36 protein-coding genes and 1 tRNA gene (2 of these 37 cut by a window edge) are annotated in these 57,671 nt (G+C 47.4%); 17 read left to right on the top strand and 20 right to left on the bottom strand.

The window, feature by feature from the left end; all coding sequences use genetic code 11:
* Window positions 1-843, top strand: partial view of a PQQ-binding-like beta-propeller repeat protein gene (locus tag LZG72_RS23065; RefSeq protein WP_233877490.1) — the 3' portion only. It extends 738 nt beyond the left edge of the window; 843 of the gene's 1,581 nt are visible here — the last part of the coding sequence; the start codon falls outside the window, past its left edge; the stop codon is at window positions 841-843.
* Window positions 844-876: 33 nt separating this feature from the next.
* On the opposite strand, the gene LZG72_RS23060 is transcribed toward LZG72_RS23065, so the two are convergent.
* Window positions 877-1,221: a helix-turn-helix domain-containing protein gene (locus LZG72_RS23060; RefSeq protein ID WP_233877489.1), complete on the bottom strand. Its 345-nt coding sequence runs from the start codon at window positions 1,219-1,221 to the stop codon at window positions 877-879.
* A 132-nt stretch (window positions 1,222-1,353) separates the two neighbouring features.
* On the opposite strand from LZG72_RS23060, the gene LZG72_RS23055 reads away from it, so the two are divergent.
* The gene (locus LZG72_RS23055; protein WP_233877488.1) at window positions 1,354-1,725 is read left to right on the top strand and encodes a DoxX family protein; all 372 of its coding nucleotides are present in this window, start codon (window positions 1,354-1,356) and stop codon (window positions 1,723-1,725) included.
* 39 nt (window positions 1,726-1,764) lie between these two features.
* On the opposite strand, the gene LZG72_RS23050 is transcribed toward LZG72_RS23055, so the two are convergent.
* Window positions 1,765-2,643, bottom strand: a complete 879-nt coding sequence (locus tag LZG72_RS23050) for an SDR family oxidoreductase (protein WP_233877487.1) — start codon at window positions 2,641-2,643, stop codon at window positions 1,765-1,767.
* 95 nt (window positions 2,644-2,738) lie between these two features.
* On the opposite strand from LZG72_RS23050, the gene LZG72_RS23045 reads away from it, so the two are divergent.
* The 3 genes from LZG72_RS23045 to LZG72_RS23035 all read left to right on the top strand — a co-directional run bounded on the left by LZG72_RS23045 (window position 2,739) and on the right by LZG72_RS23035 (window position 5,467).
* Window positions 2,739-3,602 carry a helix-turn-helix domain-containing protein gene (locus LZG72_RS23045; RefSeq protein ID WP_233877486.1) on the top strand — a complete coding sequence of 288 codons (864 nt, stop codon included), beginning with the start codon at window positions 2,739-2,741 and terminating at the stop codon, window positions 3,600-3,602.
* Between the two features lie 306 nt (window positions 3,603-3,908).
* Window positions 3,909-3,981 (top strand) — tRNA-Lys (locus tag LZG72_RS23040).
* Window positions 3,982-4,234: 253 nt separating this feature from the next.
* A complete protein-coding gene (locus tag LZG72_RS23035; RefSeq protein WP_233877485.1) occupies window positions 4,235-5,467 on the top strand; it encodes a site-specific integrase in 1,233 nt (410 codons plus the stop codon).
* Between the two features lie 102 nt (window positions 5,468-5,569).
* On the opposite strand, the gene LZG72_RS23030 is transcribed toward LZG72_RS23035, so the two are convergent.
* Window positions 5,570-6,619: a hypothetical protein gene (locus tag LZG72_RS23030; protein ID WP_233877484.1), complete on the bottom strand. Its 1,050-nt coding sequence runs from the start codon at window positions 6,617-6,619 to the stop codon at window positions 5,570-5,572.
* Between the two features lie 346 nt (window positions 6,620-6,965).
* On the opposite strand from LZG72_RS23030, the gene LZG72_RS23025 reads away from it, so the two are divergent.
* Window positions 6,966-7,232 (top strand): hypothetical protein, encoded by a 267-nt coding sequence (locus tag LZG72_RS23025; protein ID WP_233877483.1) that lies wholly within the window; start codon window positions 6,966-6,968, stop codon window positions 7,230-7,232.
* A 21-nt stretch (window positions 7,233-7,253) separates the two neighbouring features.
* The gene (locus LZG72_RS23020) at window positions 7,254-7,910 is read left to right on the top strand and encodes a hypothetical protein (RefSeq protein WP_233877482.1); all 657 of its coding nucleotides are present in this window, start codon (window positions 7,254-7,256) and stop codon (window positions 7,908-7,910) included.
* Between the two features lie 387 nt (window positions 7,911-8,297).
* Here the strand turns inward: LZG72_RS23020 and LZG72_RS23015 are convergent, their stop codons facing one another.
* Window positions 8,298-8,702, bottom strand: coding sequence for an EthD family reductase (locus LZG72_RS23015; RefSeq protein WP_233877481.1), 405 nt, complete (start codon window positions 8,700-8,702; stop codon window positions 8,298-8,300).
* Window positions 8,703-8,883: 181 nt separating this feature from the next.
* On the opposite strand from LZG72_RS23015, the gene LZG72_RS23010 reads away from it, so the two are divergent.
* The 6 genes from LZG72_RS23010 (at window position 8,884) to LZG72_RS29360 (ending at window position 14,730) form a co-directional block, all read left to right on the top strand.
* Window positions 8,884-9,792, top strand: coding sequence for a hypothetical protein (locus LZG72_RS23010; protein WP_233877480.1), 909 nt, complete (start codon window positions 8,884-8,886; stop codon window positions 9,790-9,792).
* A 45-nt stretch (window positions 9,793-9,837) separates the two neighbouring features.
* Window positions 9,838-10,431, top strand: a complete 594-nt coding sequence (locus tag LZG72_RS23005) for an RNA polymerase sigma factor (protein ID WP_233877479.1) — start codon at window positions 9,838-9,840, stop codon at window positions 10,429-10,431.
* Window positions 10,403-11,596 carry a hypothetical protein gene (locus tag LZG72_RS23000; RefSeq protein ID WP_233877478.1) on the top strand — a complete coding sequence of 398 codons (1,194 nt, stop codon included), beginning with the start codon at window positions 10,403-10,405 and terminating at the stop codon, window positions 11,594-11,596. Before LZG72_RS23005 ends, LZG72_RS23000 begins: the two co-directional genes overlap by 29 nt.
* Before the next feature lie 28 nt (window positions 11,597-11,624).
* Window positions 11,625-12,197 carry a Crp/Fnr family transcriptional regulator gene (locus LZG72_RS22995; RefSeq protein WP_233877477.1) on the top strand — a complete coding sequence of 191 codons (573 nt, stop codon included), beginning with the start codon at window positions 11,625-11,627 and terminating at the stop codon, window positions 12,195-12,197.
* 60 nt (window positions 12,198-12,257) lie between these two features.
* The gene (locus LZG72_RS22990) at window positions 12,258-12,707 is read left to right on the top strand and encodes a carboxymuconolactone decarboxylase family protein (protein ID WP_233877476.1); all 450 of its coding nucleotides are present in this window, start codon (window positions 12,258-12,260) and stop codon (window positions 12,705-12,707) included.
* Between the two features lie 244 nt (window positions 12,708-12,951).
* Entirely contained in the window at window positions 12,952-14,730 is a 1,779-nt protein-coding gene (locus LZG72_RS29360) for a response regulator (protein WP_233877475.1), read from the top strand.
* A 34-nt stretch (window positions 14,731-14,764) separates the two neighbouring features.
* On the opposite strand, the gene LZG72_RS22980 is transcribed toward LZG72_RS29360, so the two are convergent.
* The 7 genes from LZG72_RS22980 to LZG72_RS22950 form a co-directional block, all read right to left on the bottom strand.
* A complete protein-coding gene (locus tag LZG72_RS22980; protein WP_233877474.1) occupies window positions 14,765-16,255 on the bottom strand; it encodes a neutral/alkaline non-lysosomal ceramidase N-terminal domain-containing protein in 1,491 nt (496 codons plus the stop codon).
* 85 nt (window positions 16,256-16,340) lie between these two features.
* On the bottom strand, window positions 16,341-19,298 hold the full coding sequence (locus tag LZG72_RS22975; protein WP_233877473.1) for a PVC-type heme-binding CxxCH protein: 2,958 nt from the start codon (window positions 19,296-19,298) through the stop codon (window positions 16,341-16,343).
* A 66-nt stretch (window positions 19,299-19,364) separates the two neighbouring features.
* Window positions 19,365-20,951, bottom strand: a complete 1,587-nt coding sequence (locus LZG72_RS22970) for a twin-arginine translocation signal domain-containing protein (RefSeq protein ID WP_233877472.1) — start codon at window positions 20,949-20,951, stop codon at window positions 19,365-19,367.
* A gap of 50 nt (window positions 20,952-21,001) precedes the next feature.
* Window positions 21,002-22,630, bottom strand: a complete 1,629-nt coding sequence (locus LZG72_RS22965) for a RagB/SusD family nutrient uptake outer membrane protein (protein ID WP_233877471.1) — start codon at window positions 22,628-22,630, stop codon at window positions 21,002-21,004.
* Window positions 22,631-22,650: 20 nt separating this feature from the next.
* Window positions 22,651-26,130: a TonB-dependent receptor gene (locus tag LZG72_RS22960; protein WP_233877470.1), complete on the bottom strand. Its 3,480-nt coding sequence runs from the start codon at window positions 26,128-26,130 to the stop codon at window positions 22,651-22,653.
* A 228-nt stretch (window positions 26,131-26,358) separates the two neighbouring features.
* Entirely contained in the window at window positions 26,359-27,420 is a 1,062-nt protein-coding gene (locus LZG72_RS22955; protein ID WP_233877469.1) for a FecR family protein, read from the bottom strand.
* A 127-nt stretch (window positions 27,421-27,547) separates the two neighbouring features.
* Complete coding sequence (locus tag LZG72_RS22950) at window positions 27,548-28,147, bottom strand: RNA polymerase sigma factor (protein ID WP_233877468.1); 600 nt, start codon at window positions 28,145-28,147, stop codon at window positions 27,548-27,550.
* Between the two features lie 214 nt (window positions 28,148-28,361).
* Here LZG72_RS22950 and LZG72_RS22945 point away from each other — a divergent pair, with 214 nt between their 5' ends.
* A complete protein-coding gene (locus LZG72_RS22945; protein WP_233877467.1) occupies window positions 28,362-29,132 on the top strand; it encodes a GntR family transcriptional regulator in 771 nt (256 codons plus the stop codon).
* Here the strand turns inward: LZG72_RS22945 and LZG72_RS22940 are convergent.
* The 9 genes from LZG72_RS22940 to LZG72_RS22900 form a co-directional block, all read right to left on the bottom strand.
* On the bottom strand, window positions 29,123-29,848 hold the full coding sequence (locus LZG72_RS22940) for an SGNH/GDSL hydrolase family protein (RefSeq protein ID WP_233877466.1): 726 nt from the start codon (window positions 29,846-29,848) through the stop codon (window positions 29,123-29,125). The two genes, LZG72_RS22945 and LZG72_RS22940, sit on opposite strands and share 10 nt — an antisense overlap.
* Window positions 29,845-32,670: a glycosyl hydrolase gene (locus LZG72_RS22935; protein WP_233877465.1), complete on the bottom strand. Its 2,826-nt coding sequence runs from the start codon at window positions 32,668-32,670 to the stop codon at window positions 29,845-29,847. Before LZG72_RS22935 ends, LZG72_RS22940 begins: the two co-directional genes overlap by 4 nt.
* Before the next feature lie 8 nt (window positions 32,671-32,678).
* Window positions 32,679-35,525, bottom strand: coding sequence for a glycosyl hydrolase (locus tag LZG72_RS22930; protein WP_233877464.1), 2,847 nt, complete (start codon window positions 35,523-35,525; stop codon window positions 32,679-32,681).
* Between the two features lie 24 nt (window positions 35,526-35,549).
* On the bottom strand, window positions 35,550-38,030 hold the full coding sequence (locus tag LZG72_RS22925) for a hypothetical protein (RefSeq protein WP_233877463.1): 2,481 nt from the start codon (window positions 38,028-38,030) through the stop codon (window positions 35,550-35,552).
* A gap of 28 nt (window positions 38,031-38,058) precedes the next feature.
* Window positions 38,059-39,495, bottom strand: coding sequence for a RagB/SusD family nutrient uptake outer membrane protein (locus LZG72_RS22920; protein WP_233877462.1), 1,437 nt, complete (start codon window positions 39,493-39,495; stop codon window positions 38,059-38,061).
* Between the two features lie 19 nt (window positions 39,496-39,514).
* Window positions 39,515-42,721 carry a TonB-dependent receptor gene (locus LZG72_RS22915; RefSeq protein ID WP_233877461.1) on the bottom strand — a complete coding sequence of 1,069 codons (3,207 nt, stop codon included), beginning with the start codon at window positions 42,719-42,721 and terminating at the stop codon, window positions 39,515-39,517.
* Between the two features lie 78 nt (window positions 42,722-42,799).
* A complete protein-coding gene (locus LZG72_RS22910; protein ID WP_233877460.1) occupies window positions 42,800-44,296 on the bottom strand; it encodes an L-fucose/L-arabinose isomerase family protein in 1,497 nt (498 codons plus the stop codon).
* A 74-nt stretch (window positions 44,297-44,370) separates the two neighbouring features.
* On the bottom strand, window positions 44,371-45,621 hold the full coding sequence (locus tag LZG72_RS22905; RefSeq protein ID WP_233877459.1) for an MFS transporter: 1,251 nt from the start codon (window positions 45,619-45,621) through the stop codon (window positions 44,371-44,373).
* Window positions 45,622-45,704: 83 nt separating this feature from the next.
* The gene (locus LZG72_RS22900; protein WP_233877458.1) at window positions 45,705-47,792 is read right to left on the bottom strand and encodes a hypothetical protein; all 2,088 of its coding nucleotides are present in this window, start codon (window positions 47,790-47,792) and stop codon (window positions 45,705-45,707) included.
* A 257-nt stretch (window positions 47,793-48,049) separates the two neighbouring features.
* On the opposite strand from LZG72_RS22900, the gene katG reads away from it, so the two are divergent.
* The 3 genes from katG to LZG72_RS22885 form a co-directional block, all read left to right on the top strand.
* Window positions 48,050-50,323, top strand: a complete 2,274-nt coding sequence (katG, locus tag LZG72_RS22895) for a catalase/peroxidase HPI (protein WP_255701096.1) — start codon at window positions 48,050-48,052, stop codon at window positions 50,321-50,323.
* 140 nt (window positions 50,324-50,463) lie between these two features.
* Window positions 50,464-54,615 carry a hybrid sensor histidine kinase/response regulator transcription factor gene (locus LZG72_RS22890; protein ID WP_233877457.1) on the top strand — a complete coding sequence of 1,384 codons (4,152 nt, stop codon included), beginning with the start codon at window positions 50,464-50,466 and terminating at the stop codon, window positions 54,613-54,615.
* Between the two features lie 322 nt (window positions 54,616-54,937).
* Window positions 54,938-57,671, top strand: the 5' portion of a protein-coding gene (locus LZG72_RS22885; RefSeq protein ID WP_233877456.1) for a SusC/RagA family TonB-linked outer membrane protein. It continues 374 nt past the right edge of the window; the window shows 2,734 of its 3,108 coding nt (coding positions 1-2,734); the start codon lies at window positions 54,938-54,940; its stop codon lies beyond the right edge, outside the window.

The raw sequence follows: 57,671 nt of genomic DNA, 5'->3' as shown, positions 1-57,671 counted from the left end.
ATGATGATCCCCTACGGCACATTTTCTGATTATTATCTAAACATTTCCTCCAATATACTATACGACGGGGATGAGTTTTACTTTGCTGCGAAGGACAAAATAAGTCGTCACACATTGGATGGAAAGGCACTGTGGAAAACGGACCTGGATCAAAAAAAGACAAGTAAATCACATCTTTTCAAGGAAGGAAACACGATTTACATGCTTAATAGCGGTTACGCGCTGAAATATGGCCGCCCCGCTGCTTTGGGAAATCCATATGTTGTTGCTTTTGACGCTGAGTCGGGGACACAACTGTTTCTGAAAGAATGGGAAGAACGCAAGAACTTCGTATCGGATTACCTGATTGAAGGCAACGAACTGTATCTGCTCTACCAGGACAGAGTTGATATTCAACGGTTTTCGCCGGAGGGACTTCAACAAAAATACATCGCAAGGATCGATCAGGATGCTAAAATGAGCTCATTTGTGACCGACGAAATCTTCATGAAACAGGATAGCTCCTATTCACAGACAAGTCTTGACCGCGACCATTTCTATATTTTTTCAGAAAAAGGCGAGCTTTTCAGATTCAGTAATGATTTTGAGAGTTCAGAAAAGGTGGATATGAATTCGCTTTATAAAAACTACCTTCAGACTGATGAATATCTGTTTTTGGGCAACAAAAGCGAAACCCGGATCCTCGAAAAGACCACTCGTCGCGAAGTAGCGCGATGCGACGCGCCGATCAGTTCAATGCGATACGATAAAAAGCTCTACTACGCAAAAGACAACAAGCTTTGTGAACTGGACATCAGTAACTTCATCTCAAAACAATCCCCCGCAACCCCATTCTCAAACTAGCCTCAAAACAAAACACATCTCACATCTCACATCTCACTTCTCACCCCCCATCACTTCACCCCGATGCCTCAACCCCCAATCATACAATTCATCCAGAAGCTTTTGAAGTGACTTTCCATGCGGCGTGATGCTGTATTCAACGGTGGGCGGGAATGTATCATAAACGTCCCTTTTTACCAGTTTGTTGGTTTCGAGGATCTTCAATTCCTTTGAAAGCATTTTGTCGGTAATGCCACCAATTTCTTTTGATATCTGTTTGAAACGTTTGTTTCCTGCGGACAAAGAGAGAATGATCAGCAGTTTCCAACGGCCTTCCAGAGCTTCCAAAGCGTCTTTAATTGCCAGTACATTTGTCGGACATCCTTCCCGGGTGATCATTGTCTTTCGTTACGTTAACATCCATTTATACGATACTATCTTATTGGATATCGCTATCCGTGTAGATAGTACTATCTCACAGATAGCAAACAAAGATACTTTTGTTTTCAACCAATCACTGTAAAAAATCACATGACAACAAAAACAAAACGTATCGTCGCTACCGTATTAATCGCCATTCCCACACTTGTATTGATCATAGGCGGCCTCCTGAAAATACTGAACAAAGAACCCGAATCAGTCATGCAATTTTTAACTGAGGCCGGTTTCGGAAACTACATCTTGCTTCTTGGACTGGGCGAATTGATCATCGCTGCCTTGCTTATTTATCCTAAAACAATCAAAATAGGCTTTCTGCTGGCCAGCAGCTACTTCGGCGGCGCATTGTGTTTAGAGATTTCCGGCGGGCAACCTCCGGTTTCTGCAGTTTTTCTAACGATACTTTGGGTCGGTATGTTTTTAAAAGAACAAGGTATGTTTCTGTTGGCTCCCGCAGAGAATTGAACAAATACCTGGCCCAAATCCTCTTTAATGCGTTTGCTTTTATCGAAACAACGTCGCATAATCCGTTGCAAACGCATCAAAGCTGCGAGGTTCGGCTCCTGTGGATTCGAAAACACCTTTCGCAATTTCAGCGGCCTCGCCCCTTTTGTAATGCGCGTAATCTTCCACTAAACCGTCGGCCTGCCATTCGGGAAAACCAGCATGAATGAGCGTTTCACGAAGTGCGTCAGACGGAACATCCACAAACAGGATGTTTTTACCGGTGGCGAGCGATAACTTATCCGCCATTTCGTAATGCGACAATGCTTCCGGACCGGTCAGGTTGTACGTTTTATTTTCATGTTTCCGGTCAATCAGCGATTCTCCGGCAGCGGCTGCAATGTCCCGGGTGTCAATCAGGGATATTTTAGCATCGCCAATGGCCCCAAAAAATTGCCCCTGATATTTGATCAAATCTTTAAAACCCAGCAAACCCTGCATAAAAAGATTAGGTCTCAAAAATGTGAATTTCATCCCGGATTCCCGGATTTTTTGTTCCACAACCGCGTGGTATCTCAAAAATCGAACAGGCGAATGCGCTTCCGAGGCCCATTGCGACAATTTTACTATGTGCGTTACACCTGATTTCAGAGCTGCATCTACAAATCTTAACTGTTGCTCCTCTGCCTGCTCCGATGAATTTGTCAAGAGAAATACCCGCTCGATTCCATTTAATGCATTTTCAAGGGAGTTTGTATCGTTAAAATCTCCCAGAACTACTTCGGCTCCTGAAATCGCTGTAAGTTCAGACGCTTTTTCAAGGGAACGCACCATCGCTTTAAATGGTATTTCCTTGGCAGAAAGGTATTTAACTAATTCCATACCGATAGTACCGGTCGCTCCGGTGATCAGGATTTTAGGTGATTTTGAATCTGACATTTGAATGAATCATTAAGTGTTTGACTTATTTTTATCAAAAAAAGATTCATTAGAACAGGTAAAATTGTAAGAAAACGAAAGCGTAAGGAGGTTTTATGGATCAGATTGGCAGACACGTTGAAGTAACCGGCCCGCTGGAAGAAGTGATCAAGCATTTCTATTGCATTCACACCCCAGCCGACTTTCCTACCCTCGGTCAGCATTTGTCACCCAGCCTGGAAGTGATGTTGATTTTTAATTTTGGCCCGGCGTTAAAGGTGTCATTTGGAGATCAGGAATATGGAAAAATTGCCATAGATCGCATCGGGCTGACCGGTCCGCTCAGAAAAAGGCTTAATTATGAGGTTTTGGCGAATACCGACTTGATTGCCATTGTATTTAATCCGAATGGGTTTTACAGATTGTTTCAAATACCTGCTGATGAAATGCAGGATGACCTCGTTTACGACCCCGACAAACTACTGAATATTACCGGATTTGGTGAGTTATGGGAAATTTTGAATGGAATGCAGGCCCTCGATGACCGGATTGCGCTGCTGCTCGAATACGGCAATATATACTTCCAGGATGTGGATGACCAGACCGTTCCCTTATTAGCGGGGATAAACCAGCATCAAGGTACATTCGCGCAACCTTCCAAAGCCATTGCCATTGATACCGATCTTTCCGAACGCACCATTCAAATGCGTTTTAAGAAGTACCTGGGCTTTTCAACCAAAGAACTGTCGCGGTTTCTTCGTTTTAAACAGGTCATTGATTTTATTCAAAAGCAGGAAAAAGAGGTCGACTGGTTGCTGATCGTAGATCAATTTGGTTATTACGACCAAAGTCACCTGATAAAGGACTTTAAATACTACCTGGCTACTACACCAAGAAAATTCGTTCAGGACTTTTTGGGAAAAGAGTTTTGTGTGAGCCGACCAGGAAAAGATCATACTTATTTGCCCCATTCTCAGTAAACTTTTCATTTCAACCTTAAAAACTCATGCGCTGCGCCGGTTGTGAACGTTTCATTTGGGAAAGCAGCCTCCATCCGACCAACACCAAACTTCTTCAACCTACCGATGGTGCACAAAAACCCTGCAACGAAAATTCCCTTCAGTAATTGCCTGGTTACAACATATACCCCCATTTGTTAAAAAATTTTCAAGCACAATCCCCTAATAAATAGCCTTTTACTCGCGCGGGAGCACTTTATCCACAAAAAACATGATACATAAATTTGCATAATATTCTTTAAAACGTACTTTTGCACCGCGTTAAAGGATTCCGTAGCTCAGCTGGTAGAGCAATACACTTTTAATGTATGGGTCCTGGGTTCGAATCCCAGCGGGATCACTTGAAGAAATAACAAAAAACATCAAAAGCCTGCAAATCAATAGATTAGCAGGCTTTTTTCTTTCCGGATTATGCCAAAAGATTCAATTTCCTACAAATTTTTGGTGAGTAATTCGGTGAGTTGATTAATCTGCAAATTTTACTCACCAGAATCGCTGTAACATATTGTGTGTGAACATGCTCACGCCGTAAACATCTTGTGCTGATTAGGCTTGCAAGACTACATTTGTTCAACTTTTAACCTGAAATGGGTATGAAAACAAAGATCAGTCTGCTTTTCTATTTAAAGAAGCCGAAGAATTATCAAAAAGGGCCTGTGCCGATTTACCTAAGAATTACTGTTGAAAGTAAGAGGGCCGAATTTACAACCGGGCGAGAATGTGAGCCCAGCCGGTGGAATGCGGTTGCTGGCAGAGTGACTGGTGCGAAAGAGGCCGTGAAGTCTGTTAATTCCTATCTCGGCAACTTGGAGCAACAATTGCTGGACGCGCACGCTGCGTTGGTTCGTGACAATGCTTTGATTACAGCCGAAACAATCAAAAACAAATTTCTAGGAGTAGGTCCTAAGCAGCGGTTACTGATGACAGTGATCGCTGACCATAACGAGCGGATGAAGGCATTGGTCGGCCAAGAATATGCGATCGGTACCTTCAATCGCTATAAAGTTTTAGAGCGCCATACACTCGCATTCCTGAAAGTGACATTCAACACAACCGATTTTGACATTAGCCGCATCGATTTCGCTTTCATCGCTGACTACGAGTTCCATTTGCGTTCTGTTCGTAAGATGGGCAATAATGCGGTAGTGAAGCACATGAAGATGTTCAGGAAGATCATAAACATTTGCCTTGGCAATGGCTGGATGAATCTTGATCCATATTTGAATTTCAAGGGAAAGTTTAAGAAGGTCGATAAGGCGATCCTAACCCGCGCTGAACTTGACTTGATGGCGAGCAAAGAGTTTGCCAGCGACCGGCTTTCACAGGTGCGGGATACTTTTCTTTTTTGTTGTTTCACCGGCCTAGCTTACTCCGACATTCAAAAGCTCCAAAAAAGCCAGATAGCAAGAGGAATCGACGGTGAACAATGGATTTTTAGCCAGAGGACGAAAACGGATATCAAATCGCATATTCCGCTGCTGTCGGAAGCGCTTCGCATCATCGACAGATACAAGGAACATCCGCTTTGCGAATCTCGCGGCCTCGTGTTGCCAGTACCGAGTAATCAGAAGATGAATGACTACCTGAAAGAGATTGCCGTGCTTTGCGGAATTAATAAGGTTCTAACTTCACACGTAGCAAGGCATACGTTTGCGACAACAATTACCTTGCAAAATGGCGTGCCGATTGAGAGTGTTTCTAAAATGCTGGGGCATACTAACATTCGCACTACGCAGATCTATGCGAAGATATTAGACACCAAAGTCAGCGAGGATATGCAGGCTTTGAAAGGGCGGCTTTCAAAAAGGTTAGTAACGGAAGGTTAGCGCTGCACCTTCTCTCTCACGACCCCTCCTATTTGTGAGAGGGGATCGCGAGCGAGAAGGTGAAAATAACTGTTAATGAAATGGTGAAAATTCATTTGAACCTCAGTGATAGACGAACTTTTGATACTCATACTCATCTTTTCCGAATGACTGGGCTAGCTTTTTAAAATCATTATTCTTCCTATCGCTACCAAAATAACAAGAGACCCTTTTAAGGCTCTTATTTTCGAGAATAGGGATGAGGTTTTCAGGGCTTTGGTTTTGTGCCATTAAGTAACTGAATTCAATTAAGGCAGGCGCAGATTTCAATTCACTCAAGTCCATCAAACCTTTTAGATTTTCAAGGTCAATACGCCTTAGTTTCCCCAAGCTAGATATTGCAGGAAACACGGCGAGCTGCGGTAGTGATTGAAGAAATAAGTTTTGTAACGATTTTAAGTCCGATAAAACCGACAGGTCTGAAAGTCCTCTAACTTGCCAAATTTCCAGGTATTTCAAATTGGGTAGGGATTTTAATGCACTTAAATCCTTTATACCTCCTAACTTAATATCAACGGACCATAAGCGTTCCAGATTCCTTAGGTATTCGATATCCTCGGTTGATATAGATCGCAATACGATTTTTTCGAGTTTTTTCAACTCATTAATTGCCTCAATCCCCTTGCTCTGCTTTTCTAAAAATAGTTCGTTAAGTTGAGTAAACCGACCAATCGTCTCAATCCTTGGTTTTTTTGATCGAGTCTGATATAGCGAAAGCCGCTTCAAGTGAGGGTCGACATTATTCAGGAACTCAAAGTTATCAAGTCCAAAAACGCCTACATGCAGTCCATCTAAGTGCCGGATTCTCGTAACTACATCAATATTAGTGACCTCCATCAGACAATCTACAGAGAGCTCTCTAATCGATGGTATCTTTTCAATAAAGCTTAGATCACATCTCTCAGAATAGTGCCCATACACCCTCAGGGCGATGTCTCGACGTTTGGAAAAAACAACTTGTTCCAGTAAGGCAATGGTTTTAGTATCAATCGGCTTGGAAAGCTGGATTACAGAAGTTTTCAGATCTTCTGCCAATTTAGCCAATTCATTCGCGGTCACGCCCTTTGAAATTTCATAGCGACCAGTGGCTAGGTCTACCGTAGTTAAGCTCACAGACTTTTGTTACGTGAAGTAGTATCTGCTAAATATAAGGCTTTTCTTGAATTCGTTCATGACGGAATGAATATCACTTTTCCTTCTCCATTCAACAGCCAAGTTCGATCCGAGAACTTCGCGATTGCCTCTTAACCGCAATGGCCAGATGTACAATTGTAATACAATTGAATCTGGCCCGCCCAAACGCTCCGAAGTCGCTGGCGGGAGAGTTTTATAAATATTCCTATATTGTCTTTTTAATGGATGATCACACATATCTGTCACAATATAAAAACAGATCTCGGCATCCATTGCAAAAATCGGCTTGAAAGTTTATCAATTTAAAATTCTTATTTCGATAATAATGCCCGTGGAAACGATAAGGACAATTGACCAGCATCTACTAGCAAATACCTTTTTCCCGCCAGAGGCTGAAATATGGAAGCCTGGAAATTCAGTCTACGAGGGCGTATTTATCCAGAAGATAAATGCAAGACAATTTATAGTCCATGCGCAACGCCACATGGCATTAGACCCATTTCAGTTAGCAGAGAAGGCGAACTGGGTATTTGATTCGTTAGAAGGCGCCTATAAAAAATGGAGCGATCTAGAAAACGGTATTTATGATTGAACATAATTCAAACATCAACGAATGAATCGAAAAACGCAATTGATCAGCATGCTAATGAAATTCCAACCTTTAACCTTTGAAAACGATGTATTTTACATCAAGCCTGAGTTATCAAAGAAATTGCACTCATTGTTTTTCATTCAAGAAGATTTAAGAATTGTATCAAAAGCAGTTGAGAAATTTCAGCTTCTGATCTCAAATGCAGAATCAAGTGGAGAGTTAGACGTTGACTTATTAGAACTCATTGGTCACGGTATGATCACTACCTACGGACGCTGTTTCACGGAAAGCAGCGGTTATAGATGGCTTAAAAAATCAATCTTTGATGGACATAATGATCTTAGTGAAATACACAGCGAGGTTATGGATTTGCGAAATAAATCCGTTGCGCATCGAGAAGACACCTATCGATTAGAGGCGGTGGTCGGATGGGTTATTCCTCGTAATAATCCTGGCGCAAACAGTTTTCGGCTAGAATTTCGGCGTACAGGAGTAAAGCCCGGCGACCTTGGGAAGTATCGTAAACTCTTCGACTTCGTTTCGGCATATGTCCTCCACGCAATCGCCTTGGAAAGAGAAAAGATGATCGTTAGAATTCAAAAATTATCAGCCAAAGAACGGCAACAATATCGTTTGGATATCTACCTAGACAAGCTTCATAAGACAGACGGTGAATGAGAACTTTAAAGCGCCTGAGCCCAGCAAGTGCAAGAATTTGATTCATTTACTTATATTTGAGCTAATTGCAAGCTGATCACTACATCTTGGTGAGTGACGCGGTGAGTACAAGATTTGCTAGGATATAAATGATTGATAAACAATTTGTTCTCTCAAAAAGTATGATCCCGGCGGGATCACTTGAAGAAATAACAAAAAGCATCAAAAGCCTGCAAATCAACAGTTTGCAGGCTTTTTTCTTTTCTGGGTTATGCCAAAAGATCCAATTTCTCACAAATTTTTGGTGAGTAAATCAGTGAGTTCAAGGAACTGAAAAAGGTATAAAAACCAAACTCAGGCTGCTTTCTATTTAAAAAGCCGAAGAATACCGAAAGGGTCTGTACCGATTTACTTTACCACCTCACTTACTAAAATGACAGGGCTGATATTGGTGTAGTTTGGGAAATCTGCACGGATGGCGTCTCTGTTTGGCGCGATAGCTGCTTGATAGTCGCTTAAACTCTTGACATAAAATGCACCGATAGCCATAAAAGGCAGTGGTTGGTTGGGAATACCACTGGCAACTCCTTTTTCAATGGTGTATTTAACCAGATTTGATCCTAAAAACCCTGCTACCATAGGCATATGCTTCGTTTCATAATACTCGATATTAAAGGTTTTACCTTCGGAATATGGATACATCACGGATACCTTAATTAAAGCCTTTTCAGCAGCCGTGTCAGGCTTTAATTGACTAAATGCAGCAAAACAAGTGGTTAAAAGAAAAAACGATAGGATCAGTTTTAATTTCATAGCTAATTATTTAAGTGATAAATGTTCAATTGAAAAAATGTTGGACCAATTTAAAGAATGTGCCACTTTTATCAACGCATACAGCATTTAAAATCAGGTTATTATAAAAAAAATAAACTTCATGCATCCGCGCACTGCATCTTTCGGGTCTAATGGGTTGTATAAACTCCCGATAAGGACCATGAGAAAAAGGATATCCTATCTATTGCTCTGCGCGGTAATGACGCTGGTGGGCTGCAACCGTGCCAAAGAATTGAACCCGCAATCCGAAAATGTGCCCGTAAAGGCATTTCAAGCCGTGAAAAAACGTTTTCCGGAATCGACCAGCCTGGTCTTCGCACCACTGACGCCTGAAAAAATCTGGTCTGTTGATTTCATGAGTAATTCCCGGCAATACAAAGCGGTCGTTGATACGCAGGCGGTACTGGCGAATGCAAGATTTCTGAACAACCAGCTTCCCGAGCCGCTGGTGCAGTTCCTTGACAAGCTAGCTATCCGCGGCGGGACCGTCGCCAGTGAGACCTGGGAAATCCAGCCTGAAACCGCCGCAGGCGAGGATTGGCCGCGAGTTGCATTTGACTATCAATGGATGGGCATGGAGCGCACCATCAAGGTGATCACCAATGGGGCAAACAACGTAAAGTTTGCTCTAACTATGGGTTCGCAATCAACCCTGGCCTACTATGTCGAAAAGCCAATGGATGTATCCCCGAAAATTGGGAACTACCTGAAACGGATCGGCATGGCAGAACATCCCGGAATGTGGGTTTCCTATGACCAGGATGGCCGCAGGACGTTTGTTAACAGGAACGGGATGTTTATTTTCGACCAGGATGAAAACCCGTTATTTGTTCTGCATGGATCGGTTGTCAAGCAGGAAGATCTGCCGGCCTTTGTTTACAATTACATCAATGCTTCGCCGGAAATGGACGGTTTTATTTTCGAGTCCGCAATCCGTTTTTCGGTGGATGGATGCTCAGGGTATCACATCAGCGTACGAAAAGACACGGAGATCGGACAAATATTCAACCTTTACTTTAATGACAATGGGGACCTGATCTATCACGAATTTACAGCTTATCAATTTTAACAATGCTCAATAGGAATAACCGCTCCTTTAACCGATTTCCATTTGATGCTCTTTTCTAAACGACGGTACAATTCTCTGACAGAACTCGTTGAAGGTTGCCAGCGGGGCGAGCAAAAGGCGCAGAATGCATTTTATGACCGCTATCAGGGCAAAATGCTCGGCATTTGCCGCAGGTATGCACGTACGCTTTCAGAAGCGGAAGACATTTTCCAGGAGGCGTTTATTAAGGTTTTCAAGAAAATAGATGACCTCAATGCGCCGGAGTCGGCCGATAGCTGGGTCAAATCGATCATCATCCGTACCGCGCTGAGTTATTATGAAAGGACGACGAAAAAAGAACTCATGAGCGCTCCCATTGACCTTAACGTGCAGAACTGGGATTCAGGCGGATTCAGCCCATGGGGTCATGTCGATATTGAATTGGTACTAAAAGTGCTGAGCGACTTGCCAAACGGTTACCGGACGATCATCAATTTGTACCTGATCGATGGCTATAACCACATTGAGATCTCGGAAATGATGGGCATAGAGGCCTCTACCTCAAAGTCGCAGCTCATGCGGGGTAAAAAGCTTTTAATGAAAAAATTACAGGAAACAGGCATAATTGAAGATGAACGGATCGAACGAGGAAAACTTTAAGGAACCATTGGGCGACTGGCTGAAAGAGTCCTTCGAACAGTTTGAGTTGACCCCGGGGCCATCACTCCGAAAAAGGGTCTTTGCCGGGCTACCGCATCACCGCAACCGTCTCATCTACGCCGCATTGGGGTTGCTGACGGTGCTTTTGCTGACGCTGTATTTTACGAAAACTGATAAGAAAGAAAGTGCGGTTGCAACCAATTATGGTAAAAAAATCCCCCCGCGACATGTAGGCCCTGTCAAAACAATCGGCACATCGTCACCGAAAAATGCCACGGCTCAAAGGGTAAAGCCGGTCAGAAAGCCCGATCGGGCAGCGGACCTTCGGGTTTCCGTTCTTGTCCCTACCAGGCAAGTCCGCACCAATTTCTCACATGTCGACCTAGTCGCGGAGCAGCAACCGGAACCGGAAGCTTTATCGGCAAGCTTGCCGACACCATCTTCCCGGCCATTGCTGACGAGCCTCCCTATTCGCCCCGTCAAACCATTGAAGACCAGTTTGCCGGTCTGGCCTGAGATCGCCCCGGATTCGGATACAGCGCCCCCCATCCTGAAAAAAAAGAATGTTACCGGATGGTTTTTATCCATGACCCCCTCTCAAAATTTTCAGATGCTGTACGTGCGCTCGAACCCTCAGATGATCATCGAAAACATCCGGTTTGCAGGGCTGTCATCCATGCAGTCCAAAGGTATCAGGCTGGCCGCGGGATTAGAGCATTGGGGTTTCAAATGGTCGGCCGCATATACCTTCCTGCAATACCAGACACGGTTTGACATTGGCGGTCAAAAAATCGAAATGGAGCAAACCGGCCCCGGTCAGTATAAGATCACACGCCAGTACACATCCATGAATGAAATCAGACAGTACCTGCATTTCATCGGTTTGGGGGTAGCCCGCCAGTTTGATTTCCAGGCCCCGGCCCTTCGCCCCTACTATGCAACCGCGGGCATGGAATACACCAGGTCCATTTCAGGCAACCAGGGACTGGCCATGGTAAACGCTAGCTTTGCCCGCAAGCTCCGCGTGCGGGTGCCATTCCAAATTTCAGTCGGACCATATGTAGCGGCAGGTCTCCATGATCTTAAGATCAGGTCGCTGGAATGGCGTTACAGGCCTTACCAGGTGGGCGTGTCTGTGACATTGTCCGGAGTTGCGAAGGAGTAGAAGTACTTTTTAACCTAAACCGTTTGCAATGCAACAACTGCTGGATCATATCCGGAAATACTGTGCCATTCAAATCGGCGACGCCGATTTGATCAAGTCATTTTTTGAGCATAGAACATATAAAAAGAAAGAGCTCCTGCTGACAGAAGGCCAGCGGTGCTTCGAAAAGTTCTTCATCGTAAAAGGCTGCGTGCATGTAAGTTACCTCAGGCAAAACGGCACCGAACAGACCATCGATTTCGCTTTGGAAAATTGGTGGACCTCGGATTTTACAGCTTTCCAGAAGGGCACCACGTCCCAGTTCTCCGTCCGCTGCACAGAGCCTGTCGAAGTGTTATGTATCAGTGCCGATAATCAACGGGCACTTCTCGAACAGGTACCGCAACTGAATGCATATTTCCATCAGGTATTCCAGCGTTCCTATGCCGCGTCTCAGATGCGGTTGAGGTATCTTTATGAATTTTCCAAAGAGGAGTTGTATCAGCATTTCCTGGAACATTTCCCGGATTTCACCCAACGGGTACCGCAATATCTGCTGGCTTCTTTTTTAGGCTTTACACCTGAATATCTCAGCGAATTAAGAAAAAAGTTTAGTTCTTAAACCAGTTTAAGAATCTGATGCCGCAGGTTCCTGACCTTTGTATTATAAACATTAATTGTTATGAACAAAGTAATCAAACACCGGCTCGACGTTTGGGAAGAGGAGCCACAATACTGGGAGCTGATATCTGCAATAGACAAACGTCTGTATCAATCCACTCTCCCCAAAAGCCTGATAGAAATTATAAAGATCAGGGTTTCACAGATCAACAAATGCGCCTATTGCATTGATTTCCACACGCAGGATGCATTGCGGCACGGGGAGACGCCCCGGCGCATATTCGCTTTGTCAGCCTGGCAGGAAAGCCCCCTATTTTCCGACAGTGAGCGATCGGTGCTCGAAGTGGCAGAGGAAATGACTTTTATTTTTCAGCATGGCGTTTCTGATCAGGCCTACGAAAAACTGCACTCATTCTTCCAAAAAAAGGAAATTGCGGATATCATGATCTGTATTTCGCACATGAACTTTTTAAACCGGATCGGGATCTCCACTAAAACGCAGGCGTTATGAGTGCATTTGCGGGAAATCTATTCCTTTAAACTTAAACCGTCTTCCTCCGTTGTTTGACGCCATTTTAACGACATTAAACCCGCCGGCCGATCAATCTCAACGTGCACCTGAATGCACCCGAGATTTTTGTACAATTACTTGTTGTTTCGTATAGTCATATTTATTTACCGTCAAGTACTAAATAGTAGCGGAAAATGTGCTCCAAATCGCTACTTTGCGATGTTTTATATCGAGTTTACTGGCAGTGGCAACAAATAAATTATTCCATAAGATAAAGGATGATCCACACGGTTTGCAGAATCTTTGGGAAAAAGAATTCGAAGCTAAATCCTTGTGGGGTAACAGGATATTTTGTTTGACGTTTATGGTTGGTTATCCATTGACCTCCATTTTGTATTACCTGAACGGCAACCCCAATTATCGATCCATTTTTCAGATACAAATTGCCTGCAGCATTCTGGTAGCACTGATCATTTTCCTGCATTTCAGGGAGAAAATAAATAGTCAGAATGCTTCTTTTTTCAGCCGGCTTCTGCTGATCATTTTCCATTCGTTTATACTGGCCCGTTTTCAGACTCTTTATTATTATGATCTGAGCATTAACCTGACCTTACAGCTGATATTTTCGATCTGGGTGCTCGGCTGGAATTTTCGTTATGCCCTGGTTAGTTCGATAGCCACGATCCTGTTTTTTTCGCTTGGACTTTACATCCATGGAGAGGATGTGCTGATTCGTTTTTTGAAAGAAGGCGGCTTCTTCTACTTTCTGGGACAAACCGTTTTTCCATTGATTTTGCAGATGCGGTATAACAAGCATTACCGGGAATTTATCTATTCCCAAAGTCTGCAAAGGCAAAATAAAGAGCTGGAAAAACAAAACCAGCTGGCGAGGGAGGCCATGCAGGCAAAATCCGATTTCCTTTCTATGATGAGCCATGAGATCAGGACCCCACTGAACGGGATCGTAGGAATTACGCATCTGATGCTGCAAGAAGATTTGCGAACGGATTTTCAGAAAGAACTGGTCGGGACTTTAAAGTTTTCGTCAGATCACCTGATGGCGGTCGTAAATGATGTTCTTGATTTCAATAAGATCAATTCCGACCACGTCAAGCTTGCAAGAAAACCATTTGATCTTTCCTTGTTTCTCAATAACCTTGAAAAAACGTTCATCCCGCGTGCCCGGGAAAAAGGGTTGGACTTAATCTTCGAAACGGACCCGGCCCTGCCTGCGCACCTGACAGGCGATCAGGTACGTCTCAATCAGATCATTACCAACCTCATCCACAATGCCATTAAGTTCACCGAGAAAGGTTTTGTAAAACTGGGGGTCAGGGAACAAAAAAGGGATGAAAGTCAGATATCGATATACTTCGAAATCAGCGATTCGGGGATCGGAATTCCGTTGGAAGATCAGTCCTCCATTTTCGAGATTTTTGTGCAAAGCAGTATAGAAGCCAATCGTGGCAACCGCGGAACCGGACTAGGACTGGCTATTACCAAAGAACTTTTACGACTTTTTGGAAGTGACATAAAACTGGAAAGTAAGCAGGGGCTTGGATCGCAATTTTCTTTTTGCATTGATTTCGCCTATTCCGATCTGCAACCGGTGGAGGAAAAACCGGTAGGCGTAAAAGTTACTCTGCCGGAAGCGCGGGTTTTGGTCGTGGATGACAATGCGGTTAACCTGCTATTTGCCACGAACCTGCTCAAAAAGGTCGGTTTGCAATACGATAAGGCCGAAAATGGCTGCGAAGCCGTTGAAAGATTTAACAACAATCACTACGATCTGATATTGATGGATCTTAAGATGCCCGTCATGAATGGTTTCGAAGCTACCCAGATCATCCGTGCACAAGGCTCCCTGATACCCGTAATCGCGCTGACAGCTTCCGCGTTTACCGATGAGCGTGACAAGGCATTGTCCAGCGGGTTTTCAGAATACCTTGTGAAGCCTTTTCTTCCAAAGGAATTTTACGACCTTGTTTTTACTTTTTTAAAAACCGAGGAGCAGAGTAGCTGACGTTCCGACCAGGGTCCATTAGATCATTATACTCTTATTTTTTCATCTGATTAAATTGCTCCAGCAAACGCTTTGTGATCTTAGCAGAACCTTGTTTTTCAACGCGGTTGGTTCCCAGCCAGGTTTCATATCCACCTAACTCATGCTGTTCCGGAGTCGGCAGATAGCCGTAACTTCCATTGGCCAGCTCAATCACAAAAGTTGATTTAAATGGACTTTTGGCTTTTATTTCCAGCCCTGTTTCGGCAAATGTCTCGAACGGAATCGCTGCAATTCCCAGATCACCGATTTGCAAGGTCTGCATGACGACATCGATTTTATCGGGCCAGTTTTCCTGAATCTGTATGATCCGTTTCGCATAAGTGGGTTCCTGCTGATGGTAATGCTTCATCTTGTCCGGGTTAGCGAGCACTTCCTTCGCTCTTGCCAACATGGCAGGGGTCGGTTTCCGCACCTCAAGATTCAATTCGCTATATACTGCTCCCAACTTCACATCGGTTTTGTAAGTCAGTCCCTTGCTGCCTTTATAGGCGGCTTCCGCGACATCTTTCGCTACGATCTGCATTTTCTGATAGCTGCTCATTTTTTCGGCAGGCCCTCTGAAATTGATGTTATTTATATTTCCCGAAGTCCCGTTTGACATCATCGCCACAAACCCGGCGACGTTTTTATCTGCCTCTACCAATTTGGTAAAATATCCCGCAAAAGCGCCGAAATAATCCGAACTAATGTGGTCTGCCGGAACCCCGCCGACATAGTGCAGCGAATAATTGGCCAGCAGCCCGATCGGTCTTCCATCCAGAGCCTGAACGGATACGAAATACAATTCGGGATCGGTCGGTCCCGCAGGTCGCACGAGATCCGGATTGCCGACGCCCGGGTTCATCCTTGCTTTATCTTGTCCTCCAAATGGGTTGGGAACGTCGGCCCCTTCCTTCATAATCCACCTTCTATTGAAAACATGTTGCGGAACCTGCACCGAGCCCCAGCCGATTTTGGCCGGTTCCTTCTGATAAATAGCCCGCCTTACACCATCGGCAATGCGTTTGGCAACAAAGGTCTGGTACTCATCCAGCGGTCGGGCATAATTAAAATTCATACGTTGATCGTCGACACCGCTTGCGCTCACGCTCGAATGCGTGTGGGTAGCAGCTAACAGGATATTTTCCTTTTTCATACCCGTTTTTTCCTGGATCAGCTGGCGTGCATAGTCAAATACCTCTCTGCTGATCTGCAGGTTGTCCACGATGACAATGGCGATTTGCTGCTGGCCGTCATCCAGCACCAGTGATTTTGCAAAAAGCTCGTCGTGAATGTACTTGGCTTGTGGCGGGACACCGAAATTACCAACGATCCCGCCTTCCAGAAACGGAGTGATATTACTCAGAGATGCCCCCGCCTGAAGTACATACTGTTTGGATTGAGCCCGCGCAGCTGTGAATTGTAAAACCATTAAAATCAGCAGAATTATGTATCGGGATTTCGGATTCATACCAGGACCGGCATTGCAAAAAAGTGTTTTCATCGTGTTCAGGAATAGTTGATTGGTAAATGATAAACAATCCATTTAGGATTAGTGTAAATGTTATACTAATTGGAGTTTTTTAATGCTAGCCCGACGATTTCAAAAATGCGATCAGGTTCAGCAGCTCCTGGCCGCTCATCGTTTGCTCCAGACCATTGGGCATCAGCGACACGCCGGGATTAGTCAGCGTTTTTATATTTTTTCTGAGAATCGTTTCCTCTGTCGAAAAAGCGGTGCGTATCGTCAGTGAATTTTCCGTTTCGGAAAGCAGCCATCCGGTAACCGTATTTCCTTCAACCGTTTCGACATTCAGTGCCTGATAGGCCGGATACACTTCATAATTGGGTACCAGGATATGGAGCAATATGGCATCCGGAGGCTGGTTACGGATTCCGGAAAGGTCAGGCCCAACATTTCCACCCTGCAAGCCGGAATGGGTATGACAAGCAGAACAACTTTTCAGAAACACCTCTTTTCCCTGCGCGGCGACGGCCGGCTCCCTGAGCTTAGCCCGAAAATCCTGGTAAACCTTCATCCTCCCTCCCGACTCAAGTTCGGCAAAATACCCGGCCGCCTTCTTACTGATCACTTCATTTTTGTGGCTCATCAGTCGCTGGCGGTCATTCGAAGTGATCTCGGCCGCGCCGATAGCCTTACTTTCAAGTCCGGTAAACACCACCTGGATAAACTCCGTATTCGATACCAATGCAGCAATCACGGCGCTTTTCACCCGCGGCGTATAACCCGACCAGGTCTTCTTATCCGTCAGTAAAGCTGCTCCCTGGGGGTTTGCCAGCCTGGTCAATGCCGCTACCGTTTCGATTTGCAGCTCAGGCGGATTTTTAGCATTTAACGTCTTTTGAAGCGTCGGCCTGGCTTTTTGAAAATCGTAGAACCCTAGCAAAGCCACCGCATCCTTCCGTTGCGGAACGGGCAGATCCTCCCTGAGCGCGACGGCGTTCATAGTCTTCATGAAAGCTTCCAGCTGCTTCACCGCAGACTGCCCGGAAGTACCTTCCAGCAAAGCCTGCAACACCGGCTTGCCAGTACTGCTAAACTCTTTTCTCCTGGCCACACCCTCGGCTAATCCGAGGATCGTCGACGCCCGCCAATCCTCAGCTGCATTTTTATCCAGTGTTTCTATCAACAATTCCCTGCATGCCTGAACCGACGCCGCATTTCCGAACAACCGGCCCATTTCCTGCATGACCAATGCATATGCGCGATCATTTTTCCCTTTTTGTTTTTTTAATGCGGTCAGGAATCCCGGTAACCTTTCCGAAATTCCGCTAAGAACGGCGTTTCGAGTCCACTTATCCTCTCCATCCATGGCTGCAATTTTCGCGAGCGCGTCCAACGAAGCCTGCGTTTTGTAGTTCCCCAATGCCAGAGCAGCTGTAAAGCGTACCCGTTTGTCGGCGTCACTTGCCAGGGGTGCCAATAAGTCGCTGACCACGGCGGCATCCATAGCGTTGCGATCGGTGAGTTTCACTGCTTGTTCGCGGACGCCGGATGAAGGGTCACGGAGCGCCTTTTCCAGCACGTTTTTGTCTAGCGTTTGCAAATGACTGAGTAACCACAGTGCAGCAGCCCTGCTCTCGGCTTTCGAAGAATTGATCGCAAGAGTTTTCAGGCCAGGAGAATACTGAGCGCTTTTATTCTGGAGTATAACCCTGAAAGCAGTTTGGCGATGCCATTCGTTATCGGAGTCCAAAGCTGCGAGCACATCCGCCTGGTTCTTGAAATCCGGACGTTGCCGGTTGGCTGGCTGGCCTTTTTTGTAAATCCTGTATAACCTGCCGTCTGACTTTCCGCTTTCAAAATCCAGCAGGTGACGGGCTTCCTCGGGAACATAAGACGGGTGGTCAATCACTTTCCGGTGCATATCCGCCAGGTACAAAGATCCGTCCGGGCCATGGTTAAGAAACACGGGCCTGAACCATTCGTCGGTAGAAGCCAGAAATTCTTTGTTCTGATCGGCCAGTTCGGAGCGGAAACCGGCACCATCGGGACTCATCAACTGTCGTTGCACGAGGTTTTGCGCCGGCTCACAGATAAACACATTTCCCTTATGCGCGTTGCTCATCCGGTTGCCATTGTACACCAGCAAGCCACAGGCCGAGGTAAATGTACCTGTGTGCGAAAGCCCCATGAGCTTGGGAATGAACTCGGCCGTCGTCACCGCCCCGCTAATGGGCATTACTTTCGCATTGGCCTCCACATTCGATACGTTCTGATAGGTTTCTGTAAATAACAAGGAAGGATTTCTCTTCAGATCCCAGGGCGCGATCATCATCTGCATGACCGGGTGCCGGTTGGAGGTACCAAACCTGCGTCCAAAAGGATCAAAAGTCAACCCGAACTGGCTGCGGCCACCCGCATTTTCGAAAACAAAAGTCTCCGGGTCAAACCGACCGTCCGCCGAAGTAAAATTAACCGCTTCGCGTTCAGGATGCTTTGGTGAAGTTACCGTTCCACTGTTAAGTCCGCTGGTGATGTACACCCAGCCATCGAGCCCAAGTACCGGGTGACTGATCCTGATCTGGGCCGTTTTATCCGAATTAAAACCTGTTAAAACAATGTCTTTGATATCGGCAACCCCATCTCCATCCGTGTCTTTGAAATAATAAACATGCGGGGCGCATGTAACAAAAACGCCTCCTTTCCAGGGTAAGATACCATTGGGATACGTCAGATCGCCTACGAATTCACGACGTGTCTCGTACTTCCCGTCGCTATCGGTGTCCCGCAAAAGCGCTATCCTGCCTATGGCCGGCGCTTTCGAACCATCGATCGGATCCGGATATCCCCTATCCTCGACGACATACAAATCGTTTTGCTCGTCAAAGGCAAATGCAACCGGATCTATCACGAGCGGCTCCGAGGCGACCAGTTCTATGCCTAATCCTTCTTCCAGTCTGAAACTCTCCATTGCTTTTTTCAAGCGAAGGGAATCTGCCCCCGGGCCGGAAGTGCTATCCTGTTTGGGGCTCAAAGCAAATGCAAAACCAATGGCTATAATTAAAAAAACTCTTATTTTCATTGCAAACGACTGTGTACGTTGACCTGTTTATTTTAAATTCCTGATAAGAAGAAATTGCATTCCTAATCAGGCCAGCTCCGGTGCTACGCTGCCGTATTCCCAGGGCTTACTGCTGAAATCCGGGGCTTTTTGTCCGATAGGTGCATCGCCCGGTTTAAGCTGTCGCGCCAGATCGATCCCAATGAAAGCCATGCGGTCACCGGCGGCGATTTCCAGGTTGCTGTACAGCGTAAGGCGGGTTTCGTAACCGCCGCCACCCGATGCAAATGCTTCGCGGGTTGGCACGTAGCCGACGCATCCATTCGCCAGCATCGAGATAAACGTGTACTCAAACGGACTATTCATTTTGATATCCAGTCCAAATTGGCAAAAATACTCGGACGGATTAGCGACAATGGCGACCGGCCCTATTTGAATCACCTGAATCTCGACAGGAACAGTGGGAGCCTTTTTTGCTTTTGCATCAAGCATAACAATCTCTTTTGCAAAAGTCCATTTTGTGACACCGACCTCCTCCGGATTCTTTTTTACCATTGCAAGGCTTTCCTTCACTTTCTGCGAAGAAGGCAGACGGCGTTTCATGTTTTCCCGGTGAACCTTGTAGCCTAATGGCGAAAGTGTTCCCCGCGGCATATCCAGCAGTACTTTCACCGCCTCGGCCCCAACCCGTGCACCGACAAAACGAGCCCAACGCTCGCCCTGACGGTTTGTGAATGCATTACGATTATCTACCTGGGTAACATCGCCCGCCGCTCCCTGAATGAACACCACCACGCATTCGGGACCAAAAGCGCCGCGAATGGTTTGTTCGAGGTAGTAGACCCAGTTGGCAGACACGCCCCCGGGATTCGTTGTGGTGTGGCAGGTATAATTTACCATGCAGCCGATACACTTGTCATTTTTATCCCAAACCCCCACTACTCCTACTTCCGGATCGATCGGGCCGGCAGCCTTGACGATATCCGGGTTGAGTTGTCCCGGATGCGTGTAGGTGAGGCCATTTTTCATGAAAAACCTCCGGTTAAAGGCTACCTGGTCTTCCAGCCCGCGACCGACGCCAATTTCAACCTCGGCTAATTTTCCATGGGCTTCCGATACTGCGGCGACAATCTGGTTCTCGACTGTTTCGAGGTAAGCGGCATTGGCACACGAAGATTTGTCGTATGCCAGTTCCTTTACCAGGCTGTCGGCCCAGTCGAACTCGCCGGGCTGGACCATACCCGTCGGGCCGGATGAATGGGAATGCGTGGCGCAGATCAAAATCGCATCGGCGGGGATCCCCGTTTGGGATTGTATCCTTTTGCGCGCCGCAGCAACCAGCGATGCGGATAACATCAGCGCATCGACGGATACCACTGAAACGATACTTGTGCCATCATTGAAAACCGAAGCCCGAACTTTGCAAGGATCGTGTATGGACTTGTGCAAAACCTTTCCATATCCGCCCGGCTGCTCCATTCCAAGTGCAGGCGTAATATCCTTTTCTGCGAAAGCGGCTTTTGTTGGACTTTCCGCCACCTGCTGCCGGTCAAATGGCAATGGTTCCGCGGCCCTGCTCCTGTTCGCTTCCGAAACCTGGCCAAGCCCCGCGGCGGAGGCTACAACCAGCGACTTTTTTATAAAATCTCTGCGGCTGTCAACGTTTTTTTTCATCTCAAAGACACTTAATGACTAGAATTTTAGAATTACTTATCCAATACAAACTACCAGCCCGGATTCTGGGTAAGACTCGGATTGAGTGCTGTTTCCTGCAAAGGAATCGGATAGAGATAAAGCTTATTATTCCATGTTCTGGCTGTAATTCCCGGATATATAACCCGGTTGGCTTTTGTAGCCGGATCCTTGGCACCTTGCATTGTTTTCGGGTTTTCCAGCAATTTACCTGCCCCCCATCTCACCAGATCGTCCCACCGGATTCCCTCTGCGCAGGTTTCGAGGCGTCGCTCCCTTCTGATCTCATTCAGAAGCGGCGTGATTGCTACTTCCCATTTAGGCCAGTTAGGGTCAACAAAACCTACTTCTGCTTTCAAATGAGGCATTTTCACCCTGTCACGCAGGAGATTCACAGTCTTGTCGAGCACGGCCTGCGTGCATTCTCCGAGCTCTGCCTTGGCCTCTGCATAGGAAACCAGTAGCTTTCCGTAGCGGAAAACAAAGTCATCGGTCGTGGAAGTGCTGGGCAGTCTGTCGCGTTCATACGGACTGTAACCTTTGATAATGAAATAACTTGTCGGACTGTAGTTATTCTGGAATTCAGGCATCGGTTTGTAGGTTGTGGAACCGTCATCGAAAATCCGGTACGGCCGTTTGGACTGGTAAACGGATTGGTCCATGCGCGGATCCCGGTTGATGAACTCGTCTGCAAAATTGGCGTCGCCTTTGTAGAGCGGGCTCAGGGCAATGGGCAGACCGTCGATGCACAGGTACGATTCCACAAAATCCTTGCTGTAACCGGTGTACGGCTCACCCAGCTGTCGAACGTTATTGTGCATACGTTTATCAGTGATGTAACGCTGCACGAGAATCCCCTCCGGATTTCCTTTTAATTCATACTGGACAAACAGATCGAAATAATCCTTTGCAGGGTTCCCCGTCGACCATACACCGAAACGCCCGGAGCTGATCACCGCCTCGTAAGCTTCCACGGCCTTCTTCAGAATCGCCAGATAATCTCCCTCCTTCTTCTGGTATTTTCTGAAAGTACCTTCATAAAGTGCGATATCGCCTTTCAATGTCAATGCGGCGAATTTCGTAACTCTGTCCTCGGTGGAGGTTTCGGGAAGGCTTTGTATGGCAAAATCCAGGTCAGCCAGCATCTTGTTCACCACCGTTTCCCGCGAATCCCGTGGAGCGACAAGTTCCTCCGATTCGGTATCAAGGCTCGATTCGATCCAGGGGACCTCGCCGAATTTTTTTAGTTTATCAAAATAAAAAAACGCGCGAAAGAAGCGTAATTCTCCATGTGCAAGCTTCAAGGCGGCATCTTCGGGAACACCGGCGATCCTGTCCAGTGCATAGTTCACCTTCCTGATCGGGAGCCAGTCTGCTTTGTCCCAGCCGCCTCCCGAAGAAGGTATCGGATATTCACCCCAGGTATAGGGGTTCCTGCTGCTGGGTACCTGATTATCACTAAAATTATCAAGCGTATACCAGGCCAGTCTCGCATCATATAAATTGGGATAGAACTGGGCAGCGTACATCTTAAAATCTGCGCCGGTTTTCCAGAAATTTCCGTCGCTGATCTTGTCCTCCGGAAAACGCTCAAGAAAGTTGTCGTTGCAGCCGGTTACGAGAAAGGCAGAAATCAGTGTTGTAAAAAGTATTTTTTTCATTTCCGTGCTCATTAATGGGTTTAGAAATTGATGTTTGCTCCCACAGACAGCGACCTGTACAATGGATATGAGCTTGGTCCGGCCAGTTCCGGGTCGGAGATCTTGATCATCTTAGTAGCTGTCCACAGATTGGCTCCCGTGAAGAATACTTTAATGCGCTCCATCCCTACTTTTTTGCTGATATTTAATGGGATCGTGTATCCAAACGACAATTGTTTCAGCCTCAGGTAAGCCCCATTTTGTATAAATCTCGACTGCGTTGCCGTAACATCCGCCGCCCCTGAAATGATAGGCCTCGGAAAAAATGCATCCGGGTTTTCGGGCGACCAGTAGTCCATCGCCGTTTTTGCAATCCCTACCCACTCATTCGAGTATTGCGTAAGGTAATACAGCTGCGACAAGTTGACCTCTCTTTTGGCTACACCCTGAAAAAAGACATCCAGATCAAATCCTTTCCATTTCCAGTTGGTACGAAAGCCGTAGCTGTACCTCGGAGTGCTGTTCCCGATCACGCTCATATCTCCCGGGTTACTGAGTGTTTGTGCGCCGCGTGTAATCTTTCCGTCGCCATTCAAATCTTCCATAAAAAGATCACCCGCCTGCCTTTTCCGTCCATTGATATTGGACTGATCGAGCGCCAGAGCCTGCTCATCTGTCTGGAACAAGCCACCGGTGGTTAACCCCCAAATTTCGCCGAGGTTATGTCCCACATAGTAATCGGAAATGAGCCCGGAAGGATTGCTGTATTTGGTGATTTTGGCTGAATAGTCGGACAGGATCACCGTTGCTTCATAACGTACCTCTCCTATTCTGTCCCGCCATTCGATACTCAGGTCGAAACCGGACGTTTTCATATCTGCCGCGTTGGACTGCGGTTCTGTGACCGCGAGCACGGCCGGGAGCGTTTGTGATTTCGTCAGCATATTCCGGGTATCTCTCCGGTAAATGTCAAAAGAAGCGTTCAGACGGTTTTTGAACAATGCGATGTCTACCCCGAGATTCGCCTGCGTGACAGTCTCCCAGGTGAGCGTCGGACTCACCAAACCTGGCGCGTACACCGACATAGGTCTTTCTCCATTGATCAGATAGGGTACTTCCGCCGCACTCAATGTGGCGATATAGGGATAATACCCGGTTACATTCTGATTACCGAGCGCTCCGTACGAAGCCCGGAATTTCAGCAGGTCCACATTTTTTTTCAACCCCGAAAAGAAGCCTTCATTATCCAGACGCCAGCCGACGGATACGGAAGGAAAAAAAGCAAACCGGTCTCTTTTGACAAACTTCGAAGTACCATCATAGCGGCCATTGAATTCAAACAGATACTTGTCGTCGAAGCTGTAATTCAGGCGGGCAAATGCGCCTCTGATCGCATATTCGTCGAGTCCGTCGGATGCAAACCTTTCTCCCGAAGCCAGGCTCATGTAGGGAACGTCGTTAATGATCAGGTTTCTGCGTTCGGCTTTCATCCAGGCATAAGAAGCATTTTCCTGGTTAAACCCGGCCAGCAGCTTTACGTAGTTTTTCCCCAAAGTCCTGGTGTAGTCGCCATATGCATTGATCACATAGTAATTATCGTCATAATTGGTCCTGATCACCCGGTTTGGATTAGATCCGCCATAATAACCGGATGCCTCTCCCGCGCCGTTATAAAAAGGAAGAAGCGCGAGATACGACATCTCATTTGTATTCTTTGTGTTAAAAGAATAATCCACGTTGAATGTGGTGTTGGGAATCGCGGTAATGGTTGCTTTTCCGGTAAGCCAGATGTCGTTTATTTTCCTGGTTTGATTCCCGCCTTCCTTGATAAACTGGGCTGGATTTGCAATGGATCCCTCATGCGTCCATTTGCCATTGGGATCGTACAAAGGCTGGGTTGAGTACACATTGGTCTGATAAATAGTACCTGCTTCCGGGAATGAATTCCTGAAATGCGCATCATTTGGAGGAAACTCTTTGTTGCTGTTGTTCACCGAAATTTTAGTTCCCAGTTTCAGCCATTTGGTTACCTCATAATTCAGATTAGTCATCAGGTTGTACCGGTTGAACCGCTCGTTAAACAAATCCTTATTCGTCAATCCGGTCTGGTGGATGTACGACAATGAGCTGTAATAATCGAATTTCCCTGATCCGCCAGAAATACTGGCTGAATGCTGCTGCATCGGGTATCTTTTGTTCATCAGGATGTCTTCCCAGTTCGTGTTCGCAACTCCTATCCATTCATTCGGATTAGAAGGGTGGATGATCGCCTGCGGCTTGGTCGGATCATTGTAATGCGCCATCATGGCCGCGACCGTAATGTCATCATAATAATTACGACCATTGACCCTCATATAAGCCTCATTCATATAAGCGATCCGATCTTTAGTATCAATGAATTTAATACGCGTAGTCGGCGCGTTGGAGGTGATGATGGATGAAATGGAAACACTGGGCCTGTCTTTTTTCTTACCACTTTTGGTAGTGACCAGTATTACCCCATAAGCAGCGCGAGCGCCATAAATGGCGGCCGATGCAGCGTCTTTTAGAACAGTCACGCTTTCTATGTCATTCGGACTGAGCAGGTTGATATCCATCGGAATTCCATTAACCAGAACCAGTGGCGAGCCGCCGTTGATGGACGTGTTGCCGCGGATGTTAAAAGTTGCCCCCTGACCCGGCGAGCCGCTTCCCTGATTTACATTCAGGTTGGAAATGGTTCCCTGCAAACCTTGTCCCAGGTTGGTGATCGGCCGGCTTTCCAAAACCTCCGAAGTCACGGTCGAAACCGCACCGGTCAGGTTGGCTTTCTTCTGTGCGCCGTATCCCACAACCACAAGCTCTTCCAGCGATTTGGTGTCCACGCTCAAAGCTACTTCCACAAGCACCTGGTTTCCAACTGTGATTTCGCGGCTCGTGTAACCGACAAATGAAAGTACCAGCACGGAATTTTCGTCGACGACATCGATCGAGAATTTTCCGCTTCCATCGGTAGTGGTACCCGTAAGGCTTCCTTTCAGCAAAACACTGACTCCGGGGAGTCCCGCTCCATTCTCATCCTTTACGGTCCCCCGCACGAGCCGCTCGGTTACCCGGGACGCTGGCTGAGGTGTTTCTGTCAGCCCGACATCATCCGACTCTTTATTCGGTAACGGTCTCACTATACGACTGACGATTATTTGCTTGTTGGAAACCTCATAGGTCAGCTTTAATGGAAGTAACAACTTATCCAATACGGTGGAAAGCGGTTCGCTTTTTGCTCTTAAAGAAACTTTCAGCGCCGGGTTCACACTGTTGGAACTGTACAGAAACTTGACCCCGACCTGCTTTTCGAGCTTTGAAAAGACGGTTTTGATCTCCTCCTGTTCTGCCGACAGAGACACATGTTTGTTCAGCAGCTCCTGCGGTCTGGCCACGTGGGCGTTCACAGCGCTGATCAGGGAGGCAATAAGTAAGGTTTGTAATAATGTGACGCGCATAATTTTAGCCACCAGCGAGTTGGAGCGTAATGCTTTTCCCATAAATTTGAATGTTTGTTACGTTTACTCAATGAACAAATCATTCTCCCGTCCACGCCAATGGACCGGGAGAGCCTTTTTCTAACGACCGGTCCGCGCCAAGCAAACCGGTCGTTTTCGTTACTGTCGTCTCATTTTGGAATGGTTAAGGGTTAAAAAAATTAAAGGTTTAGGAATAATTCATACATAAAAACGCCACATCTCACCGCCCGGCGGCCCGGATCTCACATCTCACAAACACCCCTCCGACTCAATCACAATCTCCCCATCCCCAGCCACTTTGTAATCGGCCCCGAATGCCTTGCAAACCAATCTTATTTTTTCATATAATGTTTCTGTTGTAAATGAGGCAGTTACCCTGCAAACATTCATTACCTGCTGGTCATAGCGAATCCGGACATTGTACGTTTTTTGTAATGCATCAAAAATCTCCGACACCCTCGTATCCTCGAATTCCTGAACCTGAGAGGAAGCCACATGTTCCGGCTTCGCCAATTTTTCAAGCAATAACCGTTTGCTGGCCAGGTCCAGCGTGATGATCTCATTGGGATTTACAACCTTCCCTTCCGGCTCATCGTCGGCGGATTGTGCGGAATCTGAGCCGAAGACGGTTACCCTGCCCGTTTTAACCGCCACTTCCACACGCCTGTCATCGGGAAAAGCCTTTACATTAAATGAAGTTCCCAAAACTTTGGTTGTCAGCCCATTCACGTACACATAAAACGGTATTAATGGATTTGGCACCACCTCAAAAAAACCTTCTCCCGCCAAACGGACCTCCCTTCTTCCCCCCTTCTCATACGCTGATACCAGGTATTCCACCTTACTTTTCGGAGCAAGCAGCACGGTACTCCCATCGGGCAGGTCAACAGGGAAAATCTGATTTCCCGGATTGGCAATCACTTTTACATCTGACCTGGTTTGCCGCGTGGCAATTGACGGCGTGTCGCGGGTACCAAACCACCAGCCTGCTCCCGCGGCAATCAGAAAGATCGCCGCCGCCATCCATTTCCATCCAAGCCAGGTTCTTTCTGTCTCCAACTCAGCCGGATCTTCTTTCGTCCGCTTATCGATCCTCGTCCAGAGTCTTTGCTTGTTTTTGTCACTCAATTGCTCGGCTGGCATCTGGTCAGCTGCGAGCAAAATCATTTTAGCCTGCATCATGGCTTCCTGCCGGTCGCGGTGCGTGAACTCATATTGCTTCCACGCCGAACCCTCGGCTCCATGCTTAACAAACCATACAAATTTTGGGTCTGACAAAAATCTCCGAACTTCCGGATCTACAAAATCCATATCAAACAAATATTGTATTATAATTTTCTAAAAGCACCAAAGAAAGATTTACTCCATTTAACTCACTTGCATGAAATATTTTTTACAAAATTTTGCGAGTTCGTTTGACAGGCCAATAAAACACTGATTACAGCCCCGATGTTTCGAAGAAAGAAAGGATCAGCGGGAAGAAAGGCATCATGTGCCGCAATTTATATAGAGAGCGTTGAAGAATATTCCGGACAGACTGCTCATTCATTTCCATGATACTTGCAATGCGGCCTACGTCGAATCCTTCATAATAATGTAACCGTATCGCTTCCAGCTGACGCGGGGTCAATGCGGCGAGCGCAGTTTGCAGGTGCTGCCGTTGTTCCGTTTCCTGCTCGCCGGAAACGATCTGCATTTCGACCGAATCGACGGAAACCCGCTCAAACAAATAATCACTGGACCGGTCGAATGCCTGCTCTTTACCGGAAAGCTTTACAATTGCCCTTCTCAGGCTGCGGAAAAGGTAGTATTTAATAGAGGTAGTGTCCGAGAGGCGCTCGCGGGAATGCCACAAAGTCACAAAAAGATCCTGGATCGCGTCTTCGACAATGTGGGCATCGTTTGAGAAATGGAAACCATAATTGTACAATATGCCGGCGTAACGCTCATACATATTTGAAAAAGCCATTCTGTCACCCAGTTTGAACCGAACCCACAAATCAAACTCGTCATCGGCAATTACAGGGGCAGATCTCATGGTGGTTGTCAAAAGCAGGACTAAAATTATATTTTAACAAAACCAGTATCTTATACAATTCTTCGCAATCCTGATACTATCATCATCATTCGGCATGCAGGCACCGATAACAGTCGATGACTTTTCACTCCGTGTCCTAAGACAACGTTTTCCCTGAGGCGTAATCGTTAAAATTATTTATTTTTAGCTTTTAATTGACACCATTTTCTGAAGAATGAACCTGAACATGAGGCCCAAGTTTCAAAGCATAAGCGATACTGTAATTGAAAAGATCAAGTCTGGGGAACTGCAGCCGGGTGACAAGATACCTTCCGAAAATGAACTGATTAAAAACTACAACGTCAGCAATACCACTGCCCGGAAAAGTCTCCTGGAAATCGAAAACAAAGGCTGGGCCAAACGCATTAAAGGAAAAGGAACGTTTGTGCTGAACAGAACGGTGGACCATCACCTGATCCGCACATTGGGTTCCATTTACGCCACCCGCCGCGGTTTCCATGAAAGTTTGCTGGCGGAAGGTTTCGAACCGCACAACCTGGTGCTCGAAAAAACGGTACTCGAAGACGGTATTTCTTCTCAGATCGGCGGGAAGCATTTCATTATAGACGGACCGGTTTTAAAGATCCACCAGCTGCGGTATGCGGACGATGAGATCATTAAAGACGAAATCAAATACATTTCGCTGCGGTTATGCCCTAAAATCAATCGGATGCCGACGGAGATTTCTTATTTCAAAGTGTATGAAGATACGTATCATCTTCGCATCGATGAAGTGAAACAAACGCTTGGCGTCGAGATCATGGACCCCGATTCCGAGACCAATAATTTTGAGCTAAATCAATCTACGCCGATGTTTATCCTCGACAGCGCCGTGATTTGCAAGGATGAAAAAGTAGTGGAAATAGAGCGTTCCTACTACCGCGGCGACAAATACAAGTTCGCGATCAGCGCCAATCCGGACTACGGCGATTCCAATCAGAAATAAGGCAGCAACTCCTGCACAATGATCATATGGCCGGCCTCATTCGGGTGGTTTACAGAAGCCATTACTTCTTTCAATTTCCCCTGCGCGGCTACTTCTTTAAACTTTGCATTAGGGTCTGCCAGCCCGACTTTGTATTCGCCGGCCAGCGATTTGATCATGGCAATATAAGGTTCCAGAGGATTCGCAGCATCATTGATCTCGATGCGTTGGTCGGGCGACGGGGTTAGTAAAATGACTTTGATATTCTTATCCAATGCAGCTTTAATCATTTTCTCCCAGGCATCTTTCACCTTTGCCAGGTCAGAAAACCGGTCGTTTAATGCGTAATCGATAAATAGTACGTCAGGCTTGTGAACCAGCACATCATTTTCAAAACGCGTTTGTCCCTTGATCGAATTTTCGCCGCCAATCGCAGTCACAATCACATTGATGACCGCATACGGATACTTTTCTTTCAACTTTTTCAACATTAAATTCGGGTACGATTGCAGTGTGTTCACCTCATGCCTGTCGCCATATCCTGCCGGCACCGAATGTCCGTGAAAAACCAGGTTGACCGTCCGGCTTTTGGGCCATTGAATGGTGAGTTCATGCCTGATGCTATCCAGATAATGAGTGCTTTCTGCTGTTTGGGCGGTTGCTGGGGTTGAGTATAGACAAATGATGACTATTGACCATAGTCCATTGATTATTAGGTATTTAATTGCCCTTTTCATGGTTTTATGGTTTTAATTGATTCGATGGTTACCGGGCCGAGTAAACCCGATGTTTTCAATGGCACCTCGCCCCAGGGAGTGAGGTTCTTATTGGCTTTTACGATGTTGGTTTTGGTAAATTTTTCACCGGTTATCGCGTCGCCGGTCAGCCTGTTCGACCAGGTATTGGCTACTTCTACACGCAATTTATTTTCACCGTTAACCACCAGGTTTGTGATGTCAAAACGATGCGGTAATGTCCAGCTAATGCCCAAGGATTTGTCATTCAGCCACACTTCGGCCACTTCACTCACTTTCCCCAGATCCAGATAAATGCGTTTTCCCTTTTCCGGCATTTTAAAAGTGAATGTTTTCGCATAAGACGCAGTTCCTGAAAAATACTTGATCCCTTTCTCCTCCGAGTCTGACCAGGAAATCAGCTTTGGGAAAACCGCCTTTGCAGGAGCGCCCCACTTGTCAGGAAAAGTCAGATTCCATTCCCCATTAATTTCCAACTTTTCAGGCGCATTGGTTATGTTAACAGAAGTCTTCCCGGTTTTCAACTGATGGTTTCCTTTTTCAAGAAAAATCAATTGGTTACCCGCATAAGTAAATAGAGGAGGGTTGGTATTGTTTGAAGCAATTTCCGTGAAATGCGCCGGTGCCGTACCTTCCGTAAAAACAACAAAATAAGACCCAAAAGGTGGTAAAGTCAGCGGCAGGTGTATTTGTTTTCCGCGCTGTTCAAACACGCTCACCGCATTCACCTCGCCATTAACCGGATCCCAGATCTCGGGTGTTTTGTTCTCCTGGCGAAACACGCATTGCCGCGAAACCCACGCATCCGTGTTATTTCTGATCAGATAAAAATCTTTCCCGTTCCCCCGGTAATGAATGTAATCCAGCGTCCCTTTTTCCTGATCGTTATAGCTGAAATCCGGTGGAATATTCAATGCAGACGACACATTTTCATTTGCAATCACGCCCCCTAGTTTTTTCAGCTTCTCCAATTTCGCCATTGCTTCTGCGCCCACAATTTTGCCTTTTCCAATGGACAAAACCTTATACCTGCCCACGCCCGGCAGCACCCATTCACCTTTTTCTACGGTCAGGCTTTTTAATAAAATTTCAGTGTTAATCACCTCATAGTCAACTCCATTACCCGCTTTAAAAACGGAGTTTTTGGGTGGGACGAGGTTGGGGATGTCGTCCCCATAATAATAGAGTACATCCGCTGCAAAACGGGTATTTTGAAAAATGTATGAAATGCGGCTCAGGTAATCGTTGAATGGTTTAATTTTTGGCCACCACGTATTTCTGTCGTTGAAATGCGTACCGGCAAAATATGCAATGCCCGGGTAACCCATTTCCTTTGGGTTATGCGGAAAGCCGTGGATAACCAGCCTGTTCATCCCCTCGGAAAATGCGCGGTCTGCGTGGGTTTTCAGATCTGCCGGACCTTCCTGCCAGTCCAGGTAACTGGTAAATGCCTCTTCCTCCGCAATACCCAGCTTGTAAATATTGGCCGCAGCCGCAATTTCCTTCACCAGCCAAACCATGTCCACAATGCCTTCTTTGTCGTAGTAAGGACGTTTGTACCAAAATTCACCCCGTGGCACATCCAGCGAGCCCAATGCTTTCAATGTCTCCACCGGGATATGGTGCATATGTCCCGGCCCGCCCGCCTCGGAGATGATTTTCAGACCGTATTTATTTGAAATCTCTTTTGCTTTTTTGTAATGATTGTGGATCATCAGCTCCGAAAATGTCTCCGAAAAATCGGTATTGAATGTGTCCGCCGTTTTCTTTTCAAACAGTTTTTGATCATAAACCGCAGGCAGGAATTTATAAATGTCGTACCCATTTATTTTTTTAAAAGCCGCTGGCAATGAAGTTGTCCAGGCAAATTCTTTGGCCTCATAGCTCGCCAGATAGAGGTTTTTTAATGCCGTTTTGGAAAAATCGCCCAGTAATGGTTTTAATTTATTAATGAAATACATCAAATGCATTTCCGTTGCCGTGGAGTCGAAATGATCCAGGATCGGGCCAGCCGAATTTTGTGACGGACGGATCAGCTGTTCGCCCGAATTGGAGCAGATATAGCGGTAAATATCCCAGTTTCCAGCCGGCGCTTTCCAACTCAGCATCTCTGTTTCGGCATTATAAAAGCTTGAAACATTCACAATTTCAGAAGTATCCGCCAGGTTTTGAGCCCCGGCCGGGACTGCAATCACAGCCACCTCCTGTCTGAAAACCGGTTTCCCATCCTTTCCATATTCGATCAGGCGCGCTTTGCCCGCGCGGTCGGGAGGGATGGTGGGAAATGGCAGACGAAGTTGCGCTGCTTCTTTGCTGCTAGCCGTTGTTTTGGAAAAATACAAGGTTTTGGAAGCAAACTTCGGCTCCACCCAGGTTCCACCTGCATTCCAGCTGCTGGCCAGGTTCAACCCCACTTCCAGATTGAGCTTACCCGCTTCATTAATAGCAAATTGGATCGCTTTCAACGACGAATCACTCATGAATGCAGGCCCGGCGGGAATGATATGGTTGGGATCACTCGCAGGCGGAAGCCCGATTTCAAAAAGATCGACGCCCCCCAAACCCGCATTTTTCACCGCAATTAATTCTTCCTTTAATCTGGTCTGATCGGTATACCCATTCAGCCACCACCAATACACTTTTGGCCTCGCAGTACCGGTAGGGTTCGCAAACCCTTTATCTAATTCGTGTTTAATTCGCGTATTCGTGGCATCACCTACCTGACCATAAGAGGCGACAGCCGCAAATGTAGCCTGAAAGCAAAATGCGACAACAAAAGAAGAAAGGAAGGTTTTAAGTTTCATAACAAGTTTCAGTTAATGATCGTAACCGTTTTAATAACTACCGGCCCAAGTATCCCGGAAGGTACCAGCGGCGTTTCCGTCCACAGCAATTCACGCGAGCCGCGCACATTCAGGTTCGTTTTAGTGTATTTTTTCTCACTCGTAATGTCGCCGATGATGCGGTTGGCCCAGGTATTGATCACCTCGATCCGCAGTTCGTTCTTCCCAGCTTTGAGCAGGCCCGTCACATCAAACTGGTACGGTTTCGTCCAGGCAATGCCGAGCGATTTTCCATTCAGCCACGCTTCGCAGACTTTGGAAACATCCCCCAAATCCAGGTAAATGCGGTTGTTAGTTCCGGCTGTGATGGTATTATCAAATGTTTTGGAATAAATCGCCGAGCCGGAGTAATGGCGAATGCCTTCGTCAGGTGATTTTGTCCAGGAGATCAGTTCCGGGAAGGTTGCTTTCTCGGGAGCGCCCCAGTTTCTGGTAAATGAAATGTCCCAGGCGCCGGTGATGGTCTGTGATTTGCCAAGATTATCAATCGTAAGATTCCGGCCGTTTTTGGTTAGTGTCAATGCACCTTTTTCTGGCAGCAGAATGCCGTTGTTTACATATTCAAATGCCGGTAATGCAGAACCTGAACCGAATGAAGTATACTGCGCGGGGTTTTTATCATTGGTAAAAACGATAAAAACAGAACCGAAAGGAGGCAAAGAAACCGGAACGTCAATGTGTTTTTCTAATTGATTGAATATAGAAACCGGAACAATTTTGCCTGTCATCGGGTCCCAGAGCTGGGGCGATTTGCCGGTTTGCCTGAATGAGCAAATCCGGGTCACCGTTTCTTTGCTCGTATTCCTGATAAAATAAAAGTCCTGATCCGCTTTTTTGTGATGAATAAAATCAAGAACCGGCTGGTCGCGATGCATATAGTCGAGCCGCATTGACTTTTTATCAGGATAATCAAAATCAGGCCCGATGCCCGTGGATTTCAGCATTTCACCAATTCGTCCCGCCGGCATAGCGGCTGTGATCACCGCGCCATCTTTCCGGAGCTGCTCGATTTTCTTTGAGATCGCCGGATTTTTACCTGAAATTTCATCCAATGCCAAAATGCGGAACTGCGCGCCATAGGGCAATGTCAGCAACCCATTCTTCACAGTCAGATCGCGCAACAGGATTTCCGTATTAATGATCTCATAATCATATCCCGAGCCGACCGCAAACCGGGTGTTTTTGGGCGTAACGAAATTAGGCACCTTATCTCCATAATAATAAAGCACATCGGCCACAAAATCAGTCTCCTGCAGTACGTAGGAAACACGCGCCAGGTAATCATTGAATGGTTTTACCTTCGGCCACCAGGTGGTTTTGTCATTGAAATGCGTTCCGGCTGCATAGTAGATACCCGGATATCCCACGCCGCGCGGATTATGCGTAAAGCCGTGGATCACGGGCCGGTTCATGCCCTCGCAAAAAGCGCGGTCGCCATTTGGTTTCATATCGCCCGGGCCCTCCCACCAGTTCTGAAAGCTCGTAAACGCTTCCAGTTCCGTGATTTTCCGTTGGTAGATGTGTGAGGCAGCCGCAATTTCCTTCACCAGCATGAGCAAATCAATGCTGTCGGGCGTGGCGTCGTATTGCGAATGGTTGATCCAAAATTCGCCGCGGGGAACATCCAGCGCGCCCAAGGCTTTGACGGATTCCACCGGTACATTGTGCAACGGAGGCCCCGGCCCGCCGGATTCGGAGATCAGGTTCAAACCATAACTATTGGCAATTTCCCTGCCCTTCCGGTAATGATTGTTGATCATCAGCTCGGAAATCGTCAGGTCAAAGTCTTTTCTGAACTGATCTGACTGGGCAGGGTTAAATGCTTTTTTATCAAATAACGCTGGTAAAAATTTGCTTACATCATACCCGTTCAACTTCCGGAATTCGCCTTCAAGTGAGGGCGTCCAGATGGTTCCGGTCGCTTCGAAACTGGCCAGATACAGGTTTTTCAGACCGGTTTTCTTAAAATCGCCGAGCAACGGTTTGAGTTTTTGAATAAAATATTCAAAGTGAATGCGGGTTGCGGTCGAGTCGAAATGGTCGATGATCAGACCTTTGGAATTTGGGCTTGGTAGTTTCAGCAGCTCGCCTGAATTTGCACATACGTACCGGAATATTTCCCAATCGCCCGCCGGCGCTTCCCATTTCAGTACCTCCGTTTTTGGATCGAAGAAACGCGTCACATTAATAATTGCAGTTGTATCCAAAAAGCTTCCTTCCTTTTGAGCTGGAATCGCAAGCACGGCGATGTCTTTCCGGTAAAACGGTTTTCCATCCGCCGCAAAAGTCATTTCGCGATCCTTCCCATTTTTATCTTTCTTAGGGATTTCGGGAAAAGGAAGCGGTGTTGCGTTACCGGCTGTTTTGACAAATTTTATTTTGGAAAAATAAAGCGATTTCGCCCCGTGCTCGGGCTTGATCCACGTACCTCCCGCATTCCAGCTGCTCGACAAGTTCAAACCCACTTCCAGCCCAAGTTTTGTCGCTTCCTTAATCGCAAAAGCAATGGTCTTCAAAGAAGAATCCCCCATAAAAGCCGGCCCCGCAGGCACAACCCCATCCGGCCGAAAACCAATCTCAAAAATATCAACGCCCCCCAATCCGGCATTTTTAATCGCCACGAGCTCCTCTTTCAACCTAACCTCATCTGTATACCCATTCAACCACCACCAATAAACCTTAGGCCTGGCCGTGCCCGTTGGGTTCGCAAATCCTTTTATTAGTGTTTTTATCCGTGCATCCGTGGCATTATTTTGCTGAGCAAACGACTGAAAAAACAACATCGCCAAAACCAGCGAAAACGATAACTTTTTCATAATTAAGGATTTAGGAATAGCAACTCACCAGGAAACCACCAAACTCCCGGTTATATTTTCAACCACAAAATGTTTCCCCAATGTCGGATCGCCTTCCTTAAAAGTGATCTTCCCTTCTTTCCACGGATAATTCGCATTGAGATACGCATGAAAATCTTTTGCACTAACCTTGTCATCCGCATAAATCCGAACAGTAGCATTCTTCAACCCACTGACCCTGTACCGCTTAGCAATGCCAAGCTCGCCTGAGTGCAATTCTTTATAAGAAACAATCCCCTCATTTTGCGCAATAAAAACACGCGATTCGCGGCTCCACGAAGTAGGTAATGTGTACGAGGAATGACCTTTGTCCAGCTTGGTTTCTAGCCCCAGCAACAGCGGAGCACCTTGTGGCAATTTGAATGTATTTCGGATCGTGCTGTTCGGATTATACCCCGAGAAAATGAATGCATTATCACTCCTGGAAACCGTCAAAACCGGATTTTTCACGCTCGGATCCTCCTTTTCAATAAAAAATTTCATCCCGAATTCCTGCAGAATATAACGCATCAAAAGCGGCCCGGTGAACAGTTTCGAGGGATCATCCGGTGTCAGCAATTTCCCGCCTGTGAATTTACTCGAATTCGTTCCGCGCACGTATGCCACTTTTCCGCCTTTCCATTCCGGTTTCTGCCTCACCCACGCCGCATCGCGCGACTGACCAGCCTGCGTCATCTGCGCCAGGATTTTTGTACCTGCATCCTTTGCATTCTTCACAGTTGTGGCAACGCCGCCGCCGGAAAACAATGCGCTGTGGATGATTTTGGTCGGATATGCACTGCTCATTTTGTCTCCCGCATAAGATGATTTAATGTTGAACTCACCCTCCAATACCGCTGCATTCTGCAAATTCAGCATATCCAGAAACGCTTTCCCGGCATGCCCAGCCGGCCCGTAAACCAGCAGTTTTCCGCCATTTTGAACAAATGAGATCAGCGATTTTTCCAGTTCAGAATCAGGATCCGGGACAATGGTAACCAGCACCGATTCTTTGAAAGCCGAAGGATTATTTTTCAAAACAGTTTGAAATGAACCCGTCGAAACGACCGTATTCAGAGGCATCCCATTGTTAATGGCCTGACGGATCAGCCAGTCGCCGTAATAAATTTCCGGAAGCCGGTCCTTGTATTTGTAAGCCCATTCGTGGTATTCATCAAACGGATACACCCACACCAGCGGCCCAGGAGCGGTTGGCGAATCGTATCGCGCTTTGAGAATGTGCGGGGTAACTTCGTCGGGGACCTGCGTGGGCATGTTGCCGTATGAATCGTCGATGCTCAGGAAACTCAGGTGCGACGGCAGCTTTACTTCGCCTTTTTTATTGATGCGGGAAACCGACATCGGCAGGTAAATGTCGTGCGGCTCGCGACCGTAACGGTCCAGCCAGGGACTGTTGAGCCACCACGGATCGTGGGTATAATAACGGAAAAGATAGCGCTCGTCGGGCAGCTCGGCCATTCTCGACATATACCCCACCATTTCCAAACCAAAATCACCATCCAATGCAGCCCACGGAGAATTCGGCGGCGGCAACAGGTTTTTGTCTTTATAAATGGATCTCAAATCAACGCCATCACGCGCCAGATCTGCGCCTGTAGAAAGGTTAGTTCCTCGTGTCTGGATCTGAATATCAGGACATTCCGCCCGGAAATATTTCCAGAAACCGGCTATTTTATCTTTGGTAGCATTCAATTTTGCCTGATCAAATCCTTTGCCATTGAAGATCGCGCCCGTGGACGACCAGCCTTCAACCCCATAACCAAAACCATTGCTGAGCCACAGAAAATCAAAGCCCATATCGGCCAGGAAATGCTTGCTTTGTCTGCCTAAAAAAGTACCAAATGGCGTATTGGCCGGAATGCCTTTTGGAAACCCTGCATACGATTCACTGTCCGCATTCAGCACGGAATAGCAGCTCACCATTGTATTATGTCCCATTGCGCTGCCGCCCAGGATCTCAGGATGTTTTTTGTATTTAAATTCCGATTTGGCGAATTCCGGTCCCGGATCAAATGTTTCCCCCACCATAATGGGTTTCCCGGTCGCTTTTTTGCCTTCTTCTTTTAAGGTCTGAACAATGAATTTCAGATCATCGTAAGTGAATTTGGGAGGTTCAGGGAGGTACAGGTATGCGCGTTCGTGAATGGATAATTCTTTCGGCCCCGAGTTCACCGCATGCTTTGTATTAGGGTTACCCATGTATTGCGCCCATTCCAGCGGTTGGTTGGGAACACCTTTATAATCAAGTATTTCGGAACCATCGCCTGTCCATAACATCACCGAAACCGTGTCCGTGTGACGCAGCAAAGAATGCCATTGAACAAACATTTCTTTGGCCACTTCCCGGATGTAAGCTTTGTCGTTTTTCTTGAAAGGTTTCAGCGAAACCTCCAAGGTAATGTTGTTGAAATTCCGGCCTTTTAATGTGGCTAATTCATATTGCGCATGGCCCCGGGTGAGGCTCATGCACAATACGAAAAGGATTATTATCGACTTAATACCCCTCATTTTGTTTCAGTTTACTGTTCAATTCGATTTCTGCCAGCGGGATCGGGAAAAGTACCTCGTACTCGGCGACTGAGAAATTTTGCTTCTTACCCGTGTAGTATGCATTCAAAACCTCCCTGGCGCGGCCTGTCCGGACCAGGTCAAACCAGCGCTGACCTTCGAACATGAATTCCACCCTTCGCTCATTTTCCATTGCCGTGCGAAACTGAGCCTGAGTTAACCCAGCCAGAGCAGGCAGACCCACCCGCGTGCGGATCATATTCAAAAAGGGAAGTGCCTGATCGGTTTTACTTTGTTCATTCAATGCCTCGGCGTACATCAGAAGTACATCGGCATAACGCATTACCGTGAATGCAACGGCGCCATCGGAGGTTTCCACGACTTTGAAATCCACAAATTTCAATGCATAACGCGCCGGAGATTTGCTTCCGTTGATCAGCCGCACCGAGTCGTTCACCGAAGTTGCTTTTCTCTTGTCACCTGCCTCATACGCATTGAATAAGCTCAATGTCGGCGTAATGCGCCCGGAACCTTGCAGGTTGTTGGGAAAAATGGCCATACTGGTGATCGCCGGTGTAAAAAGGGCAGAGTAGTTATTGCCCAGGCTGCGTCCCCGGATATACTGGATCTCGAAAAGCGACTCTTTCGTATTGTTATTTCCTTCCGAAAAAAGGGCTGCATAATTCTCGTGCAAACTATATTGTTTGAGATCAATGACCTCTTTCAGTTTGGTTTCGGCTGCCGCATAATTTTTCCGGGTCAAATGCACTTTCCCGATCAGCGATTTCACGGTACCAATGGAAGCATGCGTTTTGTCAGCATTCAATGTGGCCGGCAAAAGCGTTTCTGCGCTTGTAAGGTCTGCCAAAATCAGATCATAAACCTGCTCAACAGGCTTGCGGGTAAGGTCTGCGGCCTGAATTTCGCCGGGATTGTCAAACACTTCTTCATTAATGGGCACATCGCCAAACAGCCGCACCAGATAAAAGTAGCTGAACGCCCGAAGGAATTTAGCCTCGCCGATGATCTTGTTCTTCGCTGCCGCATCGAAATCCACGGCGTCAATGCGGTCCAGGATCGTGTTACACCTTGAAATGGTGGTGAAACATACATTCCATATGCCCCGTACCGTGGTGTTTGTCGAAGTCAGCGCATTTTGCTCAAACTGCATTTCATCCACGCTCGGCGACGACCAGTTGATCTCCGCATTGTCCGTCCGCAGCTCGGCCGCATACAGGATCGCGCTGCCACTGTAAAGTCCCCGGATGCTGCTATATGCACCGATTAATGCCCTGTCGAAGTCATTTTGGGTTTTGTAAAAAACATTATTGCTGATCTGATGTTCCGGGACCAGTTCCAGGAAATCGTTGCAGGATGACATACCGGTCAGCACCAGTAATAATATCAGAATATTCCGTTTCATAGCATTCAATTTTAAGGGTTTAGAAACTTGCTCTCAGGCCGATTGTATAGGTTCTCGGGTTTGGGTACGAGAAGAAATCCACGCCGGTCTGACCAATATTGTCACCGCCCGTGCTTCCTTCCGGATCATAACCGGGATAATCGGTGAAGGTGAAAAGGTTGGTAACATCGCCATAAAGCGACAATCCCTGCAATTTGATCTTCTCCGTTAACGTCCGCGGGAAAGTATAAGCCAGGTTCACATTACGAATGCGGATAAACGATCCATCGAACATATACTTGGTTGTTCCGGAACTGAACCCAAAGGCATAGTCATTTCGGATCGCACGCGCCATCAAGCCTGCACCCGGATTTTCCGGTGATTTCCAGCGGTCGGCCATCATGGCTAGCTGGTTTTGCACACCTGCGCCATTCAGTGAAACTTCACCGCCCTGGAAGTACATTTCATTGCCCTGCGAGCCGTAGATGTTTACGCTCAATGCCAGGTTTTTATATGAAAAACGGTGTCCCATTCCCCAGGTAAATTTCGGCCACGGATTTCCTACGATCATACGGTCGGCTTGCGTAATGGTGCCGCTGCCGTCTGCATCCTGAAAACGGTAATCGCCCGGCTGCACACGTGGATGTTGGATGGGATTGGTTTTTACTTCTTCCGCAGTCTGGAAAATACCCAGAATGTTCAGTAACCTGAAACTGGCGATCGGCTGACCCACTTCTGCCACCTGATAAGCCGAAGTATTGATACGGGCAGACTCGGTATTCAGTTTTAAAACCTTATTTCTGTTAATGCTCAGATTCACATCCGAAGTCCAACGGAAATCGCCTTTTGCAATGTTTTCGGTGTTTAAAGAAAACTCGATCCCTTTGTTTTCAAGCTCACCGACGTTTTGAACCGAGGAAGTGAAACCGGAAGCTGCCGGCAACGCGACAGACAAAAGAAGGTCTTTCTTATGGGTACGGTATGCATCAACGGTGAAAGTGATCCTGTTTTTGAACAAGGCCAGATCAACCCCGACATTGGTCTGAAAAGACTTTTCCCAGCTCAGAATATCATTGGCAAGGCTTGAAGGCGATATCCCTGAGATGTTAGTGCCATTGGAAACCATCGGTGAAATGCCCAGCAGTCCAAGGCTCGCATAGTTCCCGATCAGGTTGTTTCCGGAAACTCCGTAACTCGCCCTGATTTTCAGGTCACTGATCGTGGTGCTGTTTTTCAGGAATTCTTCTTCTGCAATGCGGTAGGCAAGTGAAACGGATGGGAAAGCCCCCCATTTGTTTTTTGAACCGAACCGTGAGCTACCGTCCTGCCGCATGGTGGCGGTAAGCAGGTATTTATCTGCATACGAATAATTTAAGCGCGCAAACCAGGAAAGCATGGACCATTGCGACATGTAGTCGGTTCCGGTTGTCACGATCCCCGCCGCCAGGTAATGTACGTCGTCTGACGGGAAATCCGTTGCGCCGGCTTGCAGTACATCATCGGTATTTTTTTGGGATGAAAACCCGATCAATGCGTCGAAATCATGTTTTTCACCTACTTTTTTGCGGTAGTTCAGCGTGTTTTCGTTCAGCCAGTTGATGCTGTTGATCTTAGTAACACCGGCGACTGCCGCACCCGTCCGGCTCGTGGCCACACCGATTTTGGACGATTTCCAAAGGCGTGTCTGGTTGCTGGAATAATTGATCCCGATGGTCGTTTTGAAAATTAACCCATTTGCGATCTCGTATTCCAGGTAATTATTGGTAAAAATGTTGGCATTCTTACGTTTGTCCGAAAACTCGTCATTGATCAGCAGCACGTGCTCAACCGGGATACCAGTCGTAGCCGAAAACTCGGAGTAGTATCCGCCTTTATCATCGTAAACGGGAATCGTGGGGTCAGCCGCTACGGCCGCTGAAATGAGTCCTCGGTGCTGCAAATGGCCTTCTGCCCGGGCAAAATCACCAAATGAGTAGGTTCCCGAAAAGCTTGTTCCCAGTTTCAGTCTCGGTGTCAGGTTTACATCGAGGTTCGTCCGCATATTGAATTTCTTGAACTTCGAACCAATGATAATGCCGTCCTGATCCAGGTAACCGCCGGAAACAAAGTAGCGCATATCGCCTTTGTTGCCTGTGGCCGAAAGCTGGTAGTTCTGAACCACAGAACTTCTGAAAATCAGGTCCTGCCAGTCCGTTCCATAGCCATTGTCTGCGAACTGGTCCAGGTTTCTGAATGCCGGTTTTACATATTGACCTGTTCCGCGTTTTTCATTGGGATCGCTCGCATTACCTCCTGCGAATACCCACGCATTGTCCCGGCCTTCCGCAACAAATTCGGCGTATTGTCTGGGTGTCATTAAATCCATCTTTTTGGCAAGTTGCTGCAAACCGGTTGAATGCTCGAAACTAATGTTCGAACGTCCTCTTGTTCCTCTTTTTGTATTGATGATCACAACGCCATTTGCTCCGCGTGAACCATAAATCGCTGTCGCAGAAGCATCTTTCAAAACCTGAATAGACTCAATATCAGACGGATTGATCGTACTTAATGGATTCACGCGGTTCACTGCGCTCGCACCCACGATACCGTTCGCGGAATACGAATCGGAAGCATAATTGGAGACATTGGAACCGCCACCGCCGGAGCCGATCGCAAAACCATCCACCACATACAGCGGCTGGTTTCCTCCCGTGATCGAGTTCACGCCGCGGATCAGCACATTCACATTACCGCCCGGCGCGCCGGACGTTTGTGTGATCTGCACACCCGCGACCTTACCTTGCAGCATCTGATCAAAACTGTTTGCAGCCGGGACCGGGACCATATCCTTTGCAGAAATCGTCACAATCGAACCTGTGACATCTTTCTTGCGCTGCGTACCGTAACCCACTACCACCACATCCTGTAATTGCTGCTCATCGGCTTTTAAGGCCACATTAACAACGGATTGCGACCCTACCACTAATTCCTGGGGCAGGTAGCCAATGAAACTGATTACAATGGTTGCTCCTGAACTTACGGTGAGCTGGTAATTCCCATTCGCGTCCGAGGTCGTTCCGTTTGATCCGCCTTTTTCGGCGATCGTGGCACCGATCAGCGGCTGCTTGTCTTCGGCAGTCGTGATCACGCCGCGTATTTCCTGCCTGCCCGAACCCTGCGCAAAAACCGTGCAGACGGGCGTACAGATGAGCAGCAGCAAAAGACTGGAAAGCTGCCAGAAGCGTTGATTAATACACTTATTCTTCATAATGAAAAGGGATTTAGATATTAGCAAGAGGTTTATGCGTTTAATCTGAAAAACAATGGGTTACGGCAACCGCCACATCTATTCCGCGCCGATTACGACGGCTTCCAGATTGAGATAGTTGGCTACTTTCACGATCGCACTGGCATGATGCCCGACGCCCAGTGCGAAATGGTGCGTTGGACCTTCTTTCATCCATCTTTGCAGGAATGTCCGCACATCGGGTTTGAAATAGCCGCGCGTGTTGGTGTTGCCGGTTGGGGGAATTGGCCCCTCAACAGACTGTCCTTCCGCGATCACGAACTTGAATTTCCCGTCGTAGGTAGAGTTGATACTCAGCATCGTAATAGGGCCTTCCTTGATCTTAAACTCCACACCCGCGCCAAATCCAGGTTTGCCGTGGTATTTGGTCAGGCTGCGCAAAACTGGTTTTCCGTCGGCGATGGCGACATTATGCGGCCCATCGTGGCCTACCAGTACAAATCCTTCTTTGAAGTCCACCGGATGGAATTCCGCAAAGCTACCGCCTATGCCTAAACGTTCCATAATGAGCATCGCAAAGCATGTTTTAAGATCCGACTCGCCGCACATCGGGAAACCCGCGCCAGTAAGCAAGGAGTTACCCACGATGAGATTGGACATCACAGTCCGGGTCTCACTGTTTTCCGCGCCTTCATAATAGTAAGCCAGTCCGTCAAGCTTTCTTTCCTGGATGAATTTTTCCAGGGCAACCGTCACGCGGGCAGCCGTTTCCAGGTCAGAATCCCTGAGTTTTTCCGAAATCGGATCGGAAACCGGGTCGGGCGTATCGAAGAAATCCAGGATACGTTCTTTTACGGGATCAATTTCATCCGGAGTTGACTTTTGGTATTGGGTCACAATTTCGTGCGCCTCGCATTGCACAATGTGCGCGCCGAAATGCGCCGTCAGCATGGTTGAATCCGAATGCATATCCAGCATCGCCTCGATCGGGTGACCGATATGTCCGATACGCGACGTTTTCAAATCGTGCAAAACAGCCGCGATCCGGCAATATTCTTCAATTTGAGCATCGGCCTCAGGATCGTCGTACAAGGTACCAATGATCATATCCGGCACCTTTTTTCCCATCCGCGCAGCTACGCCCGCAAACTCGGGCAGCGAGCAGATATCGTCATTGTAAAGCTGCATGTAGGTAGATGCGCGCGAGTAATCCATGGCCTGGTCGGGCTGCAAAGCCACGAGCACGATCGGCACATTAACGCTCCTGATCACCACCCCAAATGTGTTGGATGTGGCATACGTGACCATATCGCAAAAGATCAGGTCCAGGTTCGCCGCATTGAGCCTGGGCACCAGTTCGTACGCTTTTTCAACATTATCCACCAGACCAAAGTCGATCACTTCCGCATACGAGCCGGTCTGTATCTTTTCAATAAAGACTGCTTGCTTGTGCATCATAGCGTCCAGAAGGCCGTCGAACTGGCTCCAGTACTTGTAATAGCCAACTCCGAAAACGCCGATTCGCGGACGGGTAGGTTTACGTTTTTCAACAATTGCGGCAGTCGATTCCTGCGGGTTGAGAATAGGATTCACCATTTAATTTATATTATGTGTTGTTCTTAAATTCTTAACGCACTAAGTTTTTCCGGGTAAAATTTTTTCTGATCAAATCATGGATCTGCTTTCAGTACAGCTGCGTCCGCCGGGTTATCCAGGACTTCCTGAAACAAGGGTTGTATCCTGGGAATGAGCAACATAAAGCCGATGAATGCGAGCGGATAAAGTACGCCGCATGCGATCCACATCGGTTTGTACGAATATTCCTGCACGATCTTTCCGATCATCGGATTAAGTAACAAACTGGAAATTGCTCCCGCCGTACCCGAAAGCCCCACCACTGTGGAAGTTGCCTTTTGTCCAAACACATCCGAGATCGAAGTGATGTAATTGGTGATCCAAAAACCGTGTGCGAACATGTAGAGCGCCATCAGCCCGACAGCCACGTAAACGGAGGAAACGTATTCTGTCATCGGAACGGACAGGGTTAATGCGGCGGCAACGCCCATCACCATTTTCCTGGCTTTATTGACCGAAAATCCGGATTTCACGAGTTTATCGGAAATAAATCCACCCAAGACATTGGAAACGCCCAGCGCGAGAAATGGTACCCAGAACAAATTTCCAATTTCCTGATAGGCCACGCCGCGTACTTCGCTGAGATATTTCGGGATCCAGAACATCATAAAATACATGACCGGATCGAGCAGAAAACGCATCAGGATAAAGACCCACGTTTCTTTAATTTTTAAAAGATTAAGCAATGGGATCGCTTCCACTTTCTTCACAGCTGCCTGTAAATTGATTTGCGCGATGCTATTTTTCCAGGGTATCAACAGCCAGATCACTACCCACGCAACACCCACCAACCCGGGGATCACAAAACCGGCACGCCAGCCATAATGTTCTGATATCATGATCGTTAGTGGAGGCGCGATCACGGCACCAATGGCCGAACCGCCGATGGCAATGCCATTTGCAAGCGCTCTTTCTTTTTTATCAAACCAATCATAAACCGTTTTGGCGGCTCCCGGAAAACATGCACCTTCGCCCAAACCGAGTAAAAAACGAAATGCGATCAGCTGCGGCAGGGAATTCATCAACCCGTGAAAAGCATTGGCCACCGACCATACTCCCACTGCAACGGCTAGACCTTTTTTAGCGCCAACCCGGTCAATGATCCAGCCGCCCACGGTAAACATCAATGCATAACTCAGCAGAAAACTGGTGTTCACCCAGCCATATTCGACATCACTAAACTGAAACTCTTTCTGTATCTTAATAATCGCGATTGACAGCACCTGTCTGTCCAGAAAGCTCAGACCAGTGGCGACAAACACCATCATGACAACAAACCAACGCATAGAGTGACGGGCCATATAACTTAACGCACTAACTAAATTTGAGCCAAAAATAAATTCATAAAATGCAATAAACAAGTGTTCGTTTAAAATAAATAAAAATTCTGGCTGAAAGCGCCGTTCACCGCGCTGTCCCAGGCTTCCACGCGCATCCATTTGCGACCTTTCAGCTTCGGGCGAAACTGAAATTGCCGCTTGCCGAAAGCGTGGGTGTTTGTCAGGTCTATTCGTTCGCGGTACACTTTTTCTCCGTCGCCCGAAATGATTTCCACGAAATTTATCGGGAAAGTCCAGCTTAGTTTCAGGCTTACGTCGGCCGTACCATCGGCATTCAGTGCCAGCGTTTCACCGGACAACTTTCCATTCACTTTCAATTCATGCATCAGCACTTCTCCGGTGGTCGAGAAGAACTTACCGTGCTGCATTGCATCCACCACGGGTTTCCAGCCGTCGTCGTATCTGGGAAGCTGGTCGAGCATCATGTAATTGACGTTCATATGCGCGTACATTTCGTTCTCTTGCGTAACCGTAAACAGATCAGCCTCAGCGATTACGGTTTTTTTCTCGCCCCAATTGTTCATGTCATCCAGCAGATCGAGCACACGGTTGCCCAGGCGCGGCTGCGACAGGTCCGCGGGCATTGCTTTCCAGGCTGCCCCCATAAATCGGTCGGATCTGAAGAATTCCTCATGATTATAAATGTCGGGCGTGTTCACCGAACCTTTGGTACGCGCATGGGCGGTCCAGGCCAGCCCCTGCTCCTCCTGCAGCAATTTCAGCATATCGTTTTTATCGCCGATATGGTACACTTTGCCCAAACCCGGTTTGTTCTCAACAAATGGCGTTTCCTTTTTTCGGGACATGATCCAGTAGACGGGTTTGGGAAAAATCTGCAACCAATGCCCGCCAAAGAACTCATTGGGCTCCTCGCCCGGCATGACCAGGAAGTCACTGTCCGACAGCCGCTTGCATTGTTCAAATAGCGCCTGCAATTCGCTCAGCCGCAGTGAATCAGGGCCCTTTGGATGTGCAGTATAATGGAACTCCCCAAGATGCACCATATCGACACCCAACCGCTTGAACACTTCGACAAACTCGGGTTTTTCCGGAACGGGCTTACCGGCCAGTACTACGCTCATAATAAACTCATTATGGAAATGGCTCGACATCGTTTTGAAACCCGGAAGCTTCACATAACGGTCTGCATTGGTAAATTTCCTGACCTCATTTATAGCTTCGGTACCGTCTGCATTACTGATCAGGCAGAAGAAATTAAGGCGCTGCCGCGTTCCGGGAGGGGCATTGAACCAGGGGACAAAGCGGCGATCACCTTCCAGTTCCTGTCGTATTCCGATCCCATATCCGTCCAGCATATTTCGGTAACCTGCTCCATGCCAGATGAATTTGAGGTTGAAGGCCTCGTCCAGCGGGTAAAAATATTGGTGCGGCGCAGGGAAAATGGCCATTGTTCCATTGTTTGTTTGGGCGGCAATCGTCCGGTATTTCACGGCAAGATTTTTGGCAGAATCGGCATACTGTATCCCGGCCGACTCCATTTGATCGGCGGTATTCGTCCAGGACACACTTTTCCATTTTTCCGTCCGGCTGATCAGCCCCGCATCATAAACGATAGCTGTTGCCTCCGCCTTGGTCGACATGACCGCAGCGATGTTGAACAGAGGGCTGCCATTATAAAAAGTCACTGCCAATACCCCGGAAAAACGGTCAGCGGAAAGGCTCCCGATCGTTACTACCGTGCGGCTCCCGATCGTTTTAACCGAAATGCTCGTCTTTTTGAGGGCGACAGGAAAAGTCTGGAAAGGTCGGGAAGGTACTTTATCGAAAAAGATATTCCATCCGTTCTGTGAGAGCAGGTCACGCTTGCCGACGGTCAGCAAAAATGCCGCATCCAGATCTTCCGAGATTGTAACCGGCTGGGCTTTCGTACCAAGAGCAATACGTTTGAACAAAGGCCTGAATGGCGACAGATCGAACTGCACCTTTCCAACCTTCCCCGCGCCGGCGGGCCAGGTAAGCTCAACAATGTCTTTCTGACGCGTGAGAGTGGCCTCCCCTTTCTGATTGAATTGTGTGGTATTCAGTTTCACTTGCGCCCAAGCCTGCGTGATACCGGCGGTCAGGATGGTGATCAGAATAAAAATTCTTAGTATCATAATTGGCCTTTGGCGATTCCGACATCAACTTTGTTATTTGGGATAAGTGAATGCAGAACGACTTATACCCGATCTGCAGTAGGACGCAGGCTGATAAACGCTGTTTCAACGTATATAAGACAGCGAAACCTTCGATAATAGACACCAGCTATCAAAAGATAGATTTAATCGATTGTCATTATACTTTCTAATCCTTTATCTTGCCGTCCTGCAAAGCTGCCGGGGGTAGCATTATTATTTAACAAGAACTCTTAACTATGGAAAACGACCCAAACGACATCAGTAAATGCCCGTTTCATAACGGAACAATGAATCATAATGTCGGTGGCGGCGGCACGAAGAACCGTGACTGGTGGCCAAATCAGCTCAAAGTAAGCATCCTGCGCCAGCATTCTTCTAAAACAAATCCGCTCGGTGACGAATTTGATTATGCCGAAGCTTTTAAAAGTCTCGACCTGAATGCGGTAAAAGCGGACCTTCATGCCCTCATGACGGATTCACAAGACTGGTGGCCGGCTGATTTCGGACATTATGGCCCTCTCTTTGTTCGTATGGCGTGGCATAGCGCGGGAACATACCGCGTATTCGATGGTCGCGGCGGCGGCGGGTCCGGGCAGCAGCGTTTTGCACCGCTCAACAGCTGGCCGGATAATGTCAGTCTCGACAAGGCCAGACGTTTACTTTGGCCTATCAAACAAAAATATGGACAAAAACTTTCCTGGGCGGACCTGATGATCCTCACGGGAAATGTGGCCCTGGAATCAATGGGCTTTAAAACATTTGGCTTTGCCGGCGGACGTGCCGACGTGTGGGAGCCGGATGAAGACGTTTACTGGGGATCGGAAACTACATGGCTCGGTAACGACCACCGTTATTCCAAAGGCGTAGCAGGCGTTGCCGGTCATGGCGTGGTATCGTCCGATGAAAATCCAAGAGAAGGTATTCACTCCCGCGACCTCGAAAAGCCGCTCGCCGCGGCCCATATGGGTCTAATTTATGTAAACCCCGAAGGTCCGGACGGGAATCCTGATCCGATCGCATCCGCAAGAGACATCCGCGATACATTTGGCCGAATGGCTATGAATGACGAAGAAACGGTTGCATTGATCGCCGGGGGACACAGTTTTGGTAAAACGCACGGTGCCTCAACTTCCGACCACGTGGGCGACGAGCCGGAAGCCGCTGATGTGGAATCGCAGGGCCTGGGCTGGAGCAACAGTTTTGGTTCAGGTAAAGGTGCCGACACGATTACCAGCGGACTGGAAGTAATCTGGACGAAAACGCCGACACAATGGAGTAACAATTTCTTCGAAAACCTGTTTGGTTTCGAATGGGAATTGACTAAAAGTCCGGGCGGTGCGCACCAGTGGGTCGCAAAAAATGCCGAAAGTATCATTCCGGACGCATATGACAGCTCCAAAAAGCATGCGCCTACTATGCTTACTACGGATGTTGCATTAAGATTTGACCCGGTTTACGAAAAAATATCGCGACACTTTCTGAAAAATCCGGATGCTTTTGCGGATGCTTTTGCCCGTGCGTGGTTCAAACTGACGCATCGCGACATGGGCCCGCGTGCCCGCTACCTGGGCCCGGATGTACCGGAAGAAGTATTGATCTGGCAAGATCCGATCCCGGCAGTTGACCATGCATTGATTGATGATGGCGATATTGCTGCATTGAAAGCGAATATTTTAGCTTCCGGATTGAGCATATCCGAGTTGGTTTCGACGGCATGGGCTTCGGCTTCGACATTCCGCGGTTCCGATAAGCGCGGTGGTGCCAATGGCGCCCGCGTTCGTCTGGCCCCGCAAAAAGACTGGAAGGTGAATAATCCGGCGCAGCTGCAAAAAGTGCTGGGAATTCTGGAAAGCATCCAGAGCGAATTCAACGCGACACAATCAACCGGTAAAAAGGTATCTCTGGCAGATCTGATCGTTCTGGCTGGCTCCGCAGCAGTTGAAAAAGCGGCGGTAGATGCAGGTCATGCGATTTCGGTTGCGTTCACTCCTGGCCGTTCCGATGCCTCGCAGGAACAAACGGATGTTGAATCAATTGGATACCTGGAACCTGCTGCTGACGGTTTCCGTAATTATTCCAGAGCTAAATTCTCGGTTTCGACCGAGGAGTTGCTGATCGATAAGGCGCAGTTGCTTACATTAACAGCGCCGGAACTGACGGTTCTCGTCGGTGGAATGCGTGCATTAAGTGCAAATTTCGATGGCTCTAAAAACGGTGTGTTTACGCAGCGTCCGGGCCAGCTGACCAATGATTTCTTCGTCAACCTGCTCGACATGAACACTGCATGGAAAGCGATGAGTGAGGACAAAGAAGTATATCTGGGAACCGACCGCACCACAGGTCAGCCTAAATGGACTGCCACCCGTGCAGATCTTGTTTTCGGTTCCAACTCCGAATTGAGAGCGGTTGCAGAGGTTTACGGAAGCGCAGATGCGCATGGCAAATTTGTAAAGGATTTCGTTGCTGCGTGGACAAAAGTGATGAACCTGGACAGATTTGACCTGGCTTAATCGCATTAAAAGAGCGTTTCCCGGCCAGACATAACACTGGCAATCCATCCGGAGGATCAGCAATTGGCTGATTCTCCGGTTTTTGTTTTCCAGGGCGATTTTCGAAAAAAAACGTAAATTGACTTTAGGTAAAGTTAAGCATGTTGCGTCTCCTCAAAGAATTACTTCTGATCACAGGCCTGTACTTCGTTTCAGGTTTCGCCCTGGGGCAATCCGGGCAATTCCGTTTTCTCAAACTGGATATAAAATCCGGATTGTCAAACAATCACCCCACTTGCTTTCTTCTTGATAGTAAGGGATTTATGTGGGTAGGTACAAATTCGGGCCTGAACCGGTACGACGGCTACAACTTCAAGGTTTTTAAAGGCGACCCCAGCGACAGCGCCACATTACGAAGCAACAACATCCGCAGTTTGTGGGAAGGCCCCGAAGGAAAGATTTGGATCGGCTCAGGTACAGCAAACAGCGTATATGACCCTATTACAGAAAAAATCTCGATCAATGCGGGCCCTGAATTGAAAAAATGGGGCATTCCACCAGGCTTTATCCGCACTATTTATAAAGACAAATACAAGAACTTTCTGTTTGCTCAGGAGAATAACGGCTTGTTCATTTACTCCGGCCGCAAAACCATCCATTTAAAGCATTCCCCCGCAGACCCGAGTACGATTTCCAGCAATGATGTTTCGGCAATTACTCATACCACCGATGGAAACCTGTGGATCATACATCAAAACGGAACGGTTGATCAGGTCGATCCGCTGAGTTTTAAAGTAAAATGGCGATCGGACTATCTTGCTAAAAAACATAAAAACAGGTTGCTCAACTACGGCATTACCGCTGACTCCGACGGTGAGCTGTGGCTTTACGCAATACGGGAAAATCTGGGTATCTACCGTTTAAAACCGTCTGACCGTTCCTTTTCATTTTATAGTAAAGAAAGCGGCAGCCCCCGCCTCAATTCCGACATCATTCAAGGCGTAGTGCAGGATAATCAGGGGAGAATATGGATAGGGGTGGATCACGGGGGCATTAACCTTCTTGATAAAAACAAAAAAACGATCACCTACATTCTGCCGGATGATGATGACAAGAATGCGATCAGTCAGAACACATTCAATGCCATTTATAAAGATCCAATGGGCGTGATCTGGCTGGGGACCTATAAAGATGGTGTGAATTATTACCACGAAGACATCTTCCGGTTTCCGCTTTTTAAACACAAACGTGCCGACCGGGCAAGTCTTCCATACAACGACCTCAACCGGTTTGTGGAAGATGAGAAAGGAAATATATGGATGGGTTCCAATGGCGGCGGACTCATTTATTACGACCGACAAAAAAATACCTACAAACAATATCTGAACGATCCGTCCGACCCGAATACCGTCGGCAGCAATGTGATCATCAGTCTTTATCTGGACAAGCGAAAAACGCTTTGGATTGGAACCTATTTCGGCGGCCTGAGCTCGTTCGACGGGACAAAGTTTACTACCTACCGTCACGACCCTTCTGAACCGGGCAGCTTGTCGGACCGTAGTGTTTGGGAAATCAGGGAAGATTCGGGAGGGAATTTCTGGGTCGGTACGCTGAACGGCGGGCTGGAACTATTCGACCGGAAAACGGGAAAGTTTACGCATTACCCGGCCAAAGCGCCCAATTCGGTGCACGATGCTTATGTAAGTGAAATTACCGAGGACCATCGGGGAAATTTGTGGCTCGGAACTTCCTTCGGAGTTGACATACGTGACCCGAAAGCGGGCAAATTCGTCAATTACCATCATAGCCCGAATGATCCGGGATCCATTAGCAACGACATTGTGCATGTAATTTTACAGGATTCAAAAAAGCGGATATGGGTCGGTACGCAGGATGGGTTAAACCTGTTTGACCCGGTAAAAAAACAGTTTCGGATTTTCAGACAAGCGGAAGGTCTGCCTCACAACTCGATCCTTTCTGTGGTGGAAGACAATGCGGGGGATCTTTGGATCGCCACTCCATACGGACTCGCCCGTGCGCAATTATCTGAAAAGCCCGGGGGGCTGCACGTGCAGTTTATCAATTATGACGAAAGCGATGGGTTACAGGGATCCGAGTTCAACGAAAATACCGCACTTAAAACGCGTGACGGAGAGTTGTTTTTTGGAGGTGCCAAAGGGTACAACGTGTTCCGGCCTGAACAAATCCCTCCCAAAGCTACCTTCCGGAATGTCATCTTATCCTCACTCTCGATTTTTAACAAAAAGATGAATGTAGGTGATAAAACGGGGGACGGTCGGGTGGTACTTTCAAAAGCCATCTCGGAAACCAAAAAGATCGTACTGCCGCATCGGGCTGATATTTTCGCGCTGGAATTTACGGTACTCAATTTTTTTCATCCGCAAAAAATCAACTACCTGTACAAATTAGAGGGTTTTAACGACGACTGGGTACGCGCATCGTCCACTTCACGAACGGCGGCATACACCAATCTGGATGCCGGCAATTATCTGTTCAGGATAAAAGCCTCCGATGAAAACGGCGGCTGGAACGATGTGGAAACCACGCTGCAGATCGAGATCCTTCCACCCTGGTGGAATTCCACTCCTGCCAAAATAATTTACGTAGCGCTGTTCATTCTTTCGCTGTATCTGGCCGGCAGGATGATCCGGAATAAGGAGCGGGAAAAGTATCTGATCGAGCAGGAACGCATTGAATCGAGGAGGTTACGGGAAATAAACGATGTGAAGATCCGTTTTTTTACCAATATGAGCCATGAGTTCAGAACCCCGCTCACACTCATCCTTTCACCCCTCGAAAAGATCCTCAAAGAAAGTCCGGATTCTCCGCAGTATACCCAGATGCAACTGATGCAGCGGAATGCGAAAAGGCTGCTGAACCTCGTCAATCAGCTGCTGGATTTCCGTAAGCTGGAAGTCAGCGGGATTAAGTTCAACCCTACGGAAGGCGACATGATCCACTTCGTGAATGAGGCCGTTTCTTCATTTACGGACATCTCGGTCAAAAAGCAGATCGCTTTAACTTTCCATTCAGACCTGGATCGTCTTCACGCGTCTTTTGATCAGGATAAACTGGAAAAAATTCTCTTTAACCTCTTGTCAAATGCATTCAAATTCACCCCCGAAAATGGAATAGTGAGCGTGGAAGCAAACTACGCGACGACGCCCGGGGGAAGCGTCAACCAGTCATGGCTGGAAATCAAAGTCAGCGATACCGGCATTGGAATCCCACAGGATAAAAAAGAGAAGATCTTCGAAAGTTTTTTCCAGAACGACCTGCCAGCCGGCTTGCTGAATCAGGGGAGCGGTATCGGACTTTCGATCACCAAGGAATTCGTACACCTTCACGGAGGAACGATTACAGTCGATAGCGAACCAGGCGCAGGAAGCAGTTTCCTGGTTCGGTTACCTGTTCAAAAAACCGACGTTACCGTTGCTACGCCTGCCGGATCACCTGCCAATAACTTTAACAGGACTTTTTCACCCGCAATACCGATGGCACCCGAACCCGTCCAGCTTGACAATGGATTGCCGGTATTGCTTTTGGTTGAGGACAACGACGATTTCCTTTTTTACCTCAAAGACAATCTCAAAGAACTTTACAACATCATCGAAGCAAAAAACGGATCGGAAGGCTGGGAACAGGCGGTCAACTTCATTCCAGACCTGATCGTAACGGATGTTACCATGCCCGAAATGAATGGGATAGAACTGGTACGAAGGCTGAAAAACGATGAACGGACCCTACACATCCCGCTGGTACTTCTGACGGCGAGCACTTCTCCCGCGCAGCACCTGGAAGGTTACGAACTTGGCATCCATGATTATATTGAAAAGCCATTCAACTTCGAAATTCTGCAATACCGGCTTTCCAACATTCTGAAACAGCAGGAAACGGCCCGCAAAACGTTCAGCCAGCAGATCGCCATCAAGGGACGAGATATTGCCATCAGCAGCAGGGACGAGAGTCTGGTAAGGCAGGTGATCGCCATTGTGGAGGAGAATATCAGCAATCCCGATTTTTCGGTGGAAGCGCTCAGCCGGGAAGTGGGCATGAGCCGGATCCATCTTTACCGGAAGCTGAATTCCATTTCGGGTAAAACCCCCGTCGAATTTATCCGCTCGATCCGGATGGAGCGTGCGGCCCGTCTTCTGGAACAAAGCCAGCTTACGATTTCCGAGGTAGCCTATCAGGTCGGCTTCAATAACCCCAAATATTTCGCGAAACAGTTCCGGGAAGAGTTCGGAGAGCTGCCCTCCTCCTACCTCACACGAAAGAAAAATATGGTCTAGCCCTCTTCGGCGGAAAAGAGGTATTTATATACCCGAAATGCATTCAGGTAACTTTTGATACGGTACAATGTAACATTTGTATCCTCCTGATCTGCTGCCTATTTCCTATTTTTGTGCCAATCCAGTCAATTAGAATTTTATTTTATTAATTAACCTATAATCAGTATATAATTTTGAATACTATCGATATTAAGTTATTTGTATTATTAAATTTGTCATCGATCGGAATAAAATACATTTAACCACTCATATTAATCTTTCAGATCGCGTATTCCTTTTCATTATCAGTTTATCCCTTGTTTTACCATACCAATTTAACTTTATGAGAACACATGTATTAAGCTTGCTGCTACTGCTGAGCTTTTCTGGAGTCTATGCACAGACTCAGATTTCCGGAAAAGTAACTGGCGGAGCAGGGAACCCTCCACTCCCGGGAGTTACCGTAGTAATTAAGGGAGCAAAAACCGGGACCACCACGGACTCGGAAGGCAAATTCAGTATCGCGAGTGCCGGTCCGGGCACAGTGCTTAGCTTTTCCTACATCGGATATGTGAAGCAGGATGTTGAAGTAGGTAACAAAACGTTCTTTGATATCACCCTGGTAGAAGACGCCACGGCGCTGTCAGAAGTGGTGGTTACAGCTCTTGGTATCCAGCGTCAGAAAAAATCGCTGGGGTACGCGATCCAGGAAATCTCCGGCTCGGCATTATCGGACGCCAAAGAAACCAACCTCGCCAATGCATTCACTGGAAAGGTTGCAGGTCTGCAGGTAGTTCGGTCGAGCAACGGGGCCGGTGGATCTTCCAAGATTGTATTGCGTGGAAATACATCGCTCACCGGAAGCAATCAACCGCTCATTGTGGTGGACGGTATTCCGATCGACAACTTCACCGGTACGACCGAAAACGGGTATTGGGGAGCCGGACTTGACCTCGGTAACGGGCTCGGGGACATCAGCGCCGAAGACATCGAAACGATGAGTGTGCTGAAAGGGCCGTCTGCCGCTGCATTATATGGTTCACGCGCTGGAAACGGAGTAATCCTGATCACGACAAAATCCGGACGCAAGCAACCAGGACTTGGCATTACATTCTCCACAACACTTGGAACAGAAAGTATTTTCATCAAACCTGAACTTCAGAATTCATTCGGACAAGGCACCGAAGGCATTTACAATGCGATGAGCACCACCAGCTGGGGCCCAAAAGCAACGGGACAGAGCATCACCAAGTGGGATAGTACACAGTCCACGATGAACATTCATAATAACGTAGACAATTTTCTGCGGAAAGGTTCAAGCCAGAATTACAGCCTGGGCTTGCAGCAACAGTATGGTTCAACCGCTGTTTTTGCATCGCTAAACTACCTGGAAGACAGAAGTATCATCCCTGGAAATAAACTGAAACGCGTCAACTTTACTTCCAAGGCAACAACCCACTTCGGGCAGGACAGCCGCTGGACGAGCGATGTGAAAATGTCTTACAACAATACATCGGGCTTCAACAGGCCGATCAATGGCCGGGACAACAGCAGCGTATTCGTATTATATATGTTGCCAAGAAGTCTTGATGTTACCGATTTCAGTGCCGCTACCAACCAATTTGGTAAAATGCTATGGTATCCTGGCGCACCTGGCCCGCAGTCCAACCCATATTGGTTGAGCAGATACAACCTCAACAATGACTCGCGGAACCGTTTCATCATGAACGGATCGTTGAAATACGCATTTACCGACTGGCTGGATGCTGAGGTGAAGGCCGGCGGTGACTTGTACACCACCAACACCGAAAGCAAAACGTATGCGGGCGGCCCACTTTCGAATTCGTATTCCATGGGCAAGCAAACTTTCAGCGAAACCAACTACAGTGGTTTGATCACAGCCCGGAAAGACGAAGTGATCGGCTTGTTCGGAGGTACTTTCACTTTCGGAGGTAACCTGATGCAACAAAAATACAGCTCGCTTACGGTAAACACCGGCGCTTTGGAAGTCCCTAACTTGTTTACTCCAACCAATGCTGCAGGCGCACCGTCGGTTTGGCCGGGATATAGCCGTAAAAAAATCAATTCAATTTACGGTTCATTAGGCCTGAATTATGGCGGCTGGATATTTCTTGACGTAACGGCACGTAACGACTGGTCGTCGGCGCTCATTGAAGAGAACCGTTCGTATTTCTACCCGTCGTACAGTCTTTCCTATGTTTTCTCAGACATGCTGGACAAGATGGGAACCAGTCTGCCATTGTGGTTTAATTATGCCAAACTGCGCGGATCTTATGCTACCGTTGGAAATGACCTTGCGCCATATCAATTGTACAATGGATACAACATTTCAAAAGATCCTTTGAGCAATACCATTGCGGTGAGACAATCGCTTCTGAAAGACCGTAATGTGAAAAGCGAGCTGATCAAAAACCTGGAACTTGGAGCGGAACTGAAATTTCTTAACAACAGGCTGCGCGTTGATTTTACCTGGTACAAATCCAATGCAACCCGCCAGCTGATCGACATTCCAATGGATCCGATGAGCGGTTATTCGAGCATGAAGGTGAACGCCGGAAATATCCAGAACAAAGGGATCGAGATCATGGCTGACCTTGCTATCCTGACAAAACCAACCTCCGTAAACTGGAATGTAACTGCCAACTTTTCTAAAAACGAGAACAAGATCATCGACATCGCCAAAGATATGGGCGTGAACGAATATCAGCTAGGAGCGTTTGACGACTTGTTCATCAGAGCTACTACCGACGGATTGTACGGTGACATTTACGGAACCAAATTCCTGCGCGTAAAAGACGAGGCCAGCCCGTACTTTGGTAAAATGCTATTGAATGCAGACGGTCTTCCGCAACGCGACGCGACCATCACAAAACTTGGTAACCAACAAGCAAAAGGACTTCTCGGCATCTCCAACAACTTCTCTTACCAGGGAATTGGTTTGTCGTTCCTGATCGACGCGCGCCTGGGCGGTGAAATATTCTCAGCTTCCAATGTAGGTCTGCAGTCGGCTGGTACCGCGGCAATTACTGCTCCGGGTGGAGAAAGACCTGAATTCG

The organism is Dyadobacter sp. CY323, from assembly GCF_021390245.1.
GTDB lineage: Bacteria > Bacteroidota > Bacteroidia > Cytophagales > Spirosomataceae > Dyadobacter.
This window is presented reverse-complemented; position numbering and strand designations above follow the sequence as displayed.

Bases quoted from the DNA above. Each gene is read 5' to 3' on its own strand.
- LZG72_RS23060 (WP_233877489.1), bottom strand. From the start codon at position 1,221: ATGATCACCCGGGAAGGATGTCCGACAAATGTACTGGCAATTAAAGAC.
- LZG72_RS23055 (WP_233877488.1), top strand. From the start codon at position 1,354: ATGACAACAAAAACAAAACGTATCGTCGCTACCGTATTAATCGCCATT.
- LZG72_RS23050 (WP_233877487.1), bottom strand. From the start codon at position 2,643: ATGTCAGATTCAAAATCACCTAAAATCCTGATCACCGGAGCGACCGGT.
- LZG72_RS23045 (WP_233877486.1), top strand. From the start codon at position 2,739: ATGGATCAGATTGGCAGACACGTTGAAGTAACCGGCCCGCTGGAAGAA.
- LZG72_RS23035 (WP_233877485.1), top strand. From the start codon at position 4,235: ATGAAAACAAAGATCAGTCTGCTTTTCTATTTAAAGAAGCCGAAGAAT.
- LZG72_RS23025 (WP_233877483.1), top strand. From the start codon at position 6,966: ATGCCCGTGGAAACGATAAGGACAATTGACCAGCATCTACTAGCAAAT.
- LZG72_RS23020 (WP_233877482.1), top strand. From the start codon at position 7,254: ATGAATCGAAAAACGCAATTGATCAGCATGCTAATGAAATTCCAACCT.
- LZG72_RS23015 (WP_233877481.1), bottom strand. From the start codon at position 8,702: ATGAAATTAAAACTGATCCTATCGTTTTTTCTTTTAACCACTTGTTTT.
- LZG72_RS23010 (WP_233877480.1), top strand. From the start codon at position 8,884: ATGAGAAAAAGGATATCCTATCTATTGCTCTGCGCGGTAATGACGCTG.
- LZG72_RS23005 (WP_233877479.1), top strand. From the start codon at position 9,838: ATGCTCTTTTCTAAACGACGGTACAATTCTCTGACAGAACTCGTTGAA.
- LZG72_RS23000 (WP_233877478.1), top strand. From the start codon at position 10,403: ATGAACGGATCGAACGAGGAAAACTTTAAGGAACCATTGGGCGACTGG.
- LZG72_RS22995 (WP_233877477.1), top strand. From the start codon at position 11,625: ATGCAACAACTGCTGGATCATATCCGGAAATACTGTGCCATTCAAATC.
- LZG72_RS22990 (WP_233877476.1), top strand. From the start codon at position 12,258: ATGAACAAAGTAATCAAACACCGGCTCGACGTTTGGGAAGAGGAGCCA.
- LZG72_RS22980 (WP_233877474.1), bottom strand. From the start codon at position 16,255: ATGAAAACACTTTTTTGCAATGCCGGTCCTGGTATGAATCCGAAATCC.
- LZG72_RS22975 (WP_233877473.1), bottom strand. From the start codon at position 19,298: ATGAAAATAAGAGTTTTTTTAATTATAGCCATTGGTTTTGCATTTGCT.
- LZG72_RS22970 (WP_233877472.1), bottom strand. From the start codon at position 20,951: ATGAAAAAAAACGTTGACAGCCGCAGAGATTTTATAAAAAAGTCGCTG.
- LZG72_RS22965 (WP_233877471.1), bottom strand. From the start codon at position 22,630: ATGAAAAAAATACTTTTTACAACACTGATTTCTGCCTTTCTCGTAACC.
- LZG72_RS22960 (WP_233877470.1), bottom strand. From the start codon at position 26,130: ATGGGAAAAGCATTACGCTCCAACTCGCTGGTGGCTAAAATTATGCGC.
- LZG72_RS22955 (WP_233877469.1), bottom strand. From the start codon at position 27,420: ATGGATTTTGTAGATCCGGAAGTTCGGAGATTTTTGTCAGACCCAAAA.
- LZG72_RS22950 (WP_233877468.1), bottom strand. From the start codon at position 28,147: ATGAGATCTGCCCCTGTAATTGCCGATGACGAGTTTGATTTGTGGGTT.
- LZG72_RS22945 (WP_233877467.1), top strand. From the start codon at position 28,362: ATGAACCTGAACATGAGGCCCAAGTTTCAAAGCATAAGCGATACTGTA.
- LZG72_RS22940 (WP_233877466.1), bottom strand. From the start codon at position 29,848: ATGAAAAGGGCAATTAAATACCTAATAATCAATGGACTATGGTCAATA.
- LZG72_RS22935 (WP_233877465.1), bottom strand. From the start codon at position 32,670: ATGAAACTTAAAACCTTCCTTTCTTCTTTTGTTGTCGCATTTTGCTTT.
- LZG72_RS22930 (WP_233877464.1), bottom strand. From the start codon at position 35,525: ATGAAAAAGTTATCGTTTTCGCTGGTTTTGGCGATGTTGTTTTTTCAG.
- LZG72_RS22925 (WP_233877463.1), bottom strand. From the start codon at position 38,030: ATGAGCCTCACCCGGGGCCATGCGCAATATGAATTAGCCACATTAAAA.
- LZG72_RS22920 (WP_233877462.1), bottom strand. From the start codon at position 39,495: ATGAAACGGAATATTCTGATATTATTACTGGTGCTGACCGGTATGTCA.
- LZG72_RS22915 (WP_233877461.1), bottom strand. From the start codon at position 42,721: ATGAAGAATAAGTGTATTAATCAACGCTTCTGGCAGCTTTCCAGTCTT.
- LZG72_RS22910 (WP_233877460.1), bottom strand. From the start codon at position 44,296: ATGGTGAATCCTATTCTCAACCCGCAGGAATCGACTGCCGCAATTGTT.
- LZG72_RS22905 (WP_233877459.1), bottom strand. From the start codon at position 45,621: ATGCGTTGGTTTGTTGTCATGATGGTGTTTGTCGCCACTGGTCTGAGC.
- LZG72_RS22900 (WP_233877458.1), bottom strand. From the start codon at position 47,792: ATGATACTAAGAATTTTTATTCTGATCACCATCCTGACCGCCGGTATC.
- katG (WP_255701096.1), top strand. From the start codon at position 48,050: ATGGAAAACGACCCAAACGACATCAGTAAATGCCCGTTTCATAACGGA.
- LZG72_RS22890 (WP_233877457.1), top strand. From the start codon at position 50,464: ATGTTGCGTCTCCTCAAAGAATTACTTCTGATCACAGGCCTGTACTTC.